At 38.8% G+C, this 57,671-nt stretch carries 47 protein-coding genes (1 of these 47 running past the window's edge); 13 read left to right on the top strand and 34 right to left on the bottom strand.

The annotated features are described in order from the left end of the window. The 5 genes from BET01_RS18430 to BET01_RS18410 all read right to left on the bottom strand — a co-directional run. Nucleotides 1-1,272, bottom strand: the 5' portion of a protein-coding gene (locus BET01_RS18430; RefSeq protein ID WP_120198344.1) for a glycoside hydrolase family 13 protein. 486 nt of this gene lie to the left of the window's left edge; the window shows 1,272 of its 1,758 coding nt (coding positions 1-1,272); the start codon lies at nucleotides 1,270-1,272; its stop codon lies beyond the left edge, outside the window. Next, the gene (locus BET01_RS18425; RefSeq protein WP_120198343.1) at nucleotides 1,272-2,114 is read right to left on the bottom strand and encodes a sugar ABC transporter permease; all 843 of its coding nucleotides are present in this window, start codon (nucleotides 2,112-2,114) and stop codon (nucleotides 1,272-1,274) included. The genes BET01_RS18430 and BET01_RS18425 overlap by 1 nt, the downstream gene beginning before the upstream one ends. Further along, nucleotides 2,111-3,001, bottom strand: coding sequence for a carbohydrate ABC transporter permease (locus BET01_RS18420; protein ID WP_120198342.1), 891 nt, complete (start codon nucleotides 2,999-3,001; stop codon nucleotides 2,111-2,113). Before BET01_RS18420 ends, BET01_RS18425 begins: the two co-directional genes overlap by 4 nt. A gap of 227 nt (nucleotides 3,002-3,228) precedes the next feature. After that, entirely contained in the window at nucleotides 3,229-4,470 is a 1,242-nt protein-coding gene (locus BET01_RS18415; protein WP_120198341.1) for an extracellular solute-binding protein, read from the bottom strand. 35 nt (nucleotides 4,471-4,505) lie between these two features. After that, complete coding sequence (locus tag BET01_RS18410; RefSeq protein ID WP_207667655.1) at nucleotides 4,506-6,485, bottom strand: alpha-amylase family glycosyl hydrolase; 1,980 nt, start codon at nucleotides 6,483-6,485, stop codon at nucleotides 4,506-4,508. Between the two features lie 182 nt (nucleotides 6,486-6,667). Between BET01_RS18410 and BET01_RS18405 the strand changes: the two genes are divergently transcribed. After that, nucleotides 6,668-7,708, top strand: coding sequence for a LacI family DNA-binding transcriptional regulator (locus tag BET01_RS18405; protein ID WP_120198340.1), 1,041 nt, complete (start codon nucleotides 6,668-6,670; stop codon nucleotides 7,706-7,708). 137 nt (nucleotides 7,709-7,845) lie between these two features. On the opposite strand, the gene BET01_RS18400 is transcribed toward BET01_RS18405, so the two are convergent. Next, complete coding sequence (locus BET01_RS18400) at nucleotides 7,846-8,775, bottom strand: ketopantoate reductase family protein (RefSeq protein ID WP_120198339.1); 930 nt, start codon at nucleotides 8,773-8,775, stop codon at nucleotides 7,846-7,848. 158 nt (nucleotides 8,776-8,933) lie between these two features. On the opposite strand from BET01_RS18400, the gene BET01_RS18395 reads away from it, so the two are divergent. Continuing rightward, nucleotides 8,934-9,500, top strand: a complete 567-nt coding sequence (locus tag BET01_RS18395) for a TetR/AcrR family transcriptional regulator (RefSeq protein ID WP_120198338.1) — start codon at nucleotides 8,934-8,936, stop codon at nucleotides 9,498-9,500. 121 nt (nucleotides 9,501-9,621) lie between these two features. Here BET01_RS18395 and BET01_RS18390 read toward each other — a convergent pair whose 3' ends face one another. After that, on the bottom strand, nucleotides 9,622-11,301 hold the full coding sequence (locus BET01_RS18390) for a pectate lyase family protein (RefSeq protein WP_120198337.1): 1,680 nt from the start codon (nucleotides 11,299-11,301) through the stop codon (nucleotides 9,622-9,624). Between the two features lie 350 nt (nucleotides 11,302-11,651). Here BET01_RS18390 and BET01_RS18385 point away from each other — a divergent pair, with 350 nt between their 5' ends. The 5 genes from BET01_RS18385 to BET01_RS18365 all read left to right on the top strand — a co-directional run bounded on the left by BET01_RS18385 (nucleotide 11,652) and on the right by BET01_RS18365 (nucleotide 15,307). Further along, on the top strand, nucleotides 11,652-12,554 hold the full coding sequence (locus BET01_RS18385; protein ID WP_330513183.1) for a helix-turn-helix transcriptional regulator: 903 nt from the start codon (nucleotides 11,652-11,654) through the stop codon (nucleotides 12,552-12,554). Between the two features lie 93 nt (nucleotides 12,555-12,647). After that, nucleotides 12,648-13,448 (top strand): SDR family oxidoreductase, encoded by an 801-nt coding sequence (locus BET01_RS18380; RefSeq protein ID WP_120198335.1) that lies wholly within the window; start codon nucleotides 12,648-12,650, stop codon nucleotides 13,446-13,448. Nucleotides 13,449-13,482: 34 nt separating this feature from the next. After that, nucleotides 13,483-13,821 (top strand): nuclear transport factor 2 family protein, encoded by a 339-nt coding sequence (locus BET01_RS18375; RefSeq protein WP_120198334.1) that lies wholly within the window; start codon nucleotides 13,483-13,485, stop codon nucleotides 13,819-13,821. Between the two features lie 58 nt (nucleotides 13,822-13,879). Then, nucleotides 13,880-15,001: a DNA alkylation repair protein gene (locus BET01_RS18370; RefSeq protein WP_334295074.1), complete on the top strand. Its 1,122-nt coding sequence runs from the start codon at nucleotides 13,880-13,882 to the stop codon at nucleotides 14,999-15,001. Between the two features lie 15 nt (nucleotides 15,002-15,016). Beyond that, complete coding sequence (locus BET01_RS18365) at nucleotides 15,017-15,307, top strand: Dabb family protein (RefSeq protein WP_120198333.1); 291 nt, start codon at nucleotides 15,017-15,019, stop codon at nucleotides 15,305-15,307. Between the two features lie 89 nt (nucleotides 15,308-15,396). On the opposite strand, the gene BET01_RS18360 is transcribed toward BET01_RS18365, so the two are convergent. Both BET01_RS18360 and BET01_RS22275 read right to left on the bottom strand, forming a co-directional pair. Then, nucleotides 15,397-16,095, bottom strand: a complete 699-nt coding sequence (locus tag BET01_RS18360) for a nucleoside hydrolase (RefSeq protein WP_279221942.1) — start codon at nucleotides 16,093-16,095, stop codon at nucleotides 15,397-15,399. 20 nt (nucleotides 16,096-16,115) lie between these two features. Then, complete coding sequence (locus BET01_RS22275) at nucleotides 16,116-16,349, bottom strand: nucleoside hydrolase (RefSeq protein WP_279221941.1); 234 nt, start codon at nucleotides 16,347-16,349, stop codon at nucleotides 16,116-16,118. Between the two features lie 114 nt (nucleotides 16,350-16,463). Between BET01_RS22275 and BET01_RS18355 the strand changes: the two genes are divergently transcribed. Then, nucleotides 16,464-17,096, top strand: coding sequence for a Crp/Fnr family transcriptional regulator (locus BET01_RS18355; protein ID WP_120198332.1), 633 nt, complete (start codon nucleotides 16,464-16,466; stop codon nucleotides 17,094-17,096). A 510-nt stretch (nucleotides 17,097-17,606) separates the two neighbouring features. Here the strand turns inward: BET01_RS18355 and BET01_RS18350 are convergent. The 7 genes from BET01_RS18350 to BET01_RS18315 all read right to left on the bottom strand — a co-directional run bounded on the left by BET01_RS18350 (nucleotide 17,607) and on the right by BET01_RS18315 (nucleotide 24,142). Further along, nucleotides 17,607-18,098 carry a dihydrofolate reductase gene (locus BET01_RS18350; protein WP_120198331.1) on the bottom strand — a complete coding sequence of 164 codons (492 nt, stop codon included), beginning with the start codon at nucleotides 18,096-18,098 and terminating at the stop codon, nucleotides 17,607-17,609. Between the two features lie 45 nt (nucleotides 18,099-18,143). Then, nucleotides 18,144-18,992: a thymidylate synthase gene (gene thyA, locus BET01_RS18345; RefSeq protein ID WP_120198330.1), complete on the bottom strand. Its 849-nt coding sequence runs from the start codon at nucleotides 18,990-18,992 to the stop codon at nucleotides 18,144-18,146. Nucleotides 18,993-19,164: 172 nt separating this feature from the next. Then, nucleotides 19,165-20,319 carry an MFS transporter gene (locus BET01_RS18340; RefSeq protein WP_120198329.1) on the bottom strand — a complete coding sequence of 385 codons (1,155 nt, stop codon included), beginning with the start codon at nucleotides 20,317-20,319 and terminating at the stop codon, nucleotides 19,165-19,167. Nucleotides 20,320-20,351: 32 nt separating this feature from the next. Next, nucleotides 20,352-20,792, bottom strand: a complete 441-nt coding sequence (locus tag BET01_RS18335; RefSeq protein ID WP_120198328.1) for a MarR family winged helix-turn-helix transcriptional regulator — start codon at nucleotides 20,790-20,792, stop codon at nucleotides 20,352-20,354. A 436-nt stretch (nucleotides 20,793-21,228) separates the two neighbouring features. Beyond that, entirely contained in the window at nucleotides 21,229-21,570 is a 342-nt protein-coding gene (locus BET01_RS18330) for a YolD-like family protein (protein ID WP_120198327.1), read from the bottom strand. Next, nucleotides 21,560-22,825 carry a Y-family DNA polymerase gene (locus BET01_RS18325; RefSeq protein ID WP_330513178.1) on the bottom strand — a complete coding sequence of 422 codons (1,266 nt, stop codon included), beginning with the start codon at nucleotides 22,823-22,825 and terminating at the stop codon, nucleotides 21,560-21,562. The genes BET01_RS18330 and BET01_RS18325 overlap by 11 nt, the downstream gene beginning before the upstream one ends. 738 nt (nucleotides 22,826-23,563) lie before the next feature. Continuing rightward, entirely contained in the window at nucleotides 23,564-24,142 is a 579-nt protein-coding gene (locus BET01_RS18315; RefSeq protein ID WP_120198325.1) for a cyclase family protein, read from the bottom strand. 171 nt (nucleotides 24,143-24,313) lie between these two features. Between BET01_RS18315 and BET01_RS18310 the strand changes: the two genes are divergently transcribed. Continuing rightward, nucleotides 24,314-24,802, top strand: a complete 489-nt coding sequence (locus BET01_RS18310) for a MarR family transcriptional regulator (RefSeq protein WP_120198324.1) — start codon at nucleotides 24,314-24,316, stop codon at nucleotides 24,800-24,802. 622 nt (nucleotides 24,803-25,424) lie between these two features. Here the strand turns inward: BET01_RS18310 and BET01_RS18305 are convergent. The 18 genes from BET01_RS18305 to BET01_RS18220 form a co-directional block, all read right to left on the bottom strand. Further along, the gene (locus BET01_RS18305; RefSeq protein ID WP_279221943.1) at nucleotides 25,425-25,772 is read right to left on the bottom strand and encodes a DinB/UmuC family translesion DNA polymerase; all 348 of its coding nucleotides are present in this window, start codon (nucleotides 25,770-25,772) and stop codon (nucleotides 25,425-25,427) included. Nucleotides 25,773-26,410: 638 nt separating this feature from the next. Next, nucleotides 26,411-27,517, bottom strand: coding sequence for a Shedu immune nuclease family protein (locus tag BET01_RS18300; RefSeq protein WP_120198322.1), 1,107 nt, complete (start codon nucleotides 27,515-27,517; stop codon nucleotides 26,411-26,413). 534 nt (nucleotides 27,518-28,051) lie between these two features. Then, complete coding sequence (locus BET01_RS18295; RefSeq protein ID WP_147422829.1) at nucleotides 28,052-29,398, bottom strand: LA2681 family HEPN domain-containing protein; 1,347 nt, start codon at nucleotides 29,396-29,398, stop codon at nucleotides 28,052-28,054. Between the two features lie 371 nt (nucleotides 29,399-29,769). Continuing rightward, nucleotides 29,770-31,131: a 23S rRNA (uracil(1939)-C(5))-methyltransferase RlmD gene (gene rlmD / locus BET01_RS18290; RefSeq protein ID WP_120198320.1), complete on the bottom strand. Its 1,362-nt coding sequence runs from the start codon at nucleotides 31,129-31,131 to the stop codon at nucleotides 29,770-29,772. Nucleotides 31,132-31,222: 91 nt separating this feature from the next. Beyond that, complete coding sequence (locus BET01_RS18285) at nucleotides 31,223-31,516, bottom strand: DUF4366 domain-containing protein (protein ID WP_120198319.1); 294 nt, start codon at nucleotides 31,514-31,516, stop codon at nucleotides 31,223-31,225. Nucleotides 31,517-31,662: 146 nt separating this feature from the next. After that, complete coding sequence (gene pcrA, locus BET01_RS18280) at nucleotides 31,663-33,939, bottom strand: DNA helicase PcrA (RefSeq protein WP_120198318.1); 2,277 nt, start codon at nucleotides 33,937-33,939, stop codon at nucleotides 31,663-31,665. A gap of 3 nt (nucleotides 33,940-33,942) precedes the next feature. Further along, on the bottom strand, nucleotides 33,943-34,824 hold the full coding sequence (locus tag BET01_RS18275; protein ID WP_120198317.1) for a patatin-like phospholipase family protein: 882 nt from the start codon (nucleotides 34,822-34,824) through the stop codon (nucleotides 33,943-33,945). A 61-nt stretch (nucleotides 34,825-34,885) separates the two neighbouring features. Continuing rightward, entirely contained in the window at nucleotides 34,886-36,661 is a 1,776-nt protein-coding gene (locus tag BET01_RS18270; RefSeq protein ID WP_120198316.1) for an ABC transporter ATP-binding protein, read from the bottom strand. Beyond that, nucleotides 36,637-38,379, bottom strand: coding sequence for an ABC transporter ATP-binding protein (locus BET01_RS18265; RefSeq protein ID WP_120198315.1), 1,743 nt, complete (start codon nucleotides 38,377-38,379; stop codon nucleotides 36,637-36,639). The genes BET01_RS18270 and BET01_RS18265 overlap by 25 nt, the downstream gene beginning before the upstream one ends. A gap of 387 nt (nucleotides 38,380-38,766) precedes the next feature. After that, entirely contained in the window at nucleotides 38,767-38,985 is a 219-nt protein-coding gene (locus tag BET01_RS18260) for a hypothetical protein (RefSeq protein ID WP_120198314.1), read from the bottom strand. A 139-nt stretch (nucleotides 38,986-39,124) separates the two neighbouring features. After that, complete coding sequence (locus BET01_RS18255; protein ID WP_120198313.1) at nucleotides 39,125-39,454, bottom strand: cupin domain-containing protein; 330 nt, start codon at nucleotides 39,452-39,454, stop codon at nucleotides 39,125-39,127. Between the two features lie 171 nt (nucleotides 39,455-39,625). Continuing rightward, nucleotides 39,626-42,652, bottom strand: a complete 3,027-nt coding sequence (locus BET01_RS18250; protein ID WP_120198312.1) for a glycoside hydrolase family 2 TIM barrel-domain containing protein — start codon at nucleotides 42,650-42,652, stop codon at nucleotides 39,626-39,628. A gap of 128 nt (nucleotides 42,653-42,780) precedes the next feature. After that, complete coding sequence (locus tag BET01_RS18245; protein WP_120198311.1) at nucleotides 42,781-44,484, bottom strand: DUF2264 domain-containing protein; 1,704 nt, start codon at nucleotides 44,482-44,484, stop codon at nucleotides 42,781-42,783. 31 nt (nucleotides 44,485-44,515) lie between these two features. Beyond that, the gene (locus BET01_RS18240) at nucleotides 44,516-45,697 is read right to left on the bottom strand and encodes a glycoside hydrolase family 88 protein (protein ID WP_120198310.1); all 1,182 of its coding nucleotides are present in this window, start codon (nucleotides 45,695-45,697) and stop codon (nucleotides 44,516-44,518) included. After that, on the bottom strand, nucleotides 45,681-47,498 hold the full coding sequence (locus tag BET01_RS18235) for a glycoside hydrolase family 2 protein (protein ID WP_120198309.1): 1,818 nt from the start codon (nucleotides 47,496-47,498) through the stop codon (nucleotides 45,681-45,683). Before BET01_RS18235 ends, BET01_RS18240 begins: the two co-directional genes overlap by 17 nt. 4 nt (nucleotides 47,499-47,502) lie before the next feature. After that, nucleotides 47,503-48,339, bottom strand: a complete 837-nt coding sequence (locus tag BET01_RS18230) for a carbohydrate ABC transporter permease (RefSeq protein WP_120198308.1) — start codon at nucleotides 48,337-48,339, stop codon at nucleotides 47,503-47,505. A gap of 17 nt (nucleotides 48,340-48,356) precedes the next feature. Further along, nucleotides 48,357-49,424 carry a carbohydrate ABC transporter permease gene (locus BET01_RS18225; RefSeq protein WP_207667654.1) on the bottom strand — a complete coding sequence of 356 codons (1,068 nt, stop codon included), beginning with the start codon at nucleotides 49,422-49,424 and terminating at the stop codon, nucleotides 48,357-48,359. A 92-nt stretch (nucleotides 49,425-49,516) separates the two neighbouring features. Next, entirely contained in the window at nucleotides 49,517-50,866 is a 1,350-nt protein-coding gene (locus tag BET01_RS18220) for an ABC transporter substrate-binding protein (RefSeq protein ID WP_120198307.1), read from the bottom strand. A 367-nt stretch (nucleotides 50,867-51,233) separates the two neighbouring features. Between BET01_RS18220 and BET01_RS18215 the strand changes: the two genes are divergently transcribed. From BET01_RS18215 to BET01_RS22180, 4 genes are all read left to right on the top strand, one after another. Continuing rightward, entirely contained in the window at nucleotides 51,234-53,072 is a 1,839-nt protein-coding gene (locus tag BET01_RS18215; protein ID WP_243117272.1) for a sensor histidine kinase, read from the top strand. 4 nt (nucleotides 53,073-53,076) lie between these two features. Then, nucleotides 53,077-54,693 (top strand): AraC family transcriptional regulator, encoded by a 1,617-nt coding sequence (locus BET01_RS18210; protein WP_120198402.1) that lies wholly within the window; start codon nucleotides 53,077-53,079, stop codon nucleotides 54,691-54,693. Nucleotides 54,694-54,705: 12 nt separating this feature from the next. Then, nucleotides 54,706-56,514, top strand: a complete 1,809-nt coding sequence (locus BET01_RS18205; protein WP_120198305.1) for a heparinase II/III domain-containing protein — start codon at nucleotides 54,706-54,708, stop codon at nucleotides 56,512-56,514. A gap of 778 nt (nucleotides 56,515-57,292) precedes the next feature. Further along, nucleotides 57,293-57,671, top strand: a 379-nt coding sequence (locus tag BET01_RS22180) for a hypothetical protein (protein ID WP_243117271.1), incomplete at its 3' end; no start/stop codon positions are given.

Genomic DNA, 57,671 nt, shown 5'->3' with positions numbered 1-57,671 from the left:
TCGCAGCCTCATTTGTTCTAGCTGTTTCGCAGCAGTTAAAGCATTTTTATTATCACCGACTATATAATCCCGGCAAATTCTTCTAAATTCATAATTCATGGTAGAATCAAAGGCATCTCCGCGAAGCCAGCTTTCTGCATTCTCCCACACCTCTCCAATGAGTATTGCTTCTTTATTTTCTCTTTTCACTGCCTCTCTGAACTTCCTCCAGAAATTCCTGTCAATTTCATTTGCTACATCTAATCGCCATCCATCTAATTTGTACTCACGAATCCAATATGCACCTACATTGGCAAAATATTTTTGTACCTCTTCATTTGAGGTATTTAGTTTTGGCATCTTGCGTTCATAAGCAAAGCAGGCATAATCCGGTTTTTCCTTTTCTGACAGCGGGCGGCGAAGCGGAAGATTTAATTCATAAAACCAGTTTAGATACTTTGATTCTTCTCCCTTTTCCATTACATCTTCAAAGGCAAAAAACTCCCAACTGCAATGATTAAAAACTCCATCTATAATGATCTTCATCTCTCTTTTGTGAAGTTCTTCAACTAAGCTTTTAAATTCCTCATTTGTTCCAAAACAAGGATCAATATGATAATAATCAATTGAATCATACTTGTGGTATTCACCTGCCGCAAATATCGGATTAAGGTAAATACAGTTAAAACCAAGTGTTTGAATATAATCCAGATTTTCAAAGATTCCTTTCAGCGTTCCTCCTAATCTTGATTTACATACCTTTCCATTTTCTAAAACCATTTCCTTAGGTTGTGAGGGTGGGTTATATTCCCCGCAGGTAAAACTATCAGGAAATATATTATACACAACTGCCTTTTTAAACCACGTTGGAACATCTGGTATTTCATCTTTCAATATGTAAGGATATTGATAATACTCGCTTCTTCCTTCCAAAATGTTACCTTCTAAATAAATAACGGCTAGCTCCTTTGTAAAACGTTCTGAGTAATAGTATGTCCACTCTCCTTCATTTAGTAGTTTAAAATAATAGCAGACACGTTGAAATGGCGTTTCAAATGTTGCCTCATAATAGTCAAAATATTCATCCCTTGCTTTTATTTCCATGGAAATTTCGTCAAAAATAACGGGGGTGGTATTACAAGCCCTATCACCATAGTATAAGGTACACGCTGACACATTGTCCTTTTGCGCGCGTATTCTTATTGTTAAATTACATTCAGAATTGGCAAATGCATAATTTGATAAAGGTATATGCAAGACTGCCTCTCGATTTATCTTCATATTGTTTTTCATTATCCTTTCACTCCTCCTGCTGTCAGTCCTGATATCATATATTTTTGTATAGAAAAAAATACAAGCAAAATAGGAATCGAAACTAATATTGCAGCTGCTGAAAACAAAGACCAACTTCTGCTATAATCATTGGCTTGAAGCTGATAAAGTCCACCTGCAAGAGTATAGTTTTCCTCCCTCATTAAAAATGTAGTTGCAAAAAGATACTCATTCCATACAAATATTAATACCATAACCGCAGTCACGATAATGGAAGGTCTGGCAAGTGGTAATATGATTTTCCAAATGATCTGTCCCGGACTTCCTCCATCTATTCTTGCGGCTTCCTCAATTTCGATTGGAATGGTATCAAAATATCCTTTCATATTCCAAATGCTAAATATGCACATGCTTCCTGCATAAATAAGGATTAATCCTATGTAATTATTTAAAAGATTCATATTTTTAAATAGTCTAAAAATGGCAAACATCGATAAAATTTGTGGAAAGGCATTTAATATTAACAAAAGCTTTAACATTTCATTCCTTCCCCGAAAACGAAAACGAGAAAATGCATATGACGCTGTCACTGAAGTTCCCATTGCAAGTATCATTGTTCCCAGACTAAGAACCACAGAATTCTTAAGCCAAACTAGAAAAGGCTCCTCTAAGAGGATCGCTTCATAATTTTTTAGGGTAGGATTTCGGGGTAAGAGGAACCCACTTCCAAATGCAGAGCTTTCATTGCTTATGGAAAGCAGAAATGCATATAAAATAGGAATTAAGGTAATAAAACACATCAATATAAAAAATAAATTTAAAATACTTAAACCAGCTACGCGTTTTGCTGCTTTTTTCTTCATGCCTTTTCCTCCCGAATTCCACGATTGATAAATAAAGAAAATAGAATTATGAATCCAAATATCACAATGGAAACAGCGGATGAAAGCCCATAATTATTCGATACAAACGCATTTTGGTGAGCATACGTAATAACTGTTTGCAGGGTTGCTCCTGTAAGAGAACCTTTTTGCATCGTTAATAAATAGATAATATCAAACTGTTTAAAGGTGGTAAACGTTGTCATAATAATCGAAGGTGCTAAAATAGGCTTAATCGAGGGAATTGTTATATATAAGTTTTGTGCCCACCATCCGGCTCCATCTAATTTTGCACTTTCATAATAGCTATTATCCACACTCTGAAATGCCCCATCCATCATCATAATAAGAAATGGCAGCGCCATCCACAAATTCAATACCATACAGGAAAGAAAAGCCGGAATATTTTCTGACAAAAAATCCACTTTAGAAAAACCTAAAGCTGAAAGTATTTTATTTAATAGGCCATACTGCGGATTATACATACCTACTCTCCATAATAAAATCGATACGTATGCCGGCATCGCCCAAGGGAACATCAGCAATGTCTTGTATAGCCTTGCTAGTTTAAGTCCCTTTACATTCAATCCCAATGCAACCAAATACGCAACAAAGATTTGAATAACCATATTTAATACAGTCCATATGATTGTAGTAAATAATGCAGACATAAAACCCGAATCTAATTTAGTTAATGCACGTCTATAATTACTGAATGCTATAAATTCATAGTCCGTCCAATGATACAGATTCATATTAGTAAACGAAATATATATGGTATAAATAATCGGAAAGACCACAATCAAACCGATTAATAAAATAGAGGAAAAACTATATCCCCATGGAAGAAATTTATTTTTCTTTTTCATAAATTGCCTACTCCTATATCTCTTATCTGTAACAAACAATCCTATTATAAAGCGAAAACAAAGCTCTCATGTTCCAGTGAGCTGCAGCACAACAACTTCCCCGCATAATTGACACACAAGTGACTTTTGTATGATCGACTAACTATGTTGAGACGTTAGTCGATCATACAAAGAAAAGATAAAACTTATCTTCTTTTATTTTTTCTTCGTCATACCTCTATATAACTTTATTTCATATCGGCTATTGCATTTTCCGCTACCTTCTGATATTCATCAGCAGCAGTGCTGAAATCTTTGCCTGATTTATTTACTGCTGCAAGCAGTGATTCTGTTGGCCCCCACATTACACTCATTTGTGGAATATTTGGCATTGGCTGTGCTGTATCCGCAGTCCGCCTCATTGCAGCTATCATCTCATCATTTGCCACAGTTTTAGATTCATAAGATTTTTGATTCGCTGGTGCACATCCCGAATTTTCTGCCAGATCAATTCCAATCTCCGGATTTGCAATTTCTTCTAATACCTTTGCTACTGCATCTTTTTTGGCTTCTGCTGCATGCTTCATAACACCAATTCCCTGCACGCCTGAATATGGTGCCAGTGCATTACCGTTTGGAAGTGTAAAATCAGATAAGGATTTTATTCCATAATTGATTTTAGCTTCTTTAACTCCTGCTATCAGCCATGGACCTCCAATAATTGCTGCTGCTTTTCCTTCATTAAAAAGGGCATTTACCGTATTGTAGTCCCCATCTGCTTCTAAGTCTGCAAACTTTTTATGATATTCAACTGCTTCCTTGGTTTTTTCGTCACTTAACCCTGGCTTAGCCTGCTCATTCATAATAAATCCTCCAAATCCGTTAATGAAGGGAGCTACATTATAAGCAGTTGAATGCTGATTCACTAAAGCATACGTTCCTTTCGTTATATCTGTATGGTTCTTCATATAGGAATAAAGCTCATCTGTGGTAGAAGGCACTTCTCCCTCCCACAAATCCTTATTATAAATAAAAAGCAGTGTTTCAAAATAAACAGGCATAAGATACTGCGAATCCTTATAATTCCCTGCTTTAAGTGTCATCGGAAGCATATCCGCATAAACTTTTTTGTCAATGACGTCTGCTAATGGTGCCAAAGCCCCCATTTCAACAAACATTCCAAGAGAGTCATGGGCATACATATACATATCCGGACCGTTTACCTCATCACTTTCATATAGTTTGATCTGATCAGTCAAGCCACTTTTTTGCTCAAATTTAACGGTGATACCATTATCACTTAAAGCCTCATTAAGCCGATGTTCCATCATCTGCATAATTGCCTTATCTCCATCATGCCAAATACGGATTGTAGTTAATGATTCCTTACTTTCCTGCTTTGTTGCAAAACTTTCCGTATTCTTACTACATCCTGATAAACACATGGCAGCCATTGCAATACACAAAATCAGTGCCATCTTCTTTTTCATATCCCATACCCTCCATTCAAAATAATGAAACTATTTTACCAATCAATACTTACTTTCCCCGAATCCGATGATGGTACCGTATAGCTGTGGTTTTCGCCACTTTGCCATATGACATTGCCTGCCTCATTCTTCTTAATCGCCTTAAATTCAACTTTCTGACCTGCTGTAAGATATATTGTCAAATTCCACTCAGGATAGTTGGGGCAGACTGCCGGCCCTGCCGCTTTAATTGGATTCCAGTTCCCAAGTTCCGCACAGTTTCCAAGAATATAAATCTTCTGTCCCCAGTCAGTAGATGCATTGCGTATATGAATGGTCACCGGAATTGTCTCACCGGCATCTTCATCTACAGCATATATTTTAGAAGTGTCTCCGGTAAGTGTTATAGTGATTTTCTTATCTGGCGATACTGTTATTCTATCATTTGGATTCATGACATTTACTAAAGTAGTTCCTGCCTTTATCGTACTTTCGGCACGTATCGACATTGTTTCGGCATCTGTTCCTTTGGAATTATGAAACGCACAAATTAGTTCCTGTCCCACATGCTTTCCGCTGTCCATTCTCCTTGAAAAAGCATAGGTATGCATTGAAGTCCACATTTCACGCTGTGTTCCAGAACTTAGAGCTTCATATTTTCCCCGAAGTTCATTCAAGGTCCGAATAAGTTGATATGTATCAGTCGATGTATTAAAATAGTCTTTTAATACATTTCCGTTTCCATCTTTAGTTACCATCGACCAGCGATTCCAGGTATCTGCAATCCCGTTGATTCCCTGACCATTCGCATTTCCTCTATTTTGCTCCGTCCCCTGGAATACTACCGGAGTGCCCCTTGCCGCAAAAATAAAAGTCAATGCATTATGTAGTTTATCAACATCTCCACCTGTTTCTGTTAGAAAACGATTTCTATCGTGATTGTCAATAAAAGTAACCATATCATTAAGATGAGTGCCATAAAGGTGATCTTGCGCTAAAATGGATTGAATTGATATTTCTGATGTATTGTTAAAATTCTGTCCATAAGCAAAATCATTTACAATTGCTTGAAACAGTGGAAAATCAAGCATTCCTGTTTCTGCGTTATCTCCGACCCAATCCTTTATAAAATCCACATGCATATCAAAATTTTCACCAAATGTTGCAACCCCTAAATGTTCCTGTAATTCATGAATATCTGATGGCTTCATACATTTTGCCGCGTCAACTCTGGCAGCATCTGCCCCTGTATAGGTAAACCAGTTTTTAATCGAATCAAATATTGCATTTTTGGCATCCTTATTATCAAAATCAATATCATCCAAACCACCCAAATCATGATCTTCAAGCATCTGTGTGCTTGAAGCCGTATGCGGATGCTCCAAGTCAAAATTAATATCTCCTTTATTGTGATACCATGAAACATTATTAAAAGGAGACGCCGGCTGCAATTGTGTGCCCTCTTTTAAACCTGTTCCAGTCGTATAATGAGCTTTACTTCCCGTCCCTTGAAGATAATCTCCCACATGATTCGGAACAACATCAAATATGACCTTTATTCCATTATCGTGACAAACATCTACTAATTCCTTTAGCTTATCCTTGCTATCTTGTGGATCTTTCGAACCAAAATAGCGGTTGGCACGATTTGGATCAAATACATTATATCCGTGATAGGCAGTTGGCCACTGCTTGCCATTGGAATCAGGTATTCCCCAAAGCTGTGGATCTGAAACCGGTGAAATCCAGATAGCCGTATATCCCATATTCTTAATGTAAGAAATCTTATCTATGATTCCTTGCCAGTCACCGCCATGCATATAGCGAAAATCTTCTTGTGAGTTCTCAGCATATCGAAAAGCTTCTCCTGTTGCATTATTCGTCTTATCTCCATCATAAAAACGGTCAACCATAATTTGATAAATTGACTCTCCCCGAAGACTTTCGGATGCATTCACCTTCATTGGAGGTAATAACAGCACTATCATAAACAAACAAAGTGCTAAGCTAACAATACGTTTTAATTTTCTTCCCACTCTCTTATCCCCTTCCTTATTCACAAATAATATGTTGTTTACTATTTTCATAAAACACCGGTGTTCATAAGTAAATTATAACAATATCAAACCAAACAACATAGTCTTATTATACATATTGCTTGTTTTTTTTAGGTAAACGTTATACTATTTTAATATGAGTCAAAAGAAGGGGGATTCCTATGGCTGTGACGATAAAGGATGTTGCCAGAGAAGCCGATGTTTCCATTGCTACGGTTTCTAAAATACTAAATAACAAACCATATATTTCAGAAAGTACCACTCAACATGTAAAAGAAGTAATGAAACGTCTCAATTATCATCCAAATGCACAAGCCAGTAATTTCAAATATAAGCGTTCTGGTAATATTGTCTTTCTTGCTGTTACAGAATTACATACTGCATTTCATAATCCGCACATGTTTGAAATACTATGCGGGGCACAAAATGTAATTCGAAATAAAGACTATAATTTGCCTTTCATGGGTGTTTCTGATACACAAGATGCTTATGAATCAGTGAAGAAAATTGTAGGTTGTAATACTGCTGATGGCATTTTGGTACATGGCTCTGCCACCTCAAGACCATTGGTTGATTTTCTAGTAAAAAATAATTTTCCCCACATTATTATCGGAAGGCCTCCATTTGCCAGTTCCACTTGCTGGATTGATACCAACAACCGGGTATCTGGACAAATGGCAATGGAATATCTAGAGGAATGCGGCTATACTCAAATCGCATTTATAGGCGGCCCTAAAAGTGATGAGATTTCAAGACACCGCCTTCAAGGTTTTGTTTCATATATGAATATAAATCGTCTCACGATACAAGATGATTTTATAAAATACGGCACATATACAAAAGAAAGCGGATTTTTAATGATGGAGGAGCTGCTATGTCAGCCCACTCTTCCCGATGCCGTTATCTGTGAAAACAATCAAATTGCAATGGGAGCCGTTCATGCAGCAGAAAAACACCAATTATCGATACCAAAGGACATGGGACTTATTACTTTTGACGATTATCCTCTTTCACAGCTCATTGATCCTCCTCTGACTGTTATTGATATTGATGTCCATGAAATCGGAAGACAGGCAGCTTCCATATTATTGCAGAAAATTAATAATCCGGCTCTTCAAGTTCAATCATTTGTAACCCTACCTAACCTTATTATCCGATCATCAACTCAAAATCAGAACAAAATGTCTCACTCTCTCATTTAAACTGGCATATAAAAAAATGCATCTTGAACGGGCTATTAAAAGCTTTTTCAAGATGCATTTTATACTTATAATGGTGCTCTAACCGTTCAACGGATGGTTATGATTCGTATATCGTCTGTTTTTCTTGAGCCTGTTCACTATTGCGTAATAAGGCTTTCTACCTCGTAAAGCCGTGGTACCTTTATACCGTGCTTTCTGGCATCTGATAAAACTTCCTGTACGGCATAACCAACTTTAGCATGGTTATGCACCATAAGGGAATAGGTCATGCTTCTTGGGGAAAAAATAACGTTACGCATAAGAAACCCAACAGCTTTAGGTGGCAGGTTGCTTATCAACTTTGTTATAACATCAATTTTTGAGTTTTTAGCTTTCAAAAGCAGGATAATTTCTTTCATATTACGTCCGATTCCAACGAGTGCTTCGGGTGAAGAAACTACGTTTTCAAAACTGCCACTTTTTAATACTTCTACTTCCATTGCAGCGTTTAATGCGTAGTGATTCCAGAACCAACTTTGAAGATCCTTTTGAACCATTATCTTGAATCCTGCATCAACAAAAAGTTTACGGACCTCTAAATCTCTTTTGGTCGGCTCAGATTCAAAGGTTCCAAACTGAACCATCTTGTAAAGACCACCGTAAAGAGTGTCTCCTTCGTATCCACCGCCTGCACCGGGGAATCCATAAACAATTTGACTGAGCGGAATCGGCTGAGCAGCTATTCGAGGGTCTTGCCAAAAGTTATTGAAAAATAGAACAGTTGCATTTCCAAGACGGGGCGCAAGGTATTTTACTGCACTTGATACTTGTGCGGAATTGACACTCATGAGAATGAGATCATAGTCGTGATTTTCTTTGATTTCTTCATGTGTTACAATAGGCCATTTTTCTTTGACCATCCGATCTTTTTTGCTTCGCCTTGCATCCCAAATTCTTAAATTTACATGTGAGCCATATTGCTCCTTTCTACCTTCACGAACATAGAATTCAACGGTATGGCCTGCTTTTTCAAACGCCCAAGCGTATTGTGTACCAATAACACCACGACCAAAAAATAGTATTTTCATAAATTATCCTCCCGAATAATCACGTGTTGATTTTTCAACAAGTATTTGATATTCTTAGAATACTGATTTGTGGTGAATAATTCAATCATTAGATTTGTTTAAACTGTTGAGAACTCAACACATTTTGCTAAATTGTTGAATATATGGAGGTGAACTTTATGGATAGAAGAATAGAAAAAACAAGGCAGGTGATTATGAATACCTTCATCGACCTTTTGGCTGAAAAAGGATTTGAGAAAATAACCGTCATTGACATTGCCGAACGCGCAAACATAAACAGAGGAACTTTTTATCTACATTACGTGGATAAATTTGACTTGCTTGATAAGTGCATAGAGACATATATTGAACTGTTACTAAATTACTGTGCCAATAGTGCTGACAAGAATCTAAGCGAAAGGGCATTTCAAAGCGTATTTGAATATCTGGAGAAAAATTTTACAATATACAAATTGCTTCTTAATAATGAGGGCTTTGGATTTTTCCGCAGCCGCTTATATTCCATTATTGTGCAAACAGTAACTGAGGGTGACGTTATAAAATCAAAAAACATTGTATCTTCAAATGATGTAACCACTCATTTTTTAGCTTCTGGATTTATTGGAGTATTGGAATGGTGGATTAATAATTCTATGCCCTGCAGTGTGCAGGAAGTTACTGAGCAACTTATGTTTTTACTAGAACCATACACCAAGCAACTTGTATCACACGAATCTGATATATAAAAAATGCATCTTGAATGGGCTAATAAAAGCTTTTCAAGATGCAATCGTTCACTTGTAGATATATCTTTCGGTTACGATCTCCTATTTTATAATACCTACAAGAACTATTAATCTACTTGCTTCACTTTCCTCCAACGGATACAAGCTCTGAGGTATAACTTTTTATTTTAATCATCAGTGCTGCATTTAAAGTATAAGAGGTATCATCAATAGCGTCATTAAATTTCCAAGTAAAGTCACCCTGATTCATACGTCCTGCACTTGTCGTTACAATTTGTTTTACATCGTTTACATTATTAATGCCAGATTCGCTGACTCCGGTATCTTTTCCAGTATCAAAGTTATTATATGTAGTATTTCCAACTAAGGTTTTATAAGAACTTGGAACGGTTTCATTTCTCGTGGAAGCTAAATAGGCATCAAATGAGGTTGCATTTAAGTTCGTCGTTCCAGCATTTGAGTTTGCATAGATCAGGCTTGAGGCACCTTCAATCCTATTGTTAAAAGCCTTAATAATACCGCCGTTTTCACCGGAAAACGTACCAGCGCCTAAAGTATCGGTACCTTGTAATGAACTCATCATAGGATATTTACTATTTCTGAAATAGTTTGCTTCTACAAATGCAGAACCTCCATTTGTTATACCAACACCATATTTTGAATTTCCGTCAAAATAATTGTTGTAAATATGTACAGAGGCAACTCTGATTCTCGGTTGTCGGGAATCGGAATGATCAAACCAGTTATGATGGTAGGTTACAAAAAATTCTGCACTATCTTTCATGCCACAAAGAGAACATTTTCCGGAATCCCAGAAATGATTATAAGCTACAGTTACATAGGTAGATGCTCCCTTTACATCAGCGGAACCATCTCCTTTTGCCTGGTCGGCATCGGATCCTGCTGTACCGTAAAAGATATCATTGTTATGCACCCATAAATTGCAGTTATCTGTGTCAAGTGAAATACCATCATCAGGGAACAGCATTATGCCTAGGTTTCTGATTTCTAAGTTTCCGCAGTTTCTAATTAAGAAACCCCAACCATAAGCAGTAGCATCCTCACCAATCCCTTCCAAGGTCATATTCATTTCTGCGTAGGATGATTTTCCTTTTACCTGTAAATATCCGCTGCTGTTAAGCATTCCTTTTAAGTCATTGTCTGTGATTTTTCCAATAAAACGAATCGCAAGAGGAGTTTTATCATATCCTTTTTGGCGTAACGTTAATATTTCACCGATTCCGGTAGCTTTTTGTATCTTTCCTGAGCTGTTTACGATAACATCAAGAGTCACGGTTTTTGATGTTTCAGATGTAATGTAAATAACTTGAGCTCCATCTTTTAAAGTTCCATTATCCTGATAAGCCCCAGATCCAGAACCATACTTAGAATCTCCAGAAAAAGCAAAACCGGTTCTGTCATTTGCACTTACGGTAATCGTACCGGAAACAGTACTTTCTTTAGAACCATCCGATAGGATTGCTTCTGCTTTCATTACATATTGTCCGGCTGCAAGGCCTACCTCATCTGCTCTCCAATAAGATGAATACTTTCTAATTAATTCATTATCTAGTTGTATATAAGTTGAATCACTTGCACTTGTAGATTTTATATATGTGTTGTAGGAAACTGCATTACTAATCGGACTCCATTCAATATAAGCACTTTCAAATCCTCCTCCGCTCTCTTTCAGCGAAATACTTGATGCAAAAGCAGTCAATGCGAAATTACCTGATGCCATAATGAGCATCAGAGATAAAAACAATAGCTTTTTAGTAATTGCTCTCCAATTATTTATCATATTATTTTCTTTACTCCCCCGTATTTTCAAATATTTTTTCTTAAATTAGGTATCCATACTGCTAAGAATAAGTAATCCTTCATTATTGACCGGACCATATCTATTAAACTATTTAATAGAAAAACATTATATAAATGGAATCACCTCCTTGTATTTTCAGCATATACCCCATTCAAATAAATTTCAACCCAAGTGCCAAAATTATACATATTGGGTGCCAAAATTTAATTATTCTACATTTTATAACATTGGGGTTACTTATAATTAATTAATTGCTTTTACCGGTATAACATGCCATACTGTTGTCAAGTTATATGTTATATAATATATTTGAGGTGATAATGATGCAGATGAATCGACTTTTCGAAATTGTATATATTCTATTAAATAAAAAGACCACGACTGCCAAAGAACTAGCGGAGAAGTTTGAAGTATCTGTAAGGACAATCTATCGTGATATCGATATGTTATCTTCGGCAGGTATCCCCATTTATGCAAGTCAAGGAAAAGGTGGCGGCATATCATTACTAGAAGACTATATCCTGAATAAATCTGTGCTTTCAGAAGAAGAACAAAATGAGATTTTATTTGCATTGCAGAGCTTAACTGTAACTCAAAATCCTGAAACTGACAGAGTCCTTTCAAAATTAAGCAGCTTGTTTAACAAAAGCAAGACCAATTGGATTGAAGTAGATTTATCACCATGGGGAAGCGATGAGAATAAAAAATGTGAATTTACGCTCTTAAAAGATGCGATTCTCAATCATCAGATTGTTGAATTTACTTATTTTAACTCATCTGGTGAGAAAAACACCAGAAAGGTCGAACCATTAAAACTCATCTTTAAGGTTAATGCGTGGTATTTAAAAGGGTTCTGTCTAACGAAAGAGGAATATAGAACGTTTAAAATCTCACGTATGTTTTATGTTGAAATAACGCAGGAATCCTTTAAATACAGGAACCCAGATGAAGTATCCATCGATGAAAAAGATCAAAATTCTCAAAATTGGATCCATATACAATTACAGATCTTCCCCCAGGGGGCTTATCGTGTGTTTGAAGAGTTCACAGAACATGAAATAACCAAAAATCAAGACGGTACTTTTATCGTTGATACCTCCTTACCAGAAGGGGAATGGCTGCTTCACTATATACTCTCCTTCGGAACCAATATTGAAGTATTGGCTCCAGAACATATTCGTGAAATGATCCTAGGCAAATTAGAAGAAATCATTCTAAAATATAAAAAATAAAAATTATAACTTGACTCCATGTCGTCAAGTTATAGTCTGTATAATTAAAACATGGTTATGAATAACCGTAAAACATAAAAGGAGGAAACTATAATGGCTTCAATGGATAAATTACTTTTCGAAAATGAATTTAGTGGAAAGCGCGTTCTTGTTACAGGTGGAACAAAAGGAGGGATTGGGGAAGCAATTGTAAAGCGTCTCACGCTTGCAGGCGCAACCGTCATCACTACTGCAAGAAAAACTCCAGATGAAATGAAATCGTCAGACTTGTTTATTCAGGCAGATATAAGCACACCAGATGGAACAACTAAAATTGTGACCGAGATCCTTGAACGTTTTGGAGGTGTTGATATACTGGTTAATAATGTTGGCGGTTCTTCAGCTCCAACCGGAGGTGTACTGGCGCAAAGCGATATGGATTGGCAGCTAACCTTTGAAACAAATTTGTTTGCAGCAGTTCGACTTGACCGAGGATTGCTGCCCACAATGCTCAAACAGGGACACGGTGTTATCGTCCATATCTCATCCATTCAAAGGCGATTTCCAGGTGAAAATACAATGGCATATTCGGCAGCAAAAGCGGCTCTCACCAACTACAGCAAAGCGCTTGCAACAGAGCTTGCGCCTAAAGGGATCCGAGTAAACACGGTCGCTCCTGGATTCACGGAAACAAAATCCGCAGAAGCACTCATGAAGCGAATGGCTGAAAATCTAGGCACAGATATTGATGGTGCACGGCAAAATCTGATGGAATCACTTGGGGGTATCCCAATCGGGCGTACTGCACGTCCAGAGGAAGTGGCTGAACTTGTTGCTTTTTTAGTATCGGAACGCTCTTCCTACATTATCGGAGCAGAACACACCATTGACGGGGGTATTGTTCGAACAATCTAAATACATTTTCTAATATAGAAGGAGGATAACAACAATGAATTTACAATTACCAAAAGCGATTGAAACTTACTTTCAGGCATCAAACACCTATGATAGCAACCTGCTTTCCAAGTGCTTTACTGAGGATGCGATACTCTATGATGAGGGATCGGCTTACCACGGCCCCACTGCAATAGAGGCGCATATTATAAAGGCAAACAATGATTTATTGGTGAAACATGAGGTTACATATGTTGTAGTAAAACATGAGGAAACCGTTGTTACTGCCACAATTTCCGGAAATTTTGTAGGGAGTCCGGTAGCTCTTGATTACCATTTCACCATGAAAGATCATAAGATCGCCACTCTAAAAATAGGCTTAGCAGGAGAATAAAAAAGTATTTTTAAACAACATGATAACCAAGGCATTTGAAATTGACGTATTCAAGGAGGTGATAAAGTTGGCAGAATTATTAAAAGACATATATTCAAAAGAGTTTTTAATAGAGTTTAGCAAAAAAGTTCAATCGGTGTACCCAGCTTTTCAAACCGCAGACTTTATTGCTTCAATCATGAATGAAGCATGGGACAAGCTGACTCTTAAGGCCCGTTTTCGAATGATTTCAGTAAAACTGGGAGTTTTTTTGCCAAGCAAATATGAAGACGCCCTGGAAATATTATTTTCCATTGCCGATGATTGTGTTGGGTTTCCCTATCTTTTCTTCCCTGATTTTGTAGCGGTATATGGACAGGAAGAAAAACATTGGGAACTATCTATGAGTGCGCTTGAAAATTTCACAGAGAAATCCTCTTCCGAATTTGCCATAAGACAGTTTTTGCTGCGAGATCCCAAACGGGTGATGAATTCTATGACTGCATGGGCAACTCACCCCAATGAACACGTTCGTCGTTTCGCCAGCGAAGGTTGCCGTCCGAGGCTACCATGGGGAGAGGCGCTTCCCATATTTAAAAAAGATCCTACAGCCGTTTTAAATATTTTAGAATTACTTAAAGAAGATCCCTCGCTGTATGTACGCAAAAGTGTGGCCAATAATCTCAATGATATATCAAAAGACAATCCTGATCTTGTGCTTGAGACCGCTCGTAGGTGGAGAGGTAAAACGCCTTATACCGATTGGATTATAAGGCATGGTTGCCGATCTTTAATAAGGAACAAACATCCGGAAGCCATGAAATTATTCGGCTATGCTAATGAAGCACAGATTACTACCTATGCTTCTATCATAGTACAACCTGCTGTTTTAACCATAGGCGAAAGCTGCGAACTTCAATATGAGGTTACGATACGTCAAGGGGAAGACGCTCATATCCGCATGGAATACGGGATTGACTTTATAAAAGCCAGGGGACAGGTGTCGCAGAAAGCCTTTCTTTTGTCGGATAAAACAGTATCCGGCGGCACACATCTAACCGGGACGAGGTCACATAATTGGTCGGATTTGACGACACGTAAGCACTATCCTGGCGAACATCGCATTGTGCTTTTAGTGAATGGGCGGGAAGTCGCTCATACTGTGTTAAAGCTTCAGCAGTCGCCAACAAATTATAATTAAAAATGGAGGGTAAAAATGATAACAAACACTTTGCTTATCAAATTAAAAGAACGAAATAATGAAACGATTGAAAAAACAAAGTCTATGCTTTTAAGCATGGAAGGTAAAATCGAAGTCCTACAGGGAATACAGGTTCAGTTAGATATACGACACGGGGCATCTTCGTATGATATTCTATTAATCACTCATTTTGATTCAATGGAAGATATGGATGCTTATCTAATAGACCCTGTTCATGTTGAAGTATCGAAGTATATTGCTGGTGTGATAGAATCAGGTGCTTCTGTATGTTATGAAGTATTATAACAGAGTTCGTTTCCAGTAACTTAAAAGGACTTCATTATAGACTAGGTTTTAAGAGTCTTCTAATGGTAGTAATACCATTAGAGGGCTTTTTATTGGAGCAAAAGGTTAAACATCTTTGATTTAAAAGTTTCATTATCGATTGCCCTGCATATTACAGCATTAGGCTCTTGATCTATAAAACCATCTGAAACTGCCAGTACACTCCCATCATCTATAATAACCTGCCCATAAGTATATGGATCAATAATACATGTCTTACAGAAACACTCTACTGAATCTAAAACAATCTCAGGCCAAAGAACTACGCCCATTGCAACTGCATCTGGCAAATCAACAATATGCTCTCCACTACGTTTCAGATTATATGCCAATAATGATCGATTGCATTGAACTGCAAAAACAGCTTCTTCTTTACAACTTTCTATTAGCTTTTCCATATCACTTTTATTAAGCGCTGCGTCCCCAAGACATACATCAAATCCTATGATGGTCATTGGAATATCAGCTCTAAGCATTATGTCATAAGCCTCTGCGTCAACGTAAACATTAAATTCAGCAACGGGTGTTGTGTTCCCTCTTCCAAAACCGGCTGTGCCCATTGAGTATATATGCTTTACTTTTTTCATGGTCAATGGATCCTTCATAATAGCTAATGCAATATTGGTAGCAGGACCAATGGTGACTATTTCAATTTCATTTGGATAGCATTCAACAAGTCTTAATATTGCATCTACTGCATGCTCTTTCTCTGCTGTCAACAGAGGGTGAATTAACTCTAAATCGCCCATACCATCTTCTCCATGGACATTTACCGCGGTACAAGATCCCTCATTAAAGGTTTCGTAGCACCAACAAATAGTGGTGGCCTTTGTGCATTAGAAATCTCGATTGTCATTAATGCATTATCTGTCGCCAGATCAAGAGGTACATTACCACAAACTGTTGTAATCGCCTCAACATGTACATCCTTTGATTTCAAGGCCATTATTAGTGCAACCGCATCATCACTACCACAATCTGTATCAATTATTATCTTTCTCATAAGAACCTCCAACATTATTTAATAAAAAACATTTCTTGTTGACTTAATTCTAATGTAGAAGATAAAATATAAATAGGTCAAATGACCAAAACCAAATATTAATTGGAGGTAATTATGAGTCTATCACACTTTATGGACAACGCCCCTGCGTCTGTAAAAAATTCATTTATTCATAGAAAACACGTAAAAGGAAGTTATATATTATATCCAGGTGAAGAAAACAATTATCTATATATTGTGATAAAAGGATCTGCCAATGTAGTGATACAAAATATCTCAGGTGCAGGTTTTGTATTATACACTTATGATGCATATAGTTGTTTTGGAGAAATGGAGCTCTTTAATGAAAATATAAAAACATTCGATGTGATAGCTCAATCTAATTGTGAAACAATTATCGTACGGAAAGATCGGGTTTTTGAATGGATGAAGGCTGATTTTGAATTTACAAAATTTCTTATTGGGCAACTGACAGAAAAGCTTCTTAAAAGTTCTCAAAAACTCACTACACTATCATTATTAAGCGTCAATGATCGACTCCTCTACTGCATTTATACACATCATAAACTAGGCGATTTGGCAAAGCTTACAAAACAAGCAGTTTATTCAGAGACATTTATTCCAATTAGAAGTTTAAATCGTGGGATTGCTGATTGTAAAGTAAATAATTATTTCGAATTTCGCAGGAAGCAATTTTATGTTCTCTCCGCAGAAAAGCTGGAAACATATTGCTCATCCTTAGTCTAATGATTAAATTGACAGTACCTTTATTCCTTATCTAAATTTAAAATTATAACTTTCTTTATAGTACAATGTTTATTTTAAAGTCTTTAAATATAAGTTTTTTAATAATATTCTTCCTTTCTAATTCTATAGCTTGTTTGTGCCTATTTAGTAACCATTTTCATGGTTCTGCCTTGTATACAAATGAGAATAGGATAATGTTGCAAAATAATTATTTATTTTATATCCATTCCCTTCTTTATAAAATCAGTCAATGATCTCTCCAACTTGTGTTTATAATAGTGATGCAAGTTTTCATGCCTGTGGCTTATTGTTTAAGTTCTATTACAATTGAAACGAAAAGGATATTACCCATAACCAAATACTGGCTATGTAGTAATACCCTTACGTGTTCTTCCTATTTATATTTTTATTGGTGAAATACAGATACTACACTATCATTCGAACTCTTGTAATGTAATGTTCAAACGGGAAATGCTCTTAATAATTCTATTAATTCATCCCATCAATATTTTACTTTTTTCTCTCATATTTGTAAAATGCGTATTCCGTGTCACAATAAACAAACTTCTCGGATTCTTCCGTAATGTTCCAATCTTCATCTTCATCCAAATCTGGGAAAAAGGTATCCGCTTGATATGCGTATTCAATCTTTGTTACAAAGGCTGTGTCACAAAAAGGAAGCAACTGTTTGTAAATGCTGGCACCACCGATAACATATATGTCTTCGGCTTTATATTTATTAGCTTCCTCCATCGCTTCCTCTATACTGTGAACCACAATGGCATCCGTCCTCACGAAGTTTTCATTCCGTGTAATTACGATATTAACTCTGTTCTTTAACGCGTTTCCACTCGGAAAAGTATCCAAAGTGTTTTTTCCCATAATTACGATCTTATTCATCGTTTTATTTCGGAAGAATCGCATATCCTCAGGAATGCTGATCAGAAGTTTATTCTGATAGCCTATGCCCCAATTTTTATCCACTGCAACTATAATTTTCATTCTTTGACTCCAATCTGGATACTAATAATTACGGAATACGTGAGCTTATACCGCAACCGGTATATGTTCTATCTTTGGTCCTGTTACATAATTCTCCAACCTTACATCCTCAATGGTAAAATCATAAAAATTTTTAATATCCGGGTTGATCCAGAAAGAGGGTGCATTATATACGGGCCTTTCAATCAGCTCCCGGATAATCGGAATATGACGGTCATAAATATGGGCATCCGTAATGACATGAACCAGTTCACCGGCTTCCATATCAGAAACCTGAGCCAGCATATGCATCAATACTGCATACTGACACACATTCCAGTTATTTGCCGCCAGAATGTCCTGAGACCTCTGGTTTAATATAGCGTTCAGTTTCAGACGTCCGCTGTCTTTCGTTTTCGTAACGTTAAAGGTCATGCTGTAGGCGCAGGGATAAAGATTCATTTCATGAAGGTCCTGATGGACATAGATATTTGTCATTATTCTGCGGCTATAAGGATTGTTTTTCAAATCGTAAATAATCCGGTCAACCTGATCCATATCCCCTTCCTTATACTTGTGTTTTACTCCCAACTGATACCCATATGCTTTTCCGATTGTGCCCTTTTCATCTGCCCAGCTATCCCAGATATGGCTGATAAGTTCATTAACATTATTTGATTTCTTCTGCCAAATCCAGAGCATCTCATCTACACAGCTTTTAAAAGCGGTCCTGCGTAATGTTAAAGCAGGAAATTCCTTTGATAAATCGTAACGATTTATTATGCCAAATCCCTTTATCGTGTAAGCAAATGAGCCATCTTCCCATTTCGGACGTACATTTTCACCTTCCGTACTGGTTCCGTTTTCCAAAATGTCCTTACACATGTCAATAAATAATTTATCTGCCAGACTCATTGCATTATCCATCCTATCATCTTATTTTATATCCCCTATAAACCACAACGTTTCAGCAGAACCAGCCTCTCCACATCCCTTATTTTTATAAAATAACTGTACTGATTATAACATGACAACACTCATTTTTCGATATCTAATATCTTTATATCTCATAACTTTATATGAATAATCACGCTGTTTTTTTAATCTTCCCAGAAGTAAAAAAATATAAAATTCCTGCAAGAGCAGGGAAGATGGCAAACGTTAAATACATCCAATTGTATCCCAATGCAGATGAGACAACGCCAGCAACGATTGAACCAAAACCTATTCCGCCATCAAATCCGGTGAAAAATGTTGCATTTGCTGCTCCAAGTCTGTCTTTTGGCGCATAAATAACCGCCAAAGTTTGCAAGCTCGACTGAACCGCACCAAATCCTACACCAAATAACAAAGCAACAAATAAAAAAATCAACATGGTAGATGCCTGAGACAGAATTACCATAGCTATGATCAGTAAAATCAAGCCTGGGTACATAGCAGCGCTAAACTTCAACCGATCAACTAATCGCCCAAAAATCGGTCTGGTTACCAGCATTGCGGCAGCATAGACAAAAAAATACAGGCCAATATTTGCGATTCCCTTTTCTAATGCATAGATAGATAGGAAACTGACTATGGAACCATACGCAGCTGAAACGAAAAACATAACAATAGCTGGCAGTATGGAAGCAGGTTCAAAAATAGCAGCTTTCTTTGTGACTATTTGCTGCCTCTCTACTGTACGGTAACGGAAGAAAAGAGCCAAACAGAAGGCGATTACTCCAAAGCCTGCAGATGTAAACATCAGATTTGATGCATCTCCCCCCGCAAATAAAGCCAGTCCAAGACCTGGTGCCAATGCCATTGCAAGGCCCGAGGAAAGGCTGAAAAATCCCATAGATTCCCCAAATCTTTCTTTTGGGATGATATCTGTTGCCACGGTATTGCTTGAGGTACTAGATGCACCCCAGCCAAATCCATGGAGAAAACGAATAACAAGAATAACGCCCACATATGGGAACAACCAATAGGACAGCGTTACCGCAATAATAAGCCCAATACCAGCAAGTAGTATTACCTTACGTCCCCATTTATCAACGGCCGCACCAGAAACAGGCCGGATAATCAGTGCAGATATTGTGGTAAGACCTGTAATCCAGCCAATGACAGAATCGGCCCCGCCTAAAGACTTAACGTAAAGCGGCAGCGTGGGAAGGAGCATTTGAAACCCCATAAAAATCAGCAGATTAATTATTGTGATGCCAATAAAATCTTTCGTCCATATTTTCGGTTTGTTTTCCATGTTTATGATTCCTCTCTTAGTGACTTAAATAATTAAAGCGAATCTTCAGCCCTATTTTCCTCTAAAACATTACTTAGAATTCTTTTCAGCAGTTCCTTCGTTTGTTTAATTTCTAATGGAGAAAGGTTTCTTGTTGTAATTTCCACAACCTCTTTGAATGTTTCCTGCATCTGAGCCGATATTTGTTTCCCTTTTTCCGTCAGATACAAACGGTCATAACGATTATCTTCTGTATCCTTTTCTTTACGCACATAACCGTGATCCATCAGATTCTTAACTGCTTTAGCAGTTGTTGATTTACTGATATAGAGCCATTCACTTAGCTCTTTCTGTGTTATTCCCTCATATAGTGAGATGACATAAAAAAAATCATGCTGTCCGCTTCGAATCGAAATGTCCTTTAGCTTATGATTTAAAATAATCTGCAAATTCCGATTAATTGCAGCAGTCAATTTACCTATGCTTTCATTCATGATCATACCTCCGCAATATAGTTTCACTTGAAACTAATATTAGTATAGTGTTAATTGGTTTCCTTTGCAACTAATATTTTTTAAAACATTTTTTTCCCAACAAACCTATTGGAGCAATCAGTACAAGCGCCCCCAGTTTTACAGAGCTAGAAGAGAAGCAACTCAGCACCCTGCTTCTTACTTCAAGCCGTAAGCCATTTAATCTTCTTGGATACGCTGTTCGCTAATATTTATAATAAAAGGAAGAAAAGTACTCTAACAGTAAGGCACAGAAAACAAGGCTGTGTTTAACTATTAGGATACTTTCTTGATATATCATACGGTAAAAAGATTAGGAGTTTTATAGGAGGAAGGCGATTATCCATAATGATTTTAAAAAAGCTATTTGAATTTTTAAATAAATGTATCGTATTTCTCTTACTCTTCCACACAGAATTCACTCTTGGAACATATCACATTTTAAATCAGATATATCAGTATAAGCTATTCTCCTATTGGCAATCTCCAATGCTCTGCCTACATCATCCATTCGAGTTACCATTCCGGTTACCTGCACATATTCTCTATTCTGATAACATTCCACTGTAATTATGTCTTCTTTCTGAATTTGTTTTAACTTCCAGTCTAACTCTTCTTTCTTCTCTTCCGATAAATCACGTTTCGAAACAAGAATCCGTTCCTTTTCTGCCACCGCTTCCCGAAACCCCTTTAATGCATCAAAAGGCATAAATTGTTTCGCTCGGCTTCCCCTATCCATTTTACGCCTTCTACTCTCCACTTTTATGACCTCCAATCTGTCTGTTCCGTTCTATTGTGGTACCGGCTTCCTGCAAATCCATCCCTCGCACAAGAGCGTTTTTACCAAACCTTTCTTTGATTTCCAATGCTGCCTTCTGTAACTTCTTGTCCTTTTCCAGTTCTGTCTGGTCAGTAAATAAATCATACTGTTCGTAAGCATCATTCACAATATGATTACATGACAGACTCAACCGCCGTATTGGTATGCTCTTCTCCACAATACGTTCATACAGTCCCATCACATAAGGGATAATCAATCGGTAGGAATTCGTGGTAATAGACATGGTTATGGTTCCTATTGACGGTTTTAATCCCATTTCATTGGAATATCCAATCATCAATGATAGAGAACCGGTAATCACACTTTTAGCTGCCATATCCAGACATAAGGCATCCGTCATTTCTTTTACAATCAGCCTGCACTCCTCAAAGCTGTAATCTCTTGCAAGCACCTGACCGTTGGACACGGAATTGCTTTTGGGTTTATACGCCTTAATGTCTGCCATGGTGGTTGTTTCCCTTCCCCAGGCATGGTCTATCAAAAGCTCCGCATCAATGCCAAACAATCGGTATAGGGAATTCTCATTTGCGCAGGTAATATCGCCCATATTGAAAATACCAATATGATTCAGGCTGTTTGAAATCCCCTTACCTATTCTCCAGAAATCAGTGAGGGGCCGGTGCTTCCACAATGTTTTTTGGTAGAGTTCCTCATTGAGGTATCCGATATTGTCTTCCGAATGCTTTGCCATAATATCCAGTGCTACTTTTGCCAGATACAAGTTTGTTCCAATTCCTGCTGTAGCAGTAATTCCTTTGGTAATTTTAATATCTTCCATGATCCGCAATGCCAATTCCTTTGCGCTTATATGATACATAGAAAGATAATGGGTCACGTCAAGGAAACATTCATCAATGGAATAAACATGGATATCCTCTTTGGAGATATATTTTAAATAAATTCCATAAATATCCACTGAATATTGGATGTAGAGTTTCATTCTTGGCGGTGCCATAATGTACTGGACATCTTTAGGTATCTGGAATACTCTACACCGATTCTTTATTCCCAATGCCTTCATAGCTGGTGAAATCGCAAGGCATATTGTTTTCTCACTTCTCTCAGGGTCAGCCACCGCAAGATTCGTAACCAGAGGATCAAGCTTACGCTCCACACATTCTACAGAAGCATAAAATGATTTCAGATCAATACATAAGTAGATTTGCTCTTCCAACCGAGAAACACCTCCCATTTTTTATTACCATGATCCAGATCTAATTTAATTATATTACCAGAACATATGTTTGTATATATGCTATTTCTGGAAATTTACGCTATGAATGATGATGAATATCTATGCTGATTTCCTTATTTTTTTGGTGTCAATGTTTTAAAAAAATAAAAGGCACATCCTCGTGGTTGAAGATGTACCTTTCATTAATTTGTCCTTAATTCTATCATGAGACCCCAGCTCAATTAAGATATAATTTAAACCAAAAGCTTTTATGCCTACGATAAACCGTTTAAATGGAGATAGTAAAGTTTGAATTCATAACCTTTTGCCAAAACGTTCATTTTCCTAACCACATCACGGTAAACGGAAACATATTCCTCCTCAATCAACCACAAAAGCACTCCTACATACCCCCTTCAAAACTCCGAAACCCTTTGGTCTCTAGTCAGTTATGTACGTTAGAGAGATTAGTCTTGACGATTCACCAGGAATCCTTCCTTAGTCCATTCAAAGGACAGGCCTTCCCCTGAAGGGAAGGCCATTTTTATTACTATTAACTTGAATCCGGCTGCTTGATGTAATACAGATTGCTACTTTTCCACTGTTTTCCCGCCACCGCTGCTCCTTGCGCAGATGTTCGCTGCTTTCAAGGTCGGCCAAAGCTCTTTTGACCGTGCTGCGGGATAACTTTAACTCTAATGGCACCAATCGCCGGATAGCATTTGGATTCTTTTTAATTTATATTTCAGCAATTACTCTGCAAGAAAGACCAGAAAAGCCGCTCATGTTTGCAGGAAAAGTATATACTGTGAAAGATTTTTCAAGAGTTTCTTTTAATAATAAATCTAAGTTAGTAAGATTTTCAATAATAAAAACTCCTCTTTCAGCACAATGTAAATCAATTCGAAGGTGATCTTCCGGCTTTTTAGCTCCAGCCATATCCACGCCTATAAGACTTACTCTCTTATTAAGAAGATAATCTATTAGTTCATCAGATAATTCAATATATGTTGAGAAATATTCTTTTGAACCATATCCATACTGATTCATAATTCCTGAATGAAAGAATACAAAATCATTTTCTTTGATGTCCCCTAAATCTAAATCCTCTAATTTTACTTCCCCAGTTTTTATATGGCCTATATCAAATATTTTACCTTTTGTTATAATATTATCTATTGAAAATTCTCCATTCATAACATCCAAATGAGTGCCTACATGGCCAGATTTTTCAGCTGCCTCGTTAGTAGCTTTAACAGCAGAGAGCATTTCATCTAACATTTCTTTTTTTATTTTAAAACTTAAATCAATTTTCATTCGATAACCTCCAACATATTTATTTGTTTATTTTTCCTAGGAATAATATTACAGTATCATAATATTGTTTCCTTGTAAACTATTTTTAAAATATATATTGAACCTTCTACGAATATGTGTTATAATCTAGTTGTTTACATGGAAACAAAATTCGAAATGGAGAATGCAATTATGAAAACAGAAAACTCAAAATTTGAGGTAGATATAACAATAAATAAACTGGTAACAGTCTTTGAACATATAAGTAACATGATGGATGGACATGAAGAAGAAGTAAGAAATTTGTTACTCAAAAATGATTTTAAAGATATTCAAAATATGAACTTAATGCTTTCAGAAATTCATGCGATTGATTGTATTGGAAAAAATCAATTAACTAATTCAACATTTATATCAAAAGAATTAAATATGACAAAAGGTGCTATATCTAAGATTACTAGTAAACTATTAAAGAAGGAGTTAATAAAAGGAAATCACCTAGAAAATAACAAAAAAGAAATCTATTATACCCTGACTGCTCAGGGAAAAGAAATTTTTAAAATACATGAAATACTCCATAAGGATGAACATGAAAAATTCGTAAAAATATTTAGAGAATACAATAAAGAAGTACTTAGCACTGTAAATAACTTCCTAGATGATTTAATAACCAATCTTTAATAGAGAGTCTAGCAAGAAACGCTGGTCGTTCGGCCCTGCCGTTATTTAGTCATCACATAGGACATCCCGTCGAACGACAATACCCGTTTGTAATTGAATATTTAATTTGCTTTCAATTAAAACGCAGACTGTAAGAAGCAGTCTGCGTACAAAGTCATCATGAAATTCTTGCTTTAAGTAGTTGGCTTTTTTCGCATAGTCATCCAGACCAACTGTGAGGCATGTACAATTGAACATATTATCTGTAATGTGACAGTTGCTAAAAAGGCCTTGTTGATATAATAAGTCTGGTCTGCAACATTTTTAGGTCTATTAAAACGAATCGTAAGGAGGTCATTATATGTTTTCTTATTTTAAACGAAAAAATGCAGCATCTGTAGAGGATATTGAACTGCAACATTTCTTGCAATCTAAGCACTGCAATGGGTGCTCAAGACATTGTCCCCTGTCCTCGCCAAAATGTGGACGTGGAAAAAAACTCGCAACAATTGAAACGACGAATTATACACGGTCATCCCCTTTGGATTGATAGCTTAACATTTACTTTAAGACTTTAGGAATATGTCTGACAACAAATATGGCATTAAGTTCCTGTCTTATCGAGGCATAGTAGCATCAAATGCTATTTGTCCTTTTCCAGTTCTGTCTGGTCAGTAAATAAATCATACTGTTCGTAAGCATCATTCACAATATGATTGCATAACAGACTCAACCGCCGTATTGGTATGCTCTTTTCCACAATACGTTCATACAGTCCTATCACATAAGGGATCATCAATCGGTAGAAATTTGTGGTAACAGACATGGTTATGGTTCTTATTGACGGTTTTAATCCCATCTCATTCGAATATCCAATCATCAATGATAGAGAACCGGTAATCACACTTTTAGCTGCCATATCCAGACATAAGGCATCCGTCATTTCTTTCACAATCAGCCTGCACTCCTCAAAGCTGTAATCCCTTGATATTTAAGATGTTGTACTTTGGTGGTATATTTAGATATAGATGCACCTATCCTGTCATTAATTATCCTCTTAAAATCATTCCAGGTTGTATATGTTAATGTATTCTTTATCCATTTGGATACCTACAGTTTTTTATTTGTGGCTTTCAAACTAACTTTTATTATAGCTAGAAGTTTTTATACCTTTTTACTGTATATCGGGGGGGTATTTGACCGTGATACAAAAAATCACCAGTTCAAAATGATCTATGATATACGACTGAAAAAACCTATTACTCTAAACTTAGATCTTACAACACTATTCAATCAGTCGTCCACCCTAAATAATGCTTAATCCACTGCAGACTTGACCCAAATTACGGTTGTAGATACTCTATTTTTTTTGTAGCTTAAAAGGTTGAAAGGTATAATGCTTTTATTATGAAAATACATTCCTTCGACGTTTTAGCTTACAGTATGTAGCATTTAAGCTCTCTATGTCATTTGAGGTATAGATACCCTACCAGATTCGGGGGAGAAATTAAAGTTCAAGAAATAGCATCCCATTTTTAACTCTAACTCCACATAGGAGCATGTGATATCCTATTAGATTACCCAATTGCTAGACTATATTTATTGTCATTTCTTTTTAGTGGGGCGTAACTATGATCTAGACATACGTCTGATAAAAGAATTCCATGTTTCTATATGCATTGGTGGGTTGTTAGAACATTCATATTCATGCCTTTTCCAACTTTCTCTAAGATCATCATTTGTTCTTCCTCCAATAACTATATATCTGATATTTATATCCTTATTAGGATCAACTAATAAGTTCCCTTTCGGTCCAATTAAAGAATTATATAATCTATTACCGCCCTCAACCTCTTGCCTTACTTGATGTACATATTTCCTAAACTCGCTATAATTTCTATGAACATAACCAGATCTAGCTTTAATTTGTGATATAGCAATTTCCATTTTTTTTGAAAAAGTGTAATATCCACCATTGTTTACCATCAATTCAAATTCTGCACCTTTAATTTCAATTAAGGTAACATCCATCCTTGATCTACTTGAAAACAAAGCAAAATCAACTCTTCCTCCGTCACCTATAGGAAATTCAGAAAAACAAATGTATTCTTCTGGAGGACTTGCATATACTTCCGCAAAAATTGTTAAATCCTTTTTTAATAAATCTAGAAAGTCTTTTTCTGCTGATTTATTACTAATTAACTCTGAAATTTGAACTTTATTCAATTTATTATCTTCAAGTTCTAATCTTCGTCTAATCACCTCAATATTTTCATTAAATCCATAATCAAGAAATGGATATATTCTCGTTCTCTTTTGTTCGATTGTATTGATATGTCTCCAGTCATTCCATGTTTTATTTAAAAATTCTTCCTCTTTAACATCTAAGAATTCTAAGATTTGCTTTACATTACAGCGATGCCACAAGGTCATATCTCCTGCTTTCAGTTCAACCAACGAAAATTCTCCAAATTTCGCATCTCCCAAACTTAAAAACACATCTATATGCTCATAATGTTCAATTACTTTATATTTCTGAGTAATAAATCCATTATTCATTAAGCCATAATATATTTTTTCTAAGTCATTTGTAACACTTGCAGATGGATTTTTAATATCTAGATCCGTGAAAACAACATACAATTCATTTTTATTATTAATAAATGTTCTAATTCGGCATAACCCTGGATATCTAGTATTTGATTCATATTCAAATATAAAATCATTTAGTTTCATAACTTCACCTTTCTATCATCTACTTTTAGCTTTATTTTCAAAAATAATACTTAGGTATATTAGAAAGTGGTCACGATGAATGACCATTTAGCAATTAAGTAGACACAAAAAGGAGATGTCTACTCATGTTTATAGGTAGAACTGGTACACGGTATATCGAGTACTTCAAGCATATTCTCGCTAACCTTTATTAATCTGGCGTAAAACACATTCTGCTTTCTGTAAAGAATTCGGAGTATCCCTAGCATCTCTTACCCTTTGAATCAAATGATACATTTAATAAAATTTCTGATTTTGTGTAAACAATCTCCTGTTGTTGCATTCCTACCATTACTGGACAAGTTTATTAGCTAAATTAGTGGAATCAACATATATTCTTCCCATCGTTTGAGCTGCCTTAATTTTATTATCAAGCATCTCTTTTAATGTGTACACTCCTTCTGTAAATTCACTCCAACTGAATTGTCTTTCTTCCCCTATCTTACTTCCATCTGCACATTGAGCAAACCTTCAACCTTAAAATGCTCTCTTTAATTATTCTTGTTTCTTTTCTCTGTTTTCAAAATTGATAGCTAAACAAAGATAAATAATCATCTCTCTTGATAATTTGAGAAGCCTGCATGTATTCTCATCTATCCTATATTCATTTGTGTATTTTGTAAAAGTTGTATCTCCTTGCTTTTTCCCAGTTCGTAAGCAGTTATGCTCCATATCATTTCTCATTTGAAACATAGGTTCAGCATTTGGACTGGTTATATTAGTTTTTTTATCTTCATAGAAATCTTTTTGAAGCCAGTACATTGCTTTAATCATAGGGTTATTCCCGTGTTTCTTTATTAAAGGGCTCGGCACCGAAAAATAAGTATTACCATTACGATCTTTTAATTCTTCTTTCCATATATTTTTAAAACTAATCATGGTACCTGACAGACCAATATTAAAGTAGTAATTAATAAAAAAACCAATTCTATCAAAAACTGAATAGACAGTTTTAAAAGCAGTTCGTAGAAAACTCTCCTTTAATGAATGATCTGCACACTCTCCTATATCAGTAAAATCCAATTCACAATCTGCGAAGTGATTTGATGGTTCTAATAACACCGTGGATTTATACCACAAATATCTTGCCAAATTAAATTCTTGTTTAATTTGATTAAATAGGCCAATAAACTCTTCATTCTTAGAATCATCTTTCTCATCCAGCGGAAGATTAATACTATCAACAGCAAAACAATGGTCACCTAATATATCTAAGCAAGGCTCTAGAAAAAGACGGAATACTAGCATATAATCTCGATACTTAGCTTCTTCAAGGCTTCTTACCTTAAACACTGGCAAATCAAGAGGCTTTTTTAAATAACCCTCAATATAATCTGAATGAAATATAGATATACTTTTTTCAAGCATTGCTAAATAACCTTGTTCCTCCAAGTTAACTTTATGCTTCTGAGTTTGTTGGTAAAAATAATAACAAGCATGATGATAATAATTTTGCTCATATGATTTTATTTGAAACTGGGCATACTGAAAAAGTGTTAACGAAAGATTTAGACTCGCCATAGCAAAAGCATCTTCTATCAATAAGGCTTCATTAAAATAGTCTATTGCAGCGATATATCGCCCTGTTATACGCATTGTATTTCCAATATTAGTATATGTACGCATGGCGATATATCTTGCCACCTTAGTAATTGGCTCATCAAGATTCTGTTCATCTCCCATCCCAAAATAGTACTCATACATATCTAATACATTACGGAGGTAATAAATTTCTTTCTCAAGGTTTTCTTCCTGTGTAAGTATTCGCAAGTCATGATAACCGTTTGCAATATCATAGCTTATTTGCATTTTTGTTGGAATATTATAATCTCCTTTTAGCATAGTAAGTGCTCGCTTAATTGTAGTTGGTATTAATTCTTTTTTCTGTTCACTGAATAATTTATCAAATGTTTTGGATAATTTAATAACCGCCTAATCTATAACCCAGGTGAAATCCAGTTCAAACTCTTTTATATATTTTTCATATTCTAACATAATATTTAATCCTTTTACTTCATTAGTTTAAATCACTACAATAATCACAGGATACAAATTATAATTTCTTATTGCTTTTCAAAATGACAATGTGTTATCCATTTGCTAAACATTACTCTGCTAAATCTTACCCCTGGGGTAAAATAAGTTTCCTAGGACTACTCTTCAAAACAAAAAGTGCCCTTCCATTTTCTTTTCAAAATGCCAGAAACCTTGAATTACTGGGCTTTCCGCTCCAACAGACAAACTGTCTCCACGTTCGCGGTTGAAGGAAACATGTCTACACAACAAACCTTCTCCACCTTATACCCTCTCTCCTGAAGCACAATTAAATCCCTCACAAGACTGGTAGGTTTACAAGATACATACACCAACTTATCCACTCCAAAATCAATAATCTTCCCCAACGCCTTTGGATGTATCCCATCCCGAGGCGGATCCAAAATAATCAGATCTGGCTTGTCCTGGATCTCATCGATAACCTTCAATACATCCCCAGCAATAAACTCACAGTTCTCAAGGCCATTGCGCTTTGCATTTTCTTTTGCTGCCTCCACAGCTTCCTCAACGATCTCCACACCAACAACCTTCTTAGCAACAGGTGCAAGTATCTGTGCGATCGTACCAGTTCCGCTATATAAGTCAAATACGACCTTATCCTTCGTCTCCCCGACATAGCTTCTTGTTGCTTCATATAAAACTTCTGCACCAAGTGAATTGGTCTGGAAAAATGAAAACGGAGAGATTTTAAATGTAAGACCCAAAAGCTCCTCAAAGAAGAAGTCCTGGCCATATAAGATATCCGTACGGTCATTCTTCACGACATCAGCTAGACTATCATTAAACGTATGAAGAATTCCAACGATAGTCCCATTTAAAGATAAGCCCAATAAAATATCAGTTAAAGGTTTTAAATCCTTATCTTCCTGACTAGTCGTAACCAAATCAATTAAAATCTCACCCGTTTTTATCGCTCGACGTACCAGAAGATGGCGAAGATAGCCAATATGCTGCATCTTCTTATAAAACCCAGTTCCTTCCGCTTCAAAATACCCCTTTACCGCCTTTAAAATATCCGTGAAATCAGAATTAACAATCTTGCAATCACCCGTTGTCACTACATCATAAAAACTTCCTCTTTTATGCATACCAAGAGCCAAAGGTCCGTCCTTAAATTCATCTCCAAAGGAAAATTCCATCTTATTTCGATACCCATCTTCCATAGGGCTTCCTTTGATTCCTTCAAATTCATAATCTTCACATACGCTATCAATTAAATCTTTTACTTGCTTCTCTTTAATTTTAAGCTGCTCTTCATAAGGCAGAGTCTGATACGTACAACCACCGCAGATGCCAAAATGAGCACATGGATTCTCCGCTGTTTCAAGCTCTGATGGTTCCAAAATTTCAAGAATTCTACCTTCTAACCGTCCTGCCCGTTTTTTATTAATCATAACACGTACCTTTTGTCCTGGCAGTGTGTGCTTAACCGCAATCTTTCCTTCCGGAAGTTCTATGTAGCCTTTATCCGGAAAATCAAACCGTTCAATGATTCCTTCGTATATTTCGTCCTTTTTCACTCTTATGACTCCTATCCATTTTTATTTCTAACCGAACAAAAAGCGTGTCTCACTAATTGAGGCACGCTCCTTCTCTATCATAATGCCAATCTTATTGTTCAGAACCTTCGACTGCATGATCTTCTTCAAAAAAATCATCATCGAAATCATCATCAAAATCATCTTCAAAATCTTCCAGATAATCCGGTGTGAAGAAACGGTAAACGGTATAGGCTATGCCTGCCACCGCTGCCACGGCTCCTACTATAGCCAATATCCAGAGAATACAATTTTTCTTCTTTTCTTCCCGTTCTCTTCTATGAAGCAATTCATTCACTTTACTTGAATTCATAAGATCTTCTAGTCTGCTCATAGCCTCTTTACTCATTGCATCAAATCTGTTCATGTCTCCACGTCCTTTCTGAGAGCCTTGCTTTCCTAATCTCCGGCAAAGTATAGTCTCTCTGCCTATCGCAATTATTATACCATTATATTGAGTCTTTTACTATCATTTTCACATTTTTTGCGAATTTTATGTATTGATTATTATTTTTATAAAAGTTTTAGTTTTGCGAAGGAGGCAAACATTTTTTTAACACCTGCATTGTCAAACTGGACCGTGACTTCGTAATCTCTTCCGCCGTCCTTAATCTCCATAACAAGCCCTTCTCCAAACTTGATGTGGCTGACCCGGTCTCCTTCTTTATAACTTAAAGAAGATGATTTTTCTACTGTAAACGCTTTTCCAAAGCTAGGAGAAGAGGAAGGCTTTGCTGTTTTGGAGGCATATGCATTATTTCCCGGTCCAAAACTACTAACTCCCAAAGATTTTCCTGCCTTTCCCCAAGGCAATTCACTGTCATCAAAGTCTGCTGCGGTGCGGATTTTCGCATTTCTTGGCTCCAATCGGCTGGAATCTAACAGTCCCTCTGGAATTTCCTCTATAAAACGGCTCACCTTACTGTATCTGGTTTCCCCATTTACCATACGTTGTCTTGCAGAGGTCATCATCAAGAAATTCCGCGCTCTGGTGATTCCAACATAACAAAGTCTGCGCTCTTCTTCCACATCCTCTTTATCATCTGAAGAGATAGACATCATGCTAGGGAACAGACCATCTTCCATTCCAGTCAAATACACGCTGGGGAACTCAAGCCCTTTGGCACTATGTAGTGTCATAAGAGTGATCCTGTTCTCGGAATCATCCATACGGTCCACATCAGCTACCAAGGCCACTTCTTCTAGGAACTCACTTAAATCTGGGTGCTCGTGTTCTGCCTCAAAGCTCACTGCCTTGTTAATAAGCTCTTCCATATTTTCAAGACGCGTCTGGTATTCAATCTCTCCTTCGGCCTCTAGTTCCTTTAGATATCCGGTCTCATCTAGTATGTCTTCAATCAGTTCATGAATGGTGTAAGCCTCATCTGCAATTCTGTTTCTGAAATCTTCGATCAGTTCTGTAAATTTTAAGACCTTGTCCGCTGCTTTCCCTAATCCTGGAACTGCTTTTGCTCGGCAAAAGGCATCGTAGATATCAAAGCCGTGTTCTGATGCAAATGCCTGGACTTTAGAAATGCTGGTGGCGCCAATTCCACGCTTTGGAACATTGATGACTCTTAATGCGGACAAATCATCCTTGCCGTTTGCAATGGTTTTTAAATACGCCAGGATATCCTTGATTTCTTTTCTCTGATAGAAGTTGACGCCTCCTACCATGCGATACGGTACATTGTGCTGAAGGCATTTTTCTTCAATTAAACGAGACTGTGCATTGGTTCGATAAAGTACTGCGCAGTCCTGATAACCGGTAGGACTGTTTAATATATCCCGAACAATGGCATCCGCTTCCTCTGATGCATTATCAAACTGCCTAAACTGAACCAGAGAGCCCTCATCATTGGCTGTCCAAAGGGTTTTATCCTTTCGCCCTCTGTTGTGGCGAATGACTTCATTGGCTGCATTTAATATACTTTGGCTGGAGCGGTAGTTTTGCTCCAGTTTAATGACTACTGCCCCTGGATAGGACTTTTCAAAGTTTAATATATTTTCAATGTTTGCGCCTCTAAACTTATAGATAGACTGATCGTCATCTCCTACTACGCAAAGATTCTTGTATTTTCCTGACAAAAGGCTAACCAGTTTAAACTGGGCGGTATTGGTATCCTGGTACTCATCTACCAGTATGTACTTAAAGCGTTCCTGGTAATAATTTAAAATCTCTGGGCTGCCTTCAAAAAGCTGTACTGTTTTCATAATCAAATCATCAAAGTCAAGAGCGTTGTTCTTTTTTAATTGACTCTGATACTCTTTATAAACCTGAGCCACCTTTTTCTGCCTGAAATCACCAGATGCATTCAGTTCAAACTCAACTGCGGAGATAAGCTCATTTTTGGCCGTGGAAATCACTCCTAGCATAGCTCTTTCCTTATAAAGCTTGGGGTCCATATCAAGACCTTTTAACACATGGCGCATCAGAGTCTTCTGATCGTCTGTATCATAGATGGTGAAATTTGTGGTATATCCAAGGCTCTCAATGTGTCTTCTTAAAATGCGTACGCAAGAGGAATGAAACGTAGAGACCCATATACTGTCAGCTCCAAAACTCACCAGACGATCCACACGTTCTCTCATCTCCCCTGCCGCTTTGTTGGTAAAGGTAATGGCAAGGATATTCCAGGGATTGACTCCCTTTTCTTCTATTAAGTAAGCAATCCGGTGAGTCAATACTCTGGTCTTTCCTGACCCAGCTCCGGCCAGCACAAGAAGCGGTCCCTCCGTATGGAGAACCGCCTCCTTTTGCATTGGATTTAATGTATCATAAATGCTCATAAATTATACCGTCTTTTCCTTTCCTTCCTCTTCGATCCCCAGATACTGCTTTAATTCGTCCATTTGGGCTTCGGCCAGCCGTCTTCCGTCTTCATAGAGAGCTTCCAGCTTTCGCTTATCCTGCTCCGTTCTCTGGACGGTTACATGCTTATCCGGACGTATGACATAGATTCGACCAGCTGCCTCCAACTGATCAATCTCCTCTTGCATTCGGTTATACCGCTCCGGTACCTCTTCAAGTGATTTTAAAAGCCTTGGCAATGGTCCAAAATAGCGTTCATACCCCTTCTTGGTCCATTTATCAAGTAGAGGTTTCCGGTATCCCTTTTCTCTGGTTAGAACTACTACTATTTTTTCATATCCAAGATCAATGGCTCTTTGATAAGCAACCGGTATGGAACAACCGCCATCCAGATATTTTTTACCATCGACAGAAATCATGCTGGATAAGACAGGAATGCTACTTGACGCCTTGACTGCGCTGATAAAATCATCGCTGGTACTTTTTTCGAAGTATTCCGGTCTTCCGGTCTTACACCTGGTGGCAACTACTTCAAAGATCTGATTGGAACGGTAAAATGTATCATAATCAAAGGGGACCAGGGTATCACTTAATTCCCCAAATAAAAAGTCAAAATTGAAAATTGAACGGTTTTTCACCATGTTTTGAAAACTCATAAAACGTTTGTCTCTGACGTATTCTAAATTGACCTTAATGGTACGCCCAGACTGTTTGCTAACATAGCTCATTCCCGACATGGAACCAGCAGATACGCCGTTAACATAGGATAATTCCACTTCCTGTTCTATTAATACGTCTAGAACGCCGGCTGTAAAAACGCCGCGAAGGGAACCTCCCTCCAAAACCAATGCTCCTTCTGTCATTCTTATCACCTCGCCTTCTATTCTATTGCATTTCTCCGGTTCGGTCAATCCCTTTTAAGGTCTAAGCAAATTGGCTTTGATACAGATTATAGTAGGCACCCTTAAGAGCTAAAAGCTCCTCATGGCTTCCTGCTTCCATAATATTTCCTTGGTCAATGACAAAAATTCGGTCTGCTTTTCGAATGGTTGATAAGCGGTGAGCAATGATAAAAGAGGTTCTTCCTGTAAGAAGTGCATCGATTCCTTTTTGCACCAAAAGTTCTGTATGGGTATCAATGCTAGAGGTTGCCTCATCAAGAATTAAAATTCCAGGTTTTGAAACCATAGTCCTTGCAAATGCCAAAAGCTGCCTCTGCCCAATGGATAACCCGGCACCCCTTTCGCTGATCACCGTATCATACCCCTGTTCCAGTTTCATAATAAATTCGTGGGCACTGACCGCTGTTGCTGCTTCTATAATCTCTTCTTCTGTGGCATCAAGTCGTCCATACCTGATATTATCCCGGATGGTACCTGAAAAAAGGAAATTGTCTTGTGTCATGATGCCCATTTGACTTCGTAAGCTATTTAATGTCACTCCTTTTATCTCATGTCCATCGATTAAAACATCCCCTTCTATAGCTTCGTAAAAACGGCTGATCAGGTTGACGATTGTTGTCTTGCCTGCACCGGTTGGTCCTACTAGCGCTATGGTCTCACCTGGCTTTATAATGAAATTTACATCACTTAAGATCAGACGATCAGGTTCATCGCTATAGGCAAAGGAAATATTTTTAAATTCCACTTCTCCATTTAATGCTGGAAGCTCTTTTGCTCCCTCCTGGTCAACGATCTCTGCCTCTGTATCTATAATATCAAAGATACGCTCTGCCGCAGTGATGTTGGTGGTTAACTTATTGTAAAAGTTAGCCAGATTACGGATGGGGCTCCAAAACATTGCGATATAAGTTGAGAATGCAAGAAACGTACCAATTCCCACATTTTCTACACCAATAATTTTAATTCCAATAAAGTAAAGAAGGAAGCCGCCAAGTCCCCAAGTTATCTCTACTAGTGGACCGAAGCTGTCTGCGATTAATACCGCATCCATAAAAGATTTGTAGTGCTGGTCTACCAGATCATGAAATATGTTCTTTGTTTCTTTTTCCGCTGCATAGCTTTGTATAATCCGGATTCCTGACAAGTCCTCATGAACATATCCATTTAAGTTAGAGGTCTTCTTTCGGTATACCTGCCATCTCTTATGAACCGTTGTTTCAATTAGAAACAGACCAATTGCAAGGATAGGTAAGGTAAGTAAAGCTGCCATGGCAAGACGATAATTCTTAATGAGCATGATGACCGCTACGCAAATAACGGTTATTAGGTCAGGAATTAATTGGGTTACACTATCTGATAATACATCTTTTAATGAGTTCACATCTCCAATGATTCTGGCAAGAATCTTTCCCGTTGGTCGGCTGTCAAAAAAGCCAAAGCTTAGGGTTTGAATATGCTGATACAACTCTTCCCTGATGTTTAAGAGCACCTTATTGGTCACCTGTGCCATAAGGCGCATGCGGATCTTGGTTCCTGCCAGAAACAGAAGAAATAAAATCAATGCTCCCGCTCCAAGCATAAGAAGTCCTTTTACATCCTTTTGTACCACACAAACATTAATAGCATACTCCATAATGAGGGGAGTCAACATACTTATGGTAATGGTTCCTGCCATGATACACAAAACCACTGAGATCTGCTTTTTAAAATCCAGCAAATACCGAAACATACGAAGTATGGTATCCTTTTTTAGTACTTCCTTTTGCTCTTCATCTATTCTGCTTGAATTGACTGCCATTTTATTTCCTCCTCTCCGTATTGGACCTGATATGTTTTATAATACTGACCACGTTTCTTCATAAGCTGGTCATGTGTTCCCCGTTCTATGATCTTTCCATCGGACAGGATTAAGATTTCATCCGCATTACGAACCGCAGATATTCGGTGGGCAATGATAATTTTAGAACTATGAGTTAACTTTGATAGATGCGTTTCGATTTCTCTCTCTGTTTCCATATCAAGAGCTGAAGTGGAATCGTCAAGAATCAGCACAGGACTTTCTTTTGCAATGGCTCTGGCAATGCTAATGCGCTGCTTTTGCCCTCCTGATAGCCCTACGCCACGCTCTCCAATTACAGTATCATACTGTTCTGAAAGCTTTGAGATGAAACTGTGAGCCTCTGCCGATATGGAAGCCTGCTGTACCATCTCCCATTCCGTGGCATCCTTATTACCGGTTTTAATATTCTCTGAGATGCTGTCAGAAAACAGAAAGACATCCTGCATAACAACAGAAATCTGTCCTCGTAACAGAGACAAAGGAAGCTCCTTTACATCCACCCCATCTAATAATATGGTACCATCTGTAACGTCGTAAAACCGTTGAATCAGATTGACAATGGAACTTTTTCCAGAACCAGTGACGCCCATGATACCAAGGGTCTTTCCTTTTTTCAAGGTGAAATCAATATCCTCTAAGATACGTTTTCCATCAAGTTCAAAGCTTACATGGTTAAATACCAAGTCTCCCTTTATGGTTTCTGGCCATACGGGATTTTCCACATCCTTAATGACAGGCTTTTCATTCATAATCGCTTTGATTTTTTTATTGGATGCAACGGCTGCTGCCAGATCGTTGCTCAGCCAGCCCACCATTTCCATTGGCCATATGATATTGTTGGCATATTCAGAAAACGCGCCTAATTCACCGATGGTCATCTTCTCATAGATGACTAGTATCCCTCCGATGACAATAACTGAAATCATCAGGATTTTAGATAGAAATGAGATATTTGGCTGATAACGAATGAGAAGCTTCGCTTGTTGCATGTTTAAATCATAATACTTTTTATTGTGTTTTTTAAATTTACTGATTTCATGCTTTTCTCTGGCAAATGCTTTTACCGTACGAACCCCGGCAAGATTTTCCTGGGCTACGGTATTTAATTCTGCGGTCTGCTCGCTGATGTTGTCATAAACTTCTCCAAGCCCCTTCTCCATCTTGAGTGCATACCAAGCAATAAGCGGCATGATTGCCAATGGCAGTAAGGTCAGAATTGGACTAATCCGGTACATACAGATAATAACGATTACCGTATGAATGGTGCACTCCAAAACCAACATTCCGACAAAACCGAATGCATTCCAGATTCGCTCTGCATCATCCTTGATCCTTGCCATCAGCTCCCCAGTATTATGGTCGTCAAAATAATCCATGGACAAGGTCTGGATATGATCAAACAGATCTTTTCTTAACCCACTTCCAATCCCTGCTGCCGCATAGTCAAAGATAAATTCTTTGGTGTACTGGAAAATAGCCCTTCCGAATCCAATTCCTATGAGTGCGAGTAGCAAATTCATAAGAATTTTCATATTTCCCCCCACAATCACATCGTCAATAATGTGCCTTGTGATCTGCGGAGACATGGCATCAAGAAATACACTGATGAACATCGCAGCAATCGCCAGGACATACAGAAAACGATACTTTTTTAAATACTTCCACAAGTTCTTCATACTTCCTCCTTTAAACGTTTTAAAACATGGGTATTTACACCCAGGCATAAAAAAACCGAAAAAAACAGCGCAAAGCGGTCTTTTTCGGTAAATTCACAAAAAAATAACCGCAGTCATCCAGACTGCGGTCACATGCACAAAGATACTCTTATTAAGAGCCTGTTATCCCTTGTTTGTTACATCCAAGAGATTTCTATGTTCCGTGAGGCAGATTGAATGAATTTCGCATTAACTACTACATTGCCAATTCCTCTAAATCTAATTATGTTGTTATTGCACATCATGGTCTCTGCCTCCTTTTCTTAATTTAATAATTATTTTCAATAACTAGGATACTGCCAATATTTTCATTTGTCAAGTAATTTATGAACATTTAGATAATTAACATCAAACCAGATACAGTTTCTTCTTCCCTCGTATGGCTTCCTTCCATTTACAGCAGTCATTTAAGTGGAGCATAACATGACGGGTGGGTGGCATTAATAAGAGCCCTGCCACATCTTTTCCTCCCCAAAATTCTAGAAGCCACTTAGAATCCTCATCCATTGTTACACCACCTTCCAGTCGTATTTTATCAATGGCATCGGGGGTAACCTTTCTGACCATATCTCCTGGCTGTAAACTTGCAACAATCTGTCTCGTTCGTTTACCAACGGCAGATCGGTAATTTCCGTATTATCTTATTTAGTTCCTTATGATCCTCACTTAAACCTTCTCCAAAATACTTCATAAATTCCCCCTTCTTTTACTGCACCGGTACAACAGCAAAAAATATGAGTTCTTTTTCACCTGTATTGATTAAGCTGTGGGCATGTCCTTTTGGGCAGTAATGGCAGAGCCCTGCTTCTACAGATTCTTCTCCTTCATCATACAAGACGGTTCCTTCCCCTTCTAGTATGTAAATGATCTCACTATTGGTAACATGGGTATGCATTCCGATGGAAGCTCCTGGAGCCAATCTCCCTCTTTGAATCTTATTAAGGTCATCCAAAAACATTCTAGTATTAAATTCCTTTTCTCCCCCATTAAACTGAGGCAGTATTTTTTCTTCCGTCTTATCAAAATCAATAATCATGACTTCTCCTCACTCTCTCAATATACAAGACTTATTATTTCATTTTGTCACTTTATTCTTCTACCAAATTACCACTCTTAACAAAGAAAATCAACCCTTTTAAAAGCATTTGCATGACAAATGACAGGCAAAGAAGTCTACGTTCCAACCTCTTTGCCTGCCATCTATTATTTATCTTTTTTCAATCATGAATTCTGTTATAAGCTCATTTTCCCCACTGATACAATACTCTGGGTGAACTGGTGCTCCCCAGCTGTCGTCACCGCCGATTCCTCTCATGGCGCCTAATATATTGACAACAGTATAACGAACCAATGGAAGATCCTCTCTGTGAGTGGCTGATTCCAGTTCTTCCGCCATATAGGGCAGAACAGACGCATCAAAAGGCTGATTAACCGCCCTAAAGCCAATGGAGTGGCCTTCCATGTCAGATACCTTCAGCCAACGGACTTCTGTCCTATTCCCGCATTCCTGAGGTACCAGATACCGAGATAAGTTATTTTCCGGGGTATCCTTATAGATTCCAAGTCTCGCACCCTGATTACGGTCGCAGTAATTTTCCTCCGGCCCTTTTCCATACCATGCAAACGTCTTAAGCGCATCCGGGGTAATCAGTCTCAACCCAAAGGCTGGTAGCTGAGGAAGCCCTTTTTGTCCCTGATACACTGCTTTTACTAAAATACTGCCTTTTCCATCTACAATATAAGTAACTTTGGTAGAGGATTTTGGCACTGTGGATAATTCATAGAGATAAGAAACTTTAATAAAGCCATCTCCTTCTTCCACCTGACAGTCCTTATTGTCGTAACGGAAGAAACGGCCTGCGCCGTACCAGACGGAACTGTTGACAGAGAACTTGTTTCCTTTATCATTGTCCGTGGTAGCTCGCCAATATACAGGCATAAGCGGTCTTCCTACCCATTCCTTGCCATCATAGACAAGGGAAACAATGCTACCTTCTTGTCTAGAAAAGAGGATCCGAAAGCCTTCTCCAATGACGCCAATGTTAACATCACCATATATAACTTTAAAAGACTCTTGAACGGATTCTTTTGTTTTCCCTTCCACCACAAAAACATGTTCCCCAAAGGAGAGTTCAAATCCAGCATCAGCCCATAAGGTGTCCTCTTTTAAAAGGGCAGATACCTGATGAACATATTCTCCAGGCTCTGTAAATTTCGGGATATCGACAGGAGCATATTGAGACTTTAATGGGTCAACGTTTGCATCTATGCTTTTTTCAAAGACGAGCTCTCCATCCTTTAATACGGTATACACGAACTCCAGATCTGAAGTGTCCTTAAACAACCTTCTATTTTCAATGGTTACACCATTTAGATCAGGGGTTAGGCGGATATCCTGATATAGATATTTAACCTCTTGGGCCTTGGGTGATTCGGTTCGGTCCGCATACACGATACCATTTCCGCAGAAGCTGTAATCCGTGGGGCGATCTTTAAAATCTCCACCATATGTCATGTGTTCTTTTCCATAGGCATCCTTTTTCATCAGGGACTGATCCATATAATCCCAGATAAAGCCACCCTGATACATATCATACTGATCTTCTAGATTCGTATACTTATGCATGCCTCCCAGGGAATTGCCCATAGCGTGCATATATTCGCAAAGCACAAAGGGCTTCTTTGGATCCCCTGACAGATACTCTGAAACATCGGCAGCCGTTGCATACATCCGGCTTTCCATATCACTGATGTTGTCATACGCACGATTGTGAAATACGCCTTCATAGTGAACCAGTCTGCCAGGATCCCTGTCCCTGAAAAAGTCAGCCATGGCAAGAATGTCTTCCCCTGCATAAGACTCATTTCCACAAGACCAGATGAGAACGCTTGGATGGTTCTTATCTCGTTCTAACACAGACTTTGCACGGTCCACAACGCAGTCTTTCCATTCCGGAAGATTGCCAGGCACATTCCAAGAAGGTTCGATGGCTCCCATCTTCTGCCAAGAGCCGTGACTTTCTAAGTTTGCCTCATCAATAAGATAAATTCCGTATTCATCACAAAGTTCATACCAAAGACTCTGGTCTGGATAGTGGCATGTTCGCACCGCATTGATGTTATGGCGCTTTAAGAAACGGATGTCCCACATCATATCTTCTTTTGTGATGCTGCGTCCTCGTCTCACATTAAACTCATGCCGATTAATTCCTCTAAATACAATTCGTTTTCCGTTTAAATGCATGATGCGATTTTTCATTTCAAAACGACGAAATCCTAATTTTTGAGGAATCACCTCAGTTACATTTCCTTGACTATCGGTAAGCACGATTATCAGTTCATATTGATAAGGATTTTCCCCGCTCCATAGATGGGCATTGGCAATACGAGCAGAAAATTCCACGCTTTCATTTACAGACACTGCTTCCCATGAAACTACTTCTTTTCCATCCCGATCTCGCAAAATAGCAGATACGGTACCGCTCATATCTCCCATTAACTTAAGCTCTGTCCGAAACAGGCCATCTTGATAATCATCGGAAACATCTCCGTGAATGAATACATCCTCTATGTGACATTTAGGAATGGCATAAACGTAAACGTCACGGAAAATACCGGAGAAGCGGAAAAAGTCCTGATCCTCGATCCAACTGGCACTGCTTCTTTTATAAACTTCTACAGCAAGGCGATTTGTTCCTTCTTTTAGTGCATGAGTAATCTCAAACTCGGATGGGGTGAATGAGTCCTCCCCGTAGCCGATAAAGATTCCGTTCACCCACACGTAAAACGCAGTCTCCACTCCCTGAAAGGATATAAACTGGCGTTTATCCATAAGAGGTGCTTCCAGCTCAAAATCCCTAACATAGCTGCCAACCGGATTGTTTTGTTTATCGGTAAAGGGCGGACGGATATCTGCCAGTCCATCCCAAGGGTACATCGTATTGATATATTGGCACTGGCCGTATCCATTTAGTTCAATATGACCGGGCACCTCAATTGTCCCGAAATGATCCATAGGAAAATCAACCTCATAAAAACGCTCTTCCCTTTTCTCTGGATGATCTGCGTAGGAAAACTTCCATATCCCATTTAAAGACTGACGAAGCCCCATTTCCCCTTGTTGTGCTTCTTTCGCGGATTCATAATAACAATGATCGGAATGAGCCGGGATACGATTGACCGCAAAAATCTGCGGATCCTCCAGCCATTCCAGTTTTGGTGTTTTCAGTTCCATAAAGAAACCCCTCCTTTGATTCAAACTGTGGTTTTATTATAATCCACTCAAGTAAAAGAAGCTATCTTGTTTTTGTTATTTACCAAACTTTTTATCGCGTAATTTATCTCAATCTATAACAAAACGTATTAACCATTTATAAAGGTGGTCACCACAGTTTCCAAGCGTATGAATTTTCCTTTTTTGATTCGGTAAGATACTGCCGGAATGGAGGCATTGGGGTAAAGTACATTAGTGTTTGGATCTGCCTCTATGACAATTCCTTGAGCTTCTGGCCCTTTCCCAGATACATGGCAACCCTGGGTATCGTAAGTAACAGAAGATTTTTCGCCTTCTGCCTTTTGTTCATAGCTTTTTGTAAACTTTTCCACGGAAAAACCACAATCATAAGCAGTACAATCATACTCACTTTCAATTTCATGGATTCTCAAATGACCTTGTTCCACTGGAATAATGGTTGATGTAACCTGAATTCCTGGAAATGGATGCCATTTGCTGATGACCCTATCTTCCAGTACTTCATAACTATCACTGTACTTTCTCACAAATACATAATCATCCCCATCTATAACAAAGGCAAGGGAGGAATCTGGTGCATTCTCATGAAGTATTATCTGACTTCTTGCAACAGAAAAACCAAATCTAGTGGAGTAAGCAAATTTGGAGTATTTCTCCGGAACATGGCCGTGTCCGTACTTTTCACAAACTCCTGCGGGATAAGATATCACGTCTTTGCCATTACGGTGCATGAGCATATCAGCCTGCTTTAACAACTTTATTTCAGATAGTTCAGGAAGTTCTTCTGATTCTGCTTTCCAAAATGGATGATCATCTTCAAGTGCAAGACATAAAAGTAGTTTCATTGCCCAGTAAGGGGAACCAGGTGCGTTGTACCGTTCTGCCATAATCAGGTTTGGATAGCTGTAGCCGATGGTTAAAATACCGTCCCGGTCAAACATGGTTTGATCCATCCACCAACTGATATGACGGCTGATAATGCCTTTTACAACACCTGTTGGTATATCATCAAGTCCTGCAAATACATAGGCCGACCAAAAGGCTGCTTGCCCGAAACGGTAGGAAAGACTTCTTCCATAAGGAAGTGCCGCCCCATTTTCATCAAACCAGTAAAGAAAATCTCTGGCAAACAAAACTGCCCGCTCCTTAAAGCGCAAACATCTGTCAGGATCCTCAGCTTCCATGGCCTTGGCATACATAAGTCCATAATAATGGAGAGCAAAGGAAATGTAATAATCCTTCTGACTAGAGCCTCCATCTCGGTACCAGCCATCGCCAGTATAGTAGCTTTCAATTTTTAGCAAACCGGATTTCAGACGATCTTTGTCATAACGTCGTCCCAGCTTTTTAAGGGCTACATTGACAAGAATCATGAAAAATTGCCAGTTGCAATCTGGTATAATATGTTCATTGATCGCATATAGCCAGTTGGCAAGGTCATCTTTTCCCTTTTCATCAAGAGGCTCCCACACCTTCCCCGGAGTGAAAATCAGGCCGCAGGCAATGGCTGCCATCTCAACAAACCTCTGATCATAGTCCCCAAAACCACCCCAGTATTCCGGATGATCTGGGTCTGTTCCGTTTTTAAGTCCCGTTTGGTATATGTCTTCAAATCCAGTTCCACCGCCAAGCCAGAAAGGCACCAGCGCCCATAATGGGCGGGAAAAGGCCTCCATCTCTGCACTTACTTTTGGATAGGTAACACCGCTGTCTCCGAGATGAAGCCTTGCACACCCTTCACTGTATAAAGGCTTTAATGGGTCTAACACCTGGAACATCCACTGCCTAAAATCCTGCTTCGTATCAAGCTTCATATAAGTTCACCTCTCTTTTAATTTTTGAATATTACCAGTATGGATTCCAATCACTAGACAACCGGGTCAAAGCTTCCATATAGAAATAATCACCCCAAATATTACACTCATCAACGCCTTCTGGCGTACAAGTATTGTAAGGAGATTTTTTAGAATAGGTGCTGTGAAGTACAAGTCCGTTGGAATCTTTTTTATCCTTAACGGAATAATGCTCTACTACGGAAGCCATTATCTTTTTCGCCAGAGAGGTATAATAGGCGGCATCCTCCTTTTCCATGTAGTTTGCCATTTCTAACATTCCACAGGCCGCGATAGACGCAGAGGAGGAATCTCTAGGTTCTTTTGATCCTTCGCCAAATTCCAGATCCCAGTAAGGAACCAAATCAGAAGGAAGATGCTCTAGGAAATAAGCGGTTACGTGCTTAAAATCTTCAATGTACTCTGGACGTTTTGTATAGCGGTACGCCATGGCACAGCCGTAGACACCCCAAGCTTGCCCTCTTGCCCATGCAGATCCATCCCGGTATCCCTGACAGGTGGCACCGTGACTTGGCTCCCCTGTTTCCATATTCATGAAAAATGTATGCCAAGTAGAGTGATCTTCTCTGATTACATTAGCTATGGCAGTGTGGATATGTTTCTCTGCGATCTCCCGGTATTTCTGATCCCCTGTTTCCTCAGTGGCCCAGTATAATAGAGGTAGATTAAGCAGACAGTCAATGATAAAGCGGTAATTCTCTGGCTGATTCATAGGACCCCAGGCCTGGATAAACCCGCCAACCGGCTGAAACCGGCTGATAAGCTGATCGGCGGCTTTGATTGCGGCTTCTTTTCCCTTTTCATCTCCTGCCAATTTAAATCCAGCAACACAAGAAGGGGAATACAAAAAGCCCATATCGTGATGGTCCACTTCTATCTTATCGTTAATTCTCTCCAAGAAGCTCTCAATCTGAATTCTTCCAGCCGTTTCAAATGCCTCATTCTTACTCCACTCATAAGCAAGCCATATCTGTCCGGTCCAAAATCCCGTTGTCCAGTTTACATTGGGGGTTGGCTGATAGAACCCTTCCTCGCTATATGCCTTTTTAAAGGAATGGGTAAATTCCTTCAGATTATCCCGCACCTGTTCCACAGCAAAATCCATTGCCTTGCTGCATTCTACTTCCGTAAGTTCTATTCTATCTTCAAATAAAGTCTCAATCTGTTTGCTCATCTATTATTACCTCCTCATAGAAATTCTTCATGACTGAAAACGCAGGTTTTTCCCTTTTCCGATCAGCGCTCACCAGCCCTTTGATGTTATATCCCTTTTGATAAACACCAAGACGCTTTGGCGTACGGTAATCAAATAAAATCCAAGGGACTGTTCCTTGAATGTAGCTGGTCTTTTTAAACAGCTCCACCTGCTTTTCATAGATTTCCTTTTGCTCCTCTTCGGAACCTCGCACTTGGTTGCCTGACTGACTGGTAGAAATATATCCATCGGCGCCAAATTCACTGATCACCACAGGCTTATCCGGTTTAGATTCTTCTAATATCGTAATCAGCTTTTCATAATCCGGATCATACCAGCCGTAATACTCATTAAATCCGATGACATCTAGGTGTTCCTCTAGTCGATCTGCAATCCTTAAGTTCACCGCATCCACTAAACAGGCGGCGGATATCAAGCGACTATCATCACAGGCTCTAGCCGTCTGAGCCAGCTCTCGCATAAAGTGATACCGTTCATCGGTATCCGGATTTTCATTTCCTACAGACCATATGATGACACTGGCTCTGTTATAATCCCTGGTTATTAACTCCGTAAGCTGATTTTTCGCATCCACTAAAGTTTTCTCATTGGCAAAGTCAATCCACCAGTATACCGGAATCTCCTCCCACAAAAGAAAGCCCTCTTCATCTGCCAATTGGGAGACCCATTCTGTATGAGGATAATGGGCGAGACGAATAAAATTGCAGTTCATCTCTCTGGCCTTTGAAAATGCCTGGCGGATATCTTCTTTGGTTACTGCCTTTCCATGTTCCTCTGACTCCTCATGAAGACAAACTCCTCTTAAGAAAACGGTCTTTCCATTTAATAAGATTTCATTTCCTTTTGTCTTTAGACTTCGAAAGCCAATCCGGTCCTTGACCTGATCCAGAATCGTTCCATGGAGACGATAAGTAAGTTCTACATCATAAAGTTTTGGACTGTCCAGGTTCCAGAGAGAAAGCGAATCCACCTCAAATACCATCTCCGCGTTTCCATCTGATCCCACAAAAACGGACTCTTCCAGATTAAGCTCTGGTATGGAAAAAACAGCCTCTCCTCCTTTGAAGCGGGACGTTCCACCTAAGGACATAGATACACAAACTCTCTTTTTCTCCCAGTCTTTTAGATGCACCTTCATATCTTTAATATAGATGTCAGGAACACAAAAAAGAGAGACACTCCGATAAATTCCACCGTATAAGAACCAGTCCGTGTTTTCACTGGGAACTTGGTCCTGTCGTCTGGTGTTGTCTGCAATCACAATCAATCGGTTTTCTTCCTTTAGATGAGTTGTGACCTCTACGCAAAAAGGGGTGGAACCTCCCCTGTGAACGCCAAGAAATATACCATTTAAAAAGAATCTGGCTTCATACGAGATTGCGCCAAATCTTAAAAACACATGGCCATCTACTTTTCTATCAAAAAGAAACCGGCGGCTATAAACCGCCGGTCCCTCATAATAAAAATATTCCGGTTTTACAAGGTTCCATACTGCTGGCACCGGGATTTGCTCCCAGTCATCAAATCCGTAATCCAGAGGAACCATCTGCCCCTCTAAATTCGTTTTCTCTTCCAGAAACCATTTGGCTCTAAGACAATTATCATACATATCTACAGAGAAATTCCATGAGCCATCTAAAGATTCTTCTCTTCGACCACCTAAAAACACATAGGTTCCTGCGTCAATGACCGGAGAGAGATACAGATCCTTATAAGCTTCATTATGGATATTGTCCACGAAATTTTTTATTATTTCCATTTCCTTAGCCTTTCACACCAGTAGCAGCTACACCTTCAACGAAATGCTTTTGCAGAGATAAGAACACAATAAGTACCGGAATCAGAGAAAGTACGGAGGCGGCCATAATGAGACCGTATTCTGAACTATACTGACTGATAAACATTTTAAGTCCTAACTGCAGAGTCTTTTTCGCTTCTGTTTTCAAATAAATGAGTGGTCCTAAGAAATCGTTCCAAGTATTAACAAAGGTGAATATGGTCAAGGTAGAAAGTGCTGGTTTTGACAGTGGTAACATGATCTTTGCGTATATTTGGTATTCGCTCATGCCATCGATTCTCGCTGCTTCACAAAGTTCATCTGGAATTCCCTGATAGAACTGGCGCATCATGAACACGCCGAAAGCGGAAAATGCCTGAAGGAAAATAATAGCTAAGTGGGAATCATTTAACCCGAAATTTCTCATCATCATGAACTGAGGTACCATGTATACCTGCCATGGAACTGCAATGGTAGCAATGTAAGCCATAAATAATGTATCTTTATATCTGAATTTTAATTTTGCAAATGCATAAGCTGCAAAACTGCTGGTTAAAAGCTGTAACGTGGTAACGATCAGAGTAATCTTCATCGTATTTGTTACAAAAGTGAGAAGGGGAATCTTGGTCCAGATATCCAGATAGTTCTGCCATCTTGGATGTTGGGGGATCCACCGAATCGGGAAGATAAAGACATCTTTATCTAGTTTTAAGGAAGCAGAGAGCATCCACGCAAATGGTACCAGCATAGCAGCGGTCAGAAGGAGCAAAACCACATACAGGAGGCATCTTCTGATTTTATAATTTGTGCTTTTCACTTTCATTTCGAATCCTCCTTTTCTTAGTTTGCATATTTCTTCTCACCACGGAACTGAACCAGTGTGATGACAAGTACCATTAAGAACAATACCATAGCAACTGCGCTTGCATAACCTAAATTCCAGTTACGGAACGCTTCTTCATAGATGTGATAAACTAAAACCATTGCCTGGGAGCTGACGATACCATTGGAGCCACCTGCCAGCATATAGACGATGTCGTAAACCTTAAAGCAGTTAATGGTCAGGATTATGGTTACAAAGAATGTAGTAGGCTGAAGCTGAGGCCAGGTAATATAGCGGAATTTCTGCCATGCATTACAGCCATCAAGTCCTGCTGCCTCATAAAGTTCTCCATTGATTCCCTGCAGACCAGCAAGATAGATTACCATATAGTAACCCATATTCTTCCATACACTGAACAAAACGATGGTGAACATAACCCAGTTAGGGTCTGCGGACCATTTTGGTAGGCTCTTTGCATGTACTCCCAGATTATAAAGCAGCATGTTGACAGGACCGCTTTTCATAGGGCTAAATAACATGTTCCACACAGCCGCTACAGCGACTAAGGAGGCTACATAAGGGAAGAAGCCAACCGTACGGAAAAAGTTTTTTCCTTTTACTTTCTGGTTTAACACAATTGCCAGTCCAAGAGCACTGACCAGTGTTAACGGTACTGTTGCCAGACAGTATACAATGGTATTTACAAAGGAAGCCCGGAATCTGTCATTTGAAAACATATCTATAAAATTCTTAAGTCCTGCAAACTCCATGGGGCTGTTTCCATCCCATTTCATAAACGCAAGGACAAAAGCAAAAATAATCGGTCCAAGGGTAAATAAAGCAAATCCGATAAAATTAGGTGCGATAAAGGAATATGCGATTAAATTCCTCTTTTCCTGCCTGGTAAACCGCTCTCCGGTTCTCTCTTTTTTTATCTGCTCATCTATTTTTTCGATTTTCGCAATCAGTGAATCACGTTTACGCGTACCTACGGCATCTCTGAGCTTAAGACTGAAAGCTTCCCGCTCTTTTTGTAAGGCTGTGATTTTTTCCTGCTTCTGCGACTCTGTTATTGTCTTCGCCATTTATGCTTTTCCTCCTTTATTTCTATGATCAAATCAGAAGTTTTCTTTAAATGAGGCGGGCTTTTTCGCCCGCCTCTGTTGACTCTTAACATTTACTTTGCTAAAATCGCACCAATCTTTTCATTCATCTGTGCAATGCCGTCATCGACAGACATGCTACCTGTCATGATTGCATCATGAGCTTCATTTAAAACTGTTTCAATTTCAGAACTCTTTTTGTTTACTGGCATCTCTAAATACAGCTTAGAAGTATTAAGAGCGTCTGCGCTTGTTTTATCATCCTTAGGGAAACCATCGGTTCCGGAAACCAGATCAGACACAGCTTTGTTCATAACTGCAGGGATGGTTCCCGTGGAAGCAAGGATCTCTGCGCCATCTTTACTGCTTACAAAGTTGATAAATTCCCAAGCAAGGTCTTTATTTGGTGCATTTGATGGAATTGCAAGAGATGTTATGGTTGCAAGAGTAGAACCAGGCTCAACTCCTTCGGCATGAGGATATTTTGCAATTCCCCAGTTGGTACAGTCTGTATATTCACCTGTACGAATTTTATCCATTATTGTAGAGATGAACCATGTTCCCATATTCATCATAGCTACATTGCCCTGTGCAAATGCACCGGAGTAATGAAGCCCACTGGTTTTTAAAGTTGCATAATCCTGAGTAACGCCATCTTCCTGCTCTTTTAATACCATCTCATAGTATGGTTTTAAGAATTCATATTTTCCATCTACAATCGTATTCTTGCCGTCAAGAATACCGAAAAGCTGTACAGCAGATCTCCAAGTATGATAGTGAGCACCATATACTTCCTGTCCTGGTGTATCAACTGCAAGGCTTCTTGCCAGAGCGTCGTACTGTTCAAATGTCATATCATTGGTTGGATAAGCTACGCCTGCTTTGTCAAAAATATCTTTGTTATAGAACATTACCCAGAAATCATTACGGAAAGGAAGTTCGTATAATTTATCCTCTACCTTAATCTGATCAGTAAGACCTTTATACTGGGTCAAATCGACTCCAGATGACTGGATGTAGCTGTCTAGAGGCTCTAAAACGCCCTTATTTACAAGAGTCATGTATCCTGGAACGTCCTTTACAGTTACTACGTCGAAATTAGAACCGCTTCCTGTTAATTCCGTTGCAAGGACAGTTTGATAATCTGTAGAGCCTAAATCTACCATTTCAATCTTTACATCTGGGTGAGACTTTTCAAATGCATCAATCAGTGGCTGATAGTATGTTGTTTTGCTGATGTCCCAAACGGACCACTTTAGTGTTGTCTTACCTTCTGCCGATTTTGCTGGTTCTGATGCTTTTGTCTCTGCTGCCGAACTTTCGGACGATGCCTTTGTGGCATCCTTTGCTGCACCGGCACATCCAGCAAGGCTGGTCATTACCATTGCACAAGCAAGAGCAAGGCTGAGCGTTCTTTTTTTCATTGTATACCCTCCTGATTTGAATAAATTAAAAAGCAACTTCTTACATCTTTAAGAATTTACCATAACTGAATTATATATGAAACATGTAAGATTAAGAATGGAAATTCTTTTAGAAAAGATTCAATATTTATTCAAAAATTGAATGATCTGGAATTAAAGATGTAATATCTTATGATTATCAGCACTATTTCTCTTTTGCATACATATTGACAAGTTTTAAACAAAATGAAGCCCTGTTTTTCATTGACATTTTACAAAAAATACGCTAACTTTGTAGATGTTACCGTAGGTCAATTCTCCATAAGCCAAAGAAGGGACACCATTTATGTGGAAGAGGTTCATACCAAAAACCATAAGGGGCAAGCTCATGGCACTTACAGCCTCTGTCACCCTGCTTATTACAATTCTTACAACTTCAATCTGCTTTTCTGTCTTTCAGTCTTTTTTAAGGAAGAATCAGATTCAGTCAGCAGAATTTAATTTACAAGTTGCCAGCAATAACATTGCTGCAGATATGAAAGACATTATATACTTTAGCAAGTGGTGCCGCTCCAATTCTACCATAATTAGTTATTTGGAAGCGTTTAAACATCGGCAAAAGCTTCCTTCCGTACAAAATGATACCGATAACCTGCGCCCCATGGCCCTCTCCACTCATAACCGATTAAAGGAAGAGTATTATAACACTCGATCCTATGATTATATTTCGCGGGTCCTTGTTTCTTCTATTGATGAAAACAATTTTTTACAGATTACTACAAATAATTCTTCTTCCTATGCAGCAAAGATTATCAGTCAGAAGCCTTTTTTTAAGAGGCTTTATGATTCACCTGACTTTCTCTGGATCGGGTTGATTAACGACCCTCTCGCAGAAATAGGTGGAGATACTATTATTCCTATATTACGCCCAGCTTACAATGAGTTTAATTCAGAAATTATTGGCTGGACTTATGTGGAAATATCCACACGACTATTCACTCGTTATCTCTCGTCCTACCCTCTTCCTGATGACAGTTCCCTGTTTTTAACCATTGGAGGAAAAAACTATATCTATGACTTGGGAAGCTGGAAGGAAACAGAACTCCCTTACAAAAATCCAAGCCAGTACTCTGAAACAAACGCCTTATTCCAGGGAACCCAGGTACTTTCAGTCACCACCGAGCAGGGTGAAAAGCGTATCGTTGTGGAACGCCCTATTGAAGGCATCGAAGGAATTGGAGATTTCAGCTTAATACAAGTTTTATCCGAACAGCAGTTTAAACAACAGAAGAATTTATACATGCTTCTGCTACTGGGAATCTGTCTCTTCATCCTTTCCCTTGGTATCCTTTTAATCTTTTTCTTAAATAGGATTATTATGGACCCCATTCGCAAGGTGAGCAGTAAACTATCTAAAATTTCCACCGGAGACTTCTCCAAAGATGCCGAAATCGAATGGGATCACGAGATTGGACAGGTAGGAAAAGGCATTAATAGCATGTCAGAAAACATTATGACTCTTCTGGATAAAAAGGTTGCCGATGAAAAGCAGAAAAAGGATTTGGAATACCAGATACTCCAAAGCCAGATTAATCCACACTTTTTATACAATACCCTTAATTCCATTAAGTGGATGGCTACCATACAAAATGCCACCGGCATTGCGGATATGACAACAGCTCTTGCAAGGTTGTTAAAAAATGTTTCAAAGGGAACCGCCTCCTTTATTACTTTAAAAGAAGAGCTGGAACTGGTAAAAGACTATTTCCTCATTCAGCAATACCGTTATGGCGGCAGCGTTACCATTGAATACCAGATCACGTCTGAGGATCTGTATCAATGCCGGATTCACCGCTTCTCGCTTCAGCCCATTATAGAAAACGCTCTATTTCACGGAATCGAACCGACGAAAACAGCAGGCCATATCATTGTCTCTGCTCAGAAAGAGGAGGCTTCTCCTTTAAAGATCCTTAAAATAGATATTACAGACAACGGAGTGGGCATGACACCGGAAATGATTGAAAAGGTAATGCAAGATGACGCTGATAGTGCAAACAACACTGAGTTCTTCCGTCATATTGGAATTAGCAATGTAAACAAACGGATTCAACATGATTTTGGCCCGGATTACGGAATAACAATTACCAGCCAACCAGGAGAATTTACCACCATGAGCATCCGGATTCCATATGAACGCTACACCGACAACCAGGGAGCAGAAAGGTAAGATTATGACGAAATTATTGATTGCAGACGACGAACCTCTGGTTCAAATTGGAATAAAGTCCATGTTAAACTGGGCTGATTATGGAATCGAGATTTGCGGAACGGCTGTTAACGGGCAAAATGCCCTTGAGATGATTGAAGAATACTCACCTGAAATTGTTATCTCCGATATCCGCATGCCCATTATGAACGGTCTGGAGCTTGCAAAAACCAGCAGGGAGACATATGGACGAATTCCCCTTTTTATCTTCCTCACCAGCTATGAGGAATTCCAACTAATAAAAGAGGCGATGTCTTATGAAGCCATTGATTATCTCATTAAGCTGGAGTTAAACGCAGACGCTCTATCAGAAGCTGTAAAAAAGGCGTTATCACGACTGGATACGCTTCAGGTCTCTTTGGAATACAAAGAATCAGGACGTCCCTTGCTTCAAAGCTATTTTGAAAAATTCTTCATGAGGCTTCTCCATAATCTCTTTGAAAACGAGGAACAGTTTTTGCTGCAGGCAAAAGATCTGAAGCTGGATTTTGCTGAGAGCTGCTATTTTGCTGCATTTTGCGAAATCAGAGAAGACAGTCATAAAGACATGGATTACACAAAGCTAATGAACCTTTATAACAGCACCTTACAAATGGCAAAAGAGATAATCGGCAAGCATCTTCCTGCTTATGTCTTTTCTTTAGATATGAAGCACTTTGCAGTTATTTTTCATCTCCCCGAAGCAGAAAATTTCAAGGAGGATATTGTCTCCCAGTGTTTCATAAATACGGCAGAGATGGTTCATAATTATTTTAATGTTTCCTTATTCACAGGAGTAGGTACCCCGGTCATTCATCCACTGAATATCAGTGAGTCCTATCAGGAGGCACGCCAGGCATTTGCAAGATCTTCTGACTCCGAACCAGCCGTAATTTTCACTTCATCAGATACGGCCTTAATGCGGAATGCATTTAATATCTCTGTATTTAAAAGTGAAATTACAAAAGCCTTTAATGAATTTGACACGGACGTGCTTTATCAGACACTTACGGAGATTATTGAACTATTTGAATCCCACCCGATGCGCTTTTCCCAGGCGGCTGATGGAGCTTGCAATATCCTATATCTTGCACTCTCTCTTCTCCCCGATGGAGAAAAAAATATGGCTGAAATATTTTCTGCATACAATGACGGCTACCGTTCCATCTACCGATTTACTACGGTAAGCCAGATTTCCGAGTGGATGTCCACGTTCCGGGACGGACTTTGTGATGTTTTAAAGTCCAAACGAAAAACCTATAAAGCACATGTCATCACAAACGTACAAAAGTACATTAACAATCATATAACTGAGAAACTGAGTTTAAATGAGGTTGCCGGTATATTTGGCTTAAGCCCAAATTATTTAAGTATACTATTTAAAAAGAACTGCCAGCTTGGCTTTTCTGAATATATCGCTCAGGCAAAGGTGAATAAAGCAAAAACCCTACTCCTGGAACAAGATATGAAAATATATGAAGCGGCTGACCAGCTTGGCTTTGAAAGTGCCTTTTATTTCAGTAAAGTCTTCAAGAAAGTTACTGGTTTATCCCCAAGAGAATTTATTCAGCATAACACGGTACGTGAATACGAGGAAGAATAAGGAGAAAACATTGTGATTACAGAACTTGCAAATAACATAAATAAACCATTATTAAACTTCCATCCATATCCTCAAGCTTCTGAGCGGGATCAATGGGAAGCACTTCCTGAAGATTTGAAAGAACGGATTATACAAAACGGAGAGGTCTATCTTGATTTTGATTACCCTTCTCTCACTGCCGCAGATTTCATGGAATTTACAAGAACAGGAAACCGGAATCGATATGAAGACAAGCAGTTTTTAAGAAGGATCGCGCTGGATAGTCTTGTTTTAGCAGAATGTGTAGAGCACAAAGGACGCTTTCTTGATGATATTATAAACGGGCTTTATGTAATTTGCGAGGAAAATGCCTGGCACTTACCAGCTCATAATTCCTATATCCGTGATACTCCCCAGTTCATTCTTCCAGATGTCACCAGACCTGTCATTGATTTATTTGCTGCTGAGACAGCTTCGGTCGTCTCCATTGCAGAATATCTTTTAAGGCAAGAACTTTTCGATATCAGCCCTTTTCTGTCAGAAATGATCAACAAAAATCTGAAGGAACGTATCTTTACGCCATATCTTCAGGAACATTTTTGGTGGATGGGTGACGGCTTTAGTCAGATGAATAACTGGACCATCTGGTGCACCCAAAACATACTTCTTTCTGCATTCAGCCGTGACCTGCCAAAAGAAGAAAAAGAATCCATCATGAATAAGGCAGTGAAAAGCATGGATTATTTTCTTTCGGAATACGGGGATGATGGTTGCTGCGATGAAGGCGCTCAGTATTTCCGCCACGCCGGCTTATGCCTGTTTAACTGTCTTTTTCTGCTGAATGAGATAACCGATCATGCATTTTCCTCCGTTTATAAATCCGTCAAAATAAAAAACATAGCCTCCTACATAATAAATGTTCACGTCGATGATGTTTATTACGTGAACTTCGCAGACTGCTCACCTGTTGCAGGCCGTTGTGGTGCAAGAGAGTTTTTGTTTGGAAAAATGACTGGCAACCAGGAGTTGATGGCTTTTGCCGCCTCCGATTATCAAAATAGCGATGACCCTTTGACTCTGAAGGAAAACAATCTTTTTTACAGACTCCAGACCATTTTTACCCATAGCGAAATGATGTCCTGGGATAAAACATCTAACATTAACCATAAAGACATCTGGTACGAAAGTGTGGGGATTTTTATTTCCAGAGATGACCACTTCTGTCTGGCGGTAAAGGCTGGGGATAACAACGACAGTCACAACCACAACGATACCGGTAGTATTACCATATATAAAGATGGCCTCCCACTTCTGATTGATGTAGGGGTGGAAACTTACAGCAAAAAGACTTTCTCCCCTGACCGGTACGAAATCTGGACCATGCAGTCGTGTTATCACAATCTCCCGACTTTTTTTAACGGTGATATACAGATACTCCAAAAGGATGGCGAAGAGTATATGGCAAAGCAGATAACTCACCAGTTTAGTCCAACAGAAAACAGGATATCTATGGATCTGTCCTCTGCCTATCCCGACGAACGAATTCAATCTTACCTTCGCACCGCTATTCATAAAAAAGGAAATGAAATTGTGATAACGGATCATTATGAAGGCAGCCTTAGAAAAGCGGTCTTATCCCTGATGTTTTACGAAGAGCCAAAGGTAACAGAGGATTTCATAAGTATAGGGAATTTAGGGAAACTTTTCGTAACGGGGTCATCTAGTATACAGAAGGAAAAGATCCCTATCATGGATAAACGCCTGCAAACAGCATGGAAGCATGATATATACCGTCTGCTAATCACCATGGAACATCAGGATTTAATGCTTAAAATACAGTAATCAGAATTTTCAAAATATGATTGAAGCACCTTTATATAATTTTTTTAAGCGCTGGAGACACCCCAGAGAATCACTCAATTCAAGAGGTGCTACTCCAGCGTTTTTTAATGCATAAAATGAATTATAATTTATATTCCCATATCTGACCTGCTACTCTTTCCTCAACCACAATTCATTTATAAATCAGTGGACAAAACCTTCTCTCTAACTCGTTAAATTATTCTATTATCACATACCTCATCAATTTCAAATCCAGGTAACACCTTTATTTTACAGGAACTACTGTTTTTAAATTAAAACCCCCTTTTTTAGGAGCATATACTCACATTTGTAGATCAAGTTGATTTTGTCTCTATCAAACTTAAGACTTCCTACATATGATATGTTATAAAGGAAAGTAAAACCTTTATGAACTATACTCATCTACAAAAACATTTACAAGAATATATTTCGCCTTGACAGGAGGGAGTTATAATGAATAATTGTAGAGATTGGGACGGGAACCGCTGCGGTTGTGGTGGTGGTGGCGGTGGCTGCTGCGTAGGACCACAAGGGCCAAGAGGATGTCCCGGACCACAAGGACCTCAGGGACCACGTGGGCCTCAGGGACCTCAAGGACCTCAGGGGCCTCAAGGACCTAGAGGATTCCAGGGACCTACCGGACCTACTGGACCTCAGGGTATTCCAGGACCTGACGGTCCTACCGGACCACAAGGGCCTCAGGGACCTGTAGGACCTCAGGGGCCTCAGGGTATCCAGGGACCAACCGGACCTACTGGTGCTACTGGCGCTACTGGCGCTCAGGGACCAACCGGACCAACCGGACCTACTGGCGCTACCGGTGCTCAGGGACCAACTGGACCTACTGGTGCTACCGGCGCTACCGGCGCTACTGGTGCTACTGGACCTGCCGGACCAACTGGACCTACTGGTGCTACCGGCGCTACCGGCGCTACTGGTGCTACTGGACCTGCTGGACCTGCCGGACCTACTGGACCTACTGGTGCTACCGGCGCTACTGGCGCTACTGGCGCTACTGGACCTGCTGGACCTGCCGGGCCAACTGGACCTACTGGCGCTACTGGACCTACTGGACCTACTGGTGCTACCGGCGCTACTGGCGCTACTGGACCTACTGGACCTACTGGTGCTACTGG

Source organism: Lacrimispora algidixylanolytica (genome assembly GCF_003609635.1).
GTDB lineage: Bacteria > Bacillota > Clostridia > Lachnospirales > Lachnospiraceae > Lacrimispora > Lacrimispora algidixylanolytica.
This window is presented reverse-complemented; position numbering and strand designations above follow the sequence as displayed.

What these genes read in the sequence shown, in the direction of transcription:
- BET01_RS18425 (WP_120198343.1), bottom strand. Translation starts at nt 2,114, where the DNA reads ATGAAGAAAAAAGCAGCAAAACGCGTAGCTGGTTTAAGTATTTTAAAT.
- BET01_RS18420 (WP_120198342.1), bottom strand. Translation starts at nt 3,001, where the DNA reads ATGAAAAAGAAAAATAAATTTCTTCCATGGGGATATAGTTTTTCCTCT.
- BET01_RS18415 (WP_120198341.1), bottom strand. Translation starts at nt 4,470, where the DNA reads ATGAAAAAGAAGATGGCACTGATTTTGTGTATTGCAATGGCTGCCATG.
- BET01_RS18405 (WP_120198340.1), top strand. Translation starts at nt 6,668, where the DNA reads ATGGCTGTGACGATAAAGGATGTTGCCAGAGAAGCCGATGTTTCCATT.
- BET01_RS18400 (WP_120198339.1), bottom strand. Translation starts at nt 8,775, where the DNA reads ATGAAAATACTATTTTTTGGTCGTGGTGTTATTGGTACACAATACGCT.
- BET01_RS18395 (WP_120198338.1), top strand. Translation starts at nt 8,934, where the DNA reads ATGGATAGAAGAATAGAAAAAACAAGGCAGGTGATTATGAATACCTTC.
- BET01_RS18390 (WP_120198337.1), bottom strand. Translation starts at nt 11,301, where the DNA reads ATGATAAATAATTGGAGAGCAATTACTAAAAAGCTATTGTTTTTATCT.
- BET01_RS18385 (WP_330513183.1), top strand. Translation starts at nt 11,652, where the DNA reads ATGAATCGACTTTTCGAAATTGTATATATTCTATTAAATAAAAAGACC.
- BET01_RS18380 (WP_120198335.1), top strand. Translation starts at nt 12,648, where the DNA reads ATGGCTTCAATGGATAAATTACTTTTCGAAAATGAATTTAGTGGAAAG.
- BET01_RS18375 (WP_120198334.1), top strand. Translation starts at nt 13,483, where the DNA reads ATGAATTTACAATTACCAAAAGCGATTGAAACTTACTTTCAGGCATCA.
- BET01_RS18365 (WP_120198333.1), top strand. Translation starts at nt 15,017, where the DNA reads ATGATAACAAACACTTTGCTTATCAAATTAAAAGAACGAAATAATGAA.
- BET01_RS18360 (WP_279221942.1), bottom strand. Translation starts at nt 16,095, where the DNA reads ATGGGCGATTTAGAGTTAATTCACCCTCTGTTGACAGCAGAGAAAGAG.
- BET01_RS22275 (WP_279221941.1), bottom strand. Translation starts at nt 16,349, where the DNA reads ATGAGAAAGATAATAATTGATACAGATTGTGGTAGTGATGATGCGGTT.
- BET01_RS18355 (WP_120198332.1), top strand. Translation starts at nt 16,464, where the DNA reads ATGAGTCTATCACACTTTATGGACAACGCCCCTGCGTCTGTAAAAAAT.
- BET01_RS18350 (WP_120198331.1), bottom strand. Translation starts at nt 18,098, where the DNA reads ATGAAAATTATAGTTGCAGTGGATAAAAATTGGGGCATAGGCTATCAG.
- thyA (WP_120198330.1), bottom strand. Translation starts at nt 18,992, where the DNA reads ATGAGTCTGGCAGATAAATTATTTATTGACATGTGTAAGGACATTTTG.
- BET01_RS18340 (WP_120198329.1), bottom strand. Translation starts at nt 20,319, where the DNA reads ATGGAAAACAAACCGAAAATATGGACGAAAGATTTTATTGGCATCACA.
- BET01_RS18335 (WP_120198328.1), bottom strand. Translation starts at nt 20,792, where the DNA reads ATGAATGAAAGCATAGGTAAATTGACTGCTGCAATTAATCGGAATTTG.
- BET01_RS18315 (WP_120198325.1), bottom strand. Translation starts at nt 24,142, where the DNA reads ATGAAAATTGATTTAAGTTTTAAAATAAAAAAAGAAATGTTAGATGAA.
- BET01_RS18310 (WP_120198324.1), top strand. Translation starts at nt 24,314, where the DNA reads ATGAAAACAGAAAACTCAAAATTTGAGGTAGATATAACAATAAATAAA.
- BET01_RS18300 (WP_120198322.1), bottom strand. Translation starts at nt 27,517, where the DNA reads ATGAAACTAAATGATTTTATATTTGAATATGAATCAAATACTAGATAT.
- BET01_RS18295 (WP_147422829.1), bottom strand. Translation starts at nt 29,398, where the DNA reads ATGCTAAAAGGAGATTATAATATTCCAACAAAAATGCAAATAAGCTAT.
- BET01_RS18285 (WP_120198319.1), bottom strand. Translation starts at nt 31,516, where the DNA reads ATGAACAGATTTGATGCAATGAGTAAAGAGGCTATGAGCAGACTAGAA.
- pcrA (WP_120198318.1), bottom strand. Translation starts at nt 33,939, where the DNA reads ATGAGCATTTATGATACATTAAATCCAATGCAAAAGGAGGCGGTTCTC.
- BET01_RS18275 (WP_120198317.1), bottom strand. Translation starts at nt 34,824, where the DNA reads ATGACAGAAGGAGCATTGGTTTTGGAGGGAGGTTCCCTTCGCGGCGTT.
- BET01_RS18270 (WP_120198316.1), bottom strand. Translation starts at nt 36,661, where the DNA reads ATGGCAGTCAATTCAAGCAGAATAGATGAAGAGCAAAAGGAAGTACTA.
- BET01_RS18265 (WP_120198315.1), bottom strand. Translation starts at nt 38,379, where the DNA reads ATGAAGAACTTGTGGAAGTATTTAAAAAAGTATCGTTTTCTGTATGTC.
- BET01_RS18260 (WP_120198314.1), bottom strand. Translation starts at nt 38,985, where the DNA reads ATGGTCAGAAAGGTTACCCCCGATGCCATTGATAAAATACGACTGGAA.
- BET01_RS18255 (WP_120198313.1), bottom strand. Translation starts at nt 39,454, where the DNA reads ATGATTATTGATTTTGATAAGACGGAAGAAAAAATACTGCCTCAGTTT.
- BET01_RS18250 (WP_120198312.1), bottom strand. Translation starts at nt 42,652, where the DNA reads ATGGAACTGAAAACACCAAAACTGGAATGGCTGGAGGATCCGCAGATT.
- BET01_RS18245 (WP_120198311.1), bottom strand. Translation starts at nt 44,484, where the DNA reads ATGAAGCTTGATACGAAGCAGGATTTTAGGCAGTGGATGTTCCAGGTG.
- BET01_RS18240 (WP_120198310.1), bottom strand. Translation starts at nt 45,697, where the DNA reads ATGAGCAAACAGATTGAGACTTTATTTGAAGATAGAATAGAACTTACG.
- BET01_RS18235 (WP_120198309.1), bottom strand. Translation starts at nt 47,498, where the DNA reads ATGGAAATAATAAAAAATTTCGTGGACAATATCCATAATGAAGCTTAT.
- BET01_RS18230 (WP_120198308.1), bottom strand. Translation starts at nt 48,339, where the DNA reads ATGAAAGTGAAAAGCACAAATTATAAAATCAGAAGATGCCTCCTGTAT.
- BET01_RS18225 (WP_207667654.1), bottom strand. Translation starts at nt 49,424, where the DNA reads ATGGCGAAGACAATAACAGAGTCGCAGAAGCAGGAAAAAATCACAGCC.
- BET01_RS18220 (WP_120198307.1), bottom strand. Translation starts at nt 50,866, where the DNA reads ATGAAAAAAAGAACGCTCAGCCTTGCTCTTGCTTGTGCAATGGTAATG.
- BET01_RS18215 (WP_243117272.1), top strand. Translation starts at nt 51,234, where the DNA reads ATGGCACTTACAGCCTCTGTCACCCTGCTTATTACAATTCTTACAACT.
- BET01_RS18210 (WP_120198402.1), top strand. Translation starts at nt 53,077, where the DNA reads ATGACGAAATTATTGATTGCAGACGACGAACCTCTGGTTCAAATTGGA.